Here is a 56419-nt window from a genome sequence, read left to right on the forward strand (position 1 = left end):
GGCATCGATATCGGCATAGACTTTCTGGCTTTCCGGCATGACGTCCTCGACGATCGCCTGCCCTGCCGGGGTGATCTGCAGCAATACTCTGCGTCCGTCGGCATCATCCTTGTGCTTGGTGATGAAGCCGCGCTCCTCAAGCGAGCGGATCATGCGCGTCAGGCTCGGCGCTAGAATGGATGCCTTGTCGGCCAATTCGGTCGCGTCAAGCTGGCCGCCTTCATAGAGAATGCGAATGACACGCCACTGCTGCTCGGTTACGTCATGCGCCGCCAGGATCGGCCGGAAATGGCTCATGACCGCTTCACGGGCGCGCAGAAGTCCGATCGCCAGCGAGCGGCGGCGATCGCGCAGCGGCCGCTTAGCTTGTTTTGCTGCGGTTTCAGGTTCTAGGCGCGGCCTCACGCCACTGTCTGTTCTGTTTTGCATCTTTTGCATGTTCGCTTCGATTACGGCCCTCACTGATTAACATGAGAATCATTCAAAGCAAGGCGATCGCATGATATCGATCAAAGCCGACAACAAGGATCGTCGCCGCGCGGCGCGCTTTCTCGCAACGGATTACGGCACCTGTACCAGGCGGCCGCTGCCTCTGATTTCGGAACGCCGCAGCACCGGATGTCCGTAGAGTTCGATATTGCCGCTTCCGCTGATCGAGATGTCTGCATCCGCCGCAGCGGCGACTTCCGCATCGCCGCTGCCATGAATTCTGATCTTCACGGATTGAGCGGCCAGGTCCTTGAGACGTGCAGTGCCCGAACCCGATACATCCAGATCCACCGAGCGCGCGCTTCCCGTGGCCATGACGCTGCCGCTTCCGGATATCCTCAGGCGCAGATCTGCCTGATCGAGCTGCGACAGAGCGAGATCGCCGCTGCCCCGCACCCTCCAATTAGTGACGAGCGGCCCCGACAGGCTGACATCGAATTTGGCGTTGGACCAACCCGGATTGCAATCCATGCTCAGCCTTCCGCCATCGAGCCGCACATGATCGAGAAGCGCGGGATCGCCGGTGATGACGGCCTCCGCCTTTCCGCCCGGCTGATAGTGAACGGAGGCCGGGATATCGATCGTCAGGCTGCCACTGGAGCTGAAAGGCAGGATAACCTGCTGCCGGCCGGATACCGCAGATCCGCAGCTGGATTGCATGCCACCCCACCAATGCGCTGCGTTTGCCCAATCCGGCCCGGAAAGTCCGATGCCGAGCGCAAGAAAGACGGATGCACAAATCAGTCCGGTCGTCGCGACAGTCGCCAGCTTCCCGTTCATTGTCCTTTTCCTCCAACGATGTGCAGTCCGGCGCTCAAGCTCGACCTTCGTCCACTTGCGCCAGGCGGAAATGCAGGCGGGCATATTGCCCGAGCATGCGGATACCCAAACTCAAACCCATCAGCAGCAAAGCGCCGCCACCGATGAAGCAGCTCACCAGCCCGGCACCGACAAGCAGGCGGGCCAGCATGCCGAAGGAAGGCAGGCCGATATGGAACAACACGGTCGTGACGATGATCTTCAGGCCAACGGCGCCGACGGCCACCAATGCGATCGCAAGGCCGAGCGTGACGAATATCGCCGCAAACAGCAAAGGCAGCAGGAAGAAGATATCGACGATGGCAAGGCCAGCCAGCGCCATCATGGCAGCCAGCAGGTTCGGCACGCTCCAATGCGCCTCGAAACGGCGCAGTCCGACATCCGCGCGCAGCTCTCGCGCAATCCTGGCGGGATCACCGAGAGCGGCGGAAACCTCCTCCTCGCTTCGGCCAGAGGCCTCGGATTCGGAAAAATGGGCGGCATAGTCGGCCACGATATCGTCGACCTCGTGAGGAGGCAGGCCTGCAAGTCCCAATCTCAGCGTGCGCAAAAAGGCTTCCCTGGTCATGGCAAATCCTCGAGTAGCTTGTCGACGGAGCCTGCTAGCGAGCGCCAGTCGCGGCGATGCGCTTCAAAAATCGAGCGCCCCAGCGGCGTGAGCCGATAATATTTACGCGGCGGCCCGTTGCTCGACTCGACGATGCGGGTCGCAACCAGTCCGTCATTCTGCATCCTGCGCATCAGCGGGTAGATCGTTCCTTCGCCCATGCCGACCGCAGCAACCAGCGTACTCGCAATTTCATAGCCGTAGCTTTCGCCCCGCGAGAGCACGGCTAGGACGCAAAGATCGAGCACGCCCTTCCGCAATTGAACTTGGATGGAGTCAGTCATGAACGCCTCAGCTTTACAGAACGAATATAACAAGCTATCTGTTTATGCAAGGTAGCTCGATGGCTTTCATAGCCGACATATGCCGCCTTCGCGTCAACTGACCTACCGACCGGCGCGCCTTGCCATCACAGCCCATCGCGCAGCGTATATTTCTGGTTAAATGGAGCAGTTGTCATGATCCGCTTTAGCCTTGCCCTCGCGGCCGCGCTCTTTCTTGTCGCGTCATCGGGATATGCGGCAGGTTTGAAATTCATTCGCATCTCCGGAGATACGGATAACCCGGCGATCGACGCCGCCATATGGTCTCCTTGCGCTACCCCTCCGACAGAAGTGAAGATCGGTGCTCTCGCAATACCGGCAACGCCGGATTGTCCAATTGCAGGCGAGGAGCTGCCGCTCATCATCTTCTCGCACGGCTATGGCGGCTGGTATCTCGGCCATCACGATACCGCCGAAGCGCTTGCCGACGCTGGCTTCATTGTCGTTGCCATCAATCATCCGCACGCCAATCATGCCGACATGAGCCGGGCAAACGGTCTTGGCGTATTGATCGAGCGACCTGCCGATATCAAGCGGATCGTCGATTTCATGCTTGGTGCCTCCCCCGATGCTGCGAGGATCGATCCGCAGCGGATCGGCTTCTACGGATTTTCCCAGGGCGGATATACCGGTCTCGTCGTTGCGGGAGCCAATCCGGATTTTACCAAGCGGCCTCCACGCTGTTCAGATCCAAAAGCAGCCGGCTGCCCGCCAGCGGACCATGCTCAGCCTCCGCGGCGACAACCGCTACCACAATCATTGACCCATGACCCCCGTATCAAGGCAGTCGTTGTAGCTGACCCGCTGAGCATCGTCTTCCAGACTGTGGACAGCGTGAAAGATGTCAGAGTTCCGCTTCAGCTTTGGGGCTCGGAACTTGGAGGGGGTGGTGGAGCATCTCCCGAAAATGTCGCGACGCTTGCGCGCCTATTGCCGGAAAAGCCTGATTTTCGGATCGTCCCCAATGCCGTGCATTTGTCGTTTCTGACACTCTGCCCGGAAATGCACCCATCGTCCGATGCCTGCATCGACGCGCCGGGGTTCGATCGCATCGCGTTTCATAGGCAGTTCAACGCCGCGGTCGTCGCATTTTTCCGCCAGCACCTGGTGAAACCGTAACAGCGAAGGTGCCCGCGTGTCGAACGCCGTCGAATTGTGCGCAGACATTATCAGTGTTGAAACTCGTCCGCGAATCCGATCAGATCAAGACATGACGAAAACGATACGCATTGCGGCGGCTCTGGTGTTGCGCCCGGACGGGAAGACATTGCTCGTGCGCAAGCGCGGTACCGCTGCCTTCATGCAACCCGGCGGCAAGATGGAGCCGCAGGAGACGCCGGAGACGGCGCTGATCAGGGAACTCTTCGAAGAGCTGGGGCTTACCGCGGAGGCTAAGGATCTGATTTTTCTTGGCGGTTTCCAGGCGCCAGCTGCCAACGAGCCGGACCATACCGTCGTTGCAGATATATTCCGGCTGCATGTGGGCGATACGGCAATCACGGCAGCGGCAGAGATCGAAGAGATCCGCTGGGTATCACCCCAAGATCCGGGAGATATCACCATGGCGCCGCTGACCGAACATCATGTCCTGCCATTCCACCGGCAACAGTCACATTCACGATGTGACTGACATCCAACCCAGGCACGGCGAAAGCCGGCAGGTCCCGCACCGTTCTTGGCAAACAGATATTTGAACGCCGGCACCTCGCATCTCCTGAAGGCGCGCAATCTGAATATTGTGGTAAAATGAGAATATAACAGTTCTAAACTTCTATCGCCTGATATTTACTATGAAAATAAACCAAGGACAAAGAATATCCAAAGTCACGTCAATTTTTATTGAAAGCAAAAACAACATTGGATACATAAATAAAAAACATTGCGTGAGGCCGAAAATGAAAAGGGAAAATACTGCCAGCCATGAAAGGTATATTGAGCTCACGAGCAAGATTGTCTCTGCCTACGTACTTCGCAATGCGACAACGCCGGAAGACTTACCCAGGCTCATCACGGAGACTTATTCTGCACTGACAGGCTCTCAGCAGGCCGCCTCAACAACGACGGCGGTGGAAAAGCTGCTGAAGCCGGCCGTGCCGATCAAAAAATCCATAACAGACGACTATCTGATCTGCCTCGAAGACGGCGGAAAATACAAGTCGCTCAAACGGCACCTGAACAGCAAATACGGTCTGACGCCCGAAGAATATCGAAGGAAATGGGGCTTGCCCGCGGATTATCCGATGGTCTCGGCGTCCTATGCAGCCACAAGATCGACGTTGGCAAAGCAGGCTCTCCTGGGCCATACGAAAAACCTGAGCGACATTCCTCCGGCGGTCGAACCACCACGGCGCCAGCGGAAGGCCGGCTAATCCGGATCGTTTCGTCACGCACCATAACCATGCCGCCCGTTTTTTTGAACGGGCGGTTTGCTTTTTGCATGAACAAAATTGATCACGGGCTGGGGTATAAATTCAGGACCGCCCCTTGGCAGTGGGCTGGCACCTCATGATTTCGCTCGCCAGCCTGGATGCGATCCGCTCGCAGCCGTTAAGACGTTTCGATCGTCCTGGCATTGACCGTGATGGCGCGGCCGGCGAACCAACCGTTGATCGCGGCACCGAGGCCAAGCAGCAGGAATAGGACGGAGCTCCATGCGAAGCTTCCAGTCCAACCATGGATCATGCCGACCACCAGCGGACCGATCGCAGCAAGCAGGTAACCCACGAATTGCGCCATGCCGGAGAGATGCGCGGCAACATGCGCATCGGGCGATCGCAATACGATGACAGTCAGCGCCACCGCGATCAATCCGCCCTGCCCGATGCCCTGAAGCACGGCCCAGAACCAGACCGTCCAGAGCGGAGCAAAGAGCAGCCCCAGCAAGGCGACGACGGCAATTGTGCAGAGGATGACATTGATCGCGCGCTGATCTCTACCCTTGACGGCGATATGAGGCGCCACCAAGCAGGCGGCCGCCTGCACCATGACCGAGGCAGATACGATGACGCCAGCCGTCACGCCGTCGAGACCACGTTCACGCAGAATGGGCACCAGCCAACCAAAGACGCAATAGGCGAGCGCCGATTGCAGTCCCATGAAAAGCGTTACCTGCCAGGCGATGCGGTCGCTCCACAAACCGGTAACACGAAAGCCGGCGCGCCGCGCCTGGCTGCGCGCCCCGATTACCTGCGGCAGCCAGAGAAGTCCGACGGCAAAGGCAGGCAAGGCCCAGACGGCCAGCGCGCCGCCGAGCGAACCGCCGAGAGCATGCTCGACAGGAAGCGTAAAGCCGGCCGCACTCGCAGCTCCCGCGCATAGCGCCATCGTATAGCAACCGGTCATAAGCGCCGCCTTATCGGGAAAATCGCGCTTAACCACGCCCGGCAACAGGACATTGCCGATAGCAATGCAGGCGCCGGCCAATGCGGTGCCCAAGAACAGCAGCGAAATCGAAGAAAAGCCTCGCAGCGCCGTGCCCAGCGCGAGCAGGAGAATGACACCGAGCAGGACGCGCTCGGTCCCCACGCGCTGTGCCAGCCTTGGCGCAAGCGGTGAAAACAGCCCCATGCAAATGACGGGCAAGGTCGTAAGAATACTGGTGCCGAAGGCGGAGAGGCCAAGACCGGTCCGTATCTCCGGCAAGAGCGCCGATGCGCTGGAAAAAACCGGCCGCAGATTGAAAGCGATGAGCACAAGGCTCGCACCCAGCAAAAACCTGCCGATCGGCGACTTGCCTCCATGCGGCAGCGGTGCGGGAACTTCATCAGCCTCGGCATCGATCAATTCGACGGAGGCGAGATTTTGCGAGGACATGGTCATGACATAAGCAACCGATCAAGTGTAGCGACGATAGGGGCCATGAAGCGGCGCACAGCTCTATCGGCCGCTTCGGGGCTGCCGGTTTCGATGGCGTCGACGATAGCGATATGCGCCTGCATATCCGGCTCGGGGATATCCTCGCCGAGCGTCGCCTCGATGGTCTCGGCAATCGAGAGGGAGAAGAACTCATAGATTTCGATCATCGCCCTGTTCTGCGAGGCCGCGACGACAGCCTTGTGAAAGGCAAGATCACGCTCGACGAACGCCGCCTTGTCGCCGCCGGCATAGTTGCCGCGAGCAACCAGCAAGGCGCGCAATTGCGAAACGGCTTCAGGGGAATGACGTAAGGCGGCAAGCCTTGCTGCCTCGACCTCCAGCGCAAGCCGGGCCTCGAACTGGTTTCTCAATCCGGCGCGGCGTGCCATGTCCAGTGGCCGACCAACATCTGTGTTCGACCGGACATAGGTCCCGGATCCTTGCCGCGTCTCGAGATAGCCCTGGGACACCAGGACCCTCACCGCCTCACGAACCGTGCCGCGGCTGACGGACAGCATGGACGAGAGGGAGGCCTCGTTGGGCAGCTTTTCGCCAACGAGCCAGCGACGGCTGGTAATCTCGCTGCGAATTGCCTCCACGGCCGTATCTGCAAGCGTCGTTTTGGTCAGAGCGCGCATGGTTGGATTTCATCAAGTCATCGGATGACTTTATCACTTAGTCAATCAACCATCTTCAGTCAATATATTTTCAGCAAGGCGAGCAATCGGTTGGCTACGGCGATGTGGCGGCGATGGCGAAACCGAAGGCGGGGATGCAAGTCATAGGCGGATCCGGGATCTGGCAGAGCACCCGAAATCATGGCGAAGGGCTTGCAGCAGATTTGACGCTGGCTGAAGCTTCTCGGAATGAAATAATGCCTGTCCTACGGCATGAAACCCCTATTTGATGGCGCCCGAACGAGCCATGGCCGCCAGGCCGATCGCCGCGACCAGGGAGAATGCCGCCGGGAGGTAGAAAACGTTCGGGAGCCCGAGATAGGCAACGCCGACACCTCCTACACCGCCGCCAAGGGCGCTGGCGAGCGCCGAGGAGCTCATGAAGATCGCCGAAGCCGTCGCGACTGCATTCGGGAGCAATCTTTGAGCAACGATCAGTCCGAGGACCATGTAGAGGCCCCAGACTCCGCCCATCAGCATCTGGCCGGCAAACATGCCCATGGCCGTCGGCCAAGCCGCAAAACAGAGGTTGGCCATGACGCCGCAAATCGCGGCGACACACATCATCCATAAGATGCCGATCCGTCGCGCCAGCACGATACTGAAGGGCATGAGGATGAGTTCGATGAATGGCTGTGTTCCTATCACCGAGCCCTGAATGGAGGGATCAAGCTTGAGCTGGTCCTGCATATAGAGTAGCAGGAATCCGTATTTGATCGGCTCGCCGGCATAGACGAGGACGTAGAGACCTGTAAAGGCCAGCAGCGGCAGCATTTCGGACCAGTCGACGTGACCAACGGCATCGGTCTTCTTGTCGGCTCGCTGCCCCGGACCAACAAGCGCATGTAGTGTTCCGAGCGGCAGGATCTGCGCGAAGAAACAGATCGCCGTTCCCCACAACATGGCGCGAAGCCCGATTTCGACAGCAAACCAGGCGCCAAGAAACGGCCCGATGACCCAGCCCGCGGTCAAAGCCATCCGGATGATAGCCACGACGCTGTCATTTGCACCGGCACCCTTGACTTTGAGATCATCATGGATGGCGGTGAAGAGCTGCGAAGTGGCAGATCCGGAAAAACCCAGAATGACGGTGCCGATCACGAACGGCATCCATGGTTGCGTCGAAAGGGCGATCCCCGCCCAACCAACAGCGCCGGCAACGGCACAAAGCCGAAAAAGACCAAGACGCCTTCCAGTTCTGTCGGAATAGCTGCCAACAAGATAGCCGGCAATCGGTGCGGTGAGACCGGTGAGATAATAGAGCCCCGCCATTGGCAAGGACGCCCCAAGTTCCTTGACGAGGAAAAGAACGATCTGCGGCAGCGAGGCTGATGTTGCAAGCCCGGAGAGAAACAGCGCAAGCGTCGCACCGCGATACAGCGGCGAAACCCATACCTGCCGGATCGCCGTGGCCCTGCTGGAGGTCGTCGGGGATTGCGCGTCCATAGCCCCATCCGTCTTAACGGTTGTCGAAACGAGTTTGCCGGTTGATCGGCGGGACGCCCTGATCGATTGCAGCAAAAGCGAATTCTGCTGTCCGATGGACCTCACGCCTACGTCCGGGGTGTTGCATATCCTTCGATCAAAGCGGATCGGGAGGCAAATGGTTACATGGAGCTTGGACCCATCTCGCAGAGATTGTCCACACCATTCATCATATCAATTATAGTAACCGGACTCAGCCCGGCATTGCTCTCGAATAGGCTGCCAGAATGAAGCGTTCGGCCTGGAACAGATATTTCTCCAGCGCGTCGGCAGCACTCGCCGGCGCCCCCTCCTCCAGATGCGCAAGAATGGTCGCGTTCTGGCCGACATAGGGAGCGTGCAGATATTCGGGATCGCGGATCAGCCCGAAGACGAGGCGCAGTTCAAGCGAGATCTGCGCATAGAAGGCTGAAAGTCGAGGACTATCAGCAAGCTCGACGATCGCGGCATGAAAGACGATATCGGCGCTGCCGACTTCCAGCCATTCGCCACGATCGCGATGCTGCACGGCAGCCTCGATGGCAGCACGCATCTTGTCGACGCTTGGGTGGCGGTGATGCGCGTTGGCAAGCGCCGAACACTCGATCAGCCGGCGAATATGGAAGATATCCATGATCGTGGAGATGCTCGGCGTGGACACGAAGACGCCGCGATTGGCTTCGTGACGCAGCACGCCCTCTTTCGTCAGCAGCCGGAAGACTTCGCGCAGCGTGTTGCGCGAGACCTGTAGCTCCTCGCAAAGAGCTGCTTCGGACAGGTGGCTACCCGGCGATAGCATACCGCTGATCACGCGCTCACGGATGCGGGCAGCTGTCAGTTCCGCCAGCGTCTGCCCCGCCTCAGCGACCGATGTCGGCTCGATGCTCGCAAGATTTGTCTGCTTCATTTGCTCTCCCGGCGCCTGCACTCAATCGTCTTCGATGTCCGGCCATATCAGGCGTTTGCTGAGAAGCGTACAGCGTTCTCATGCCTGTCTGCAGCAGTCGCACCACCCCAACGGCAAGTCCGCTGGACGATTTTATGCAGGTTTGTCCCCATTTTTGATTGGCAACACGAAAATTGTTGAACAATATAGACCAGATTGTTGTTTGATGCTATCTCATGCCTAACAAATATAATGGGAACGCGGATACAGATGTTCATAAGACGCCTGTTTTGTAGAAAAACATCGCCAGCCTTTGCCAGGCCGCAACGGGTGTCCGCATGAACATGCTACTATCCGGCTGTGGCGGCGATCCCGGTGAGCGCACCTGCATCATCGACGCAAAGTGTGACACGGCAATCGTCTCCGATGCCATGAACGACCTGCCCAATATCGAGGTAAGCGCATGACGGCTGCTACAGGCGACAACAAACCGCTTCTGTCTGTAGCGGATCTGACTGTGCGGTTCGGCGAAAACCGCGTCGTCGAAGGACTTTCCTTTTCGGTCGAGCCGGGGCGAACGCTCGCCGTCGTCGGCGAATCCGGCTCCGGCAAATCAGTGACCTCGCTTTCGGTCATGCGGCTTGCCGATATGATGGGCGCGCGCTTCGAGACTGGCAGCATCCTCTTCAACGGCAAGGATCTGCTGAAGCTTTCGCAGAAGGAGATGCGCGCAGTTCGCGGCAAGGAGATCGCCATGATCTTCCAGGAGCCGATGACCTCGCTCAACCCTGTCTTCACCATCGGCGACCAGATCTGCGAGGTCCTTCTCCTTCACGAGAAGATCGGCAAGTCCGCCGCAATGGCGGAAGCACAGCGCCTGCTGGAGATGGTGCGTCTGCCGGATGCGCAGGCACTGTTGAACCGCTATCCGCATCAGCTTTCCGGCGGCATGCGCCAGCGCGTGATGATCGCCATGGCGCTTGCCTGCCGCCCGAAGCTGCTGATCGCCGACGAGCCGACGACTGCCCTTGACGTGACGATCCAGGCGCAGATCCTCAACATCATGCGGGACCTGCAAAAGGATCTCGGCATGGGCATGATCTTCATCACCCATGACATGGGCGTGGTGGCCGAAATGGCCGACGATGTCGTTGTCATGTGGAAGGGCAAGAAGGTCGAGGAGGGCCCAGTTCGCGAGATATTCGCCAATCCCAGGCACCCTTATACGAAGGCGCTTCTCGCCGCAGTGCCGAAGCTTGGCAGCATGACCGGTCAGGATTTTCCAAAGCGCATGCCGCTGACCGTCCTCGACGGTGGCGAGCCGAAGATCGTCGGTGAGGAACGGGTCCAGAATACTGCCCGCTACGACCAGCAGCCGCTCCTGTCCGTGCGCGATCTCTTCGTGCGCTTCGATATCAAGAAGAATATATTCGGCCAGGTCACGCATCGCTGCAGTGCCGTCCAGAAGGTCGCTTTCGATATTCATCCCGGTGAAACCCTGGCCCTCGTCGGCGAGTCCGGCTCCGGCAAGTCGACGATCGGCCGCACCATCCAGCAACTGCAGAAAGCGCGATCGGGCGAAATCACCTTCAATGGCAAGAGCTTCGCCGCCATGTCGCAGCTCGAACGCTTTCGTCTGCGACGTGACGTGCAATACATTTTCCAGGATCCGTTCGCCTCGCTCGACCCGCGCAAGACGGTCGGCTTTTCGATAGCGGAACCGATCAACACCCATGGCATCATCTCCGGATCGAAGGAGGTTCGTCGCCGAGTGGACGAACTTCTTGAGCGCGTCGGCTTGACGCCGGCTCATGCCGATCGCTATCCGCACGAGTTTTCCGGCGGGCAGCGCCAGCGTGTCTGCATCGCCCGTGCCCTGGCCTCCGATCCCAAGCTCATCATCGCCGACGAGGCGCTTTCCGCGCTCGACGTGTCGATCCAGGCCCAGATCATCAATCTCTTGATGGATCTCCAGGCGGAACGCGGGCTCGCCTATCTGTTTATCAGCCATGACATGGCCGTTGTGGAGAAGATCAGCCATCGCGTCGCCGTCCTCTATCTCGGCCAGATCATGGAAATCGGCAGTCGCCGCCAAGTCTTCGAAACACCGATGCATGCCTATACGCAACGCCTTCTCTCGGCCGTGCCGATCGCCGATCCGACGCAGGAGCGCAGAACCACCTTGCTGGAGGGCGAGATCCCCAATCCCGTCCGCCGCGTCGGCGACGAGCCGCCGATCCTGGCTCACGAGGAAATCACCTCAGGCCACTTCATCGCCAAGAGCGCCTGAACGACCACCAACCACCGCATCGATCTGAAGAGGAAACAGGTTCAATGAAAACAATAAAATGGGGATTGAAGACCGCTCTGACGGCACTTGTCATGTCAGGCGTCGCGATCAGCGCCGCTCCGGCCTTCGCGGCCGGCAAGCTGACGGTTTCGTCGTCGCAGGATCCCGGCAGCTGGGACCCGATCGACACGTTCCTCGTGGCATGGGCTGCCGTTTCGACCAACATCTTCGACGGCCTTACCTATCGTGGCCCCGATCTCAAGCTGGTACCGGGTCTTGCCGAATCCTGGGAAGAGCTGGATCAGGGCAAGCGCATCCGCTTCAAGCTCCGCCATAACGTGAAATTCCATGACGGCGAGCCCTTCAATGCCGAAGCGGTGAAGTTCACCTTCGACCGCCTGCTCGGCGAACAGGGCGCCAAGGGACCGCAACGCTCGAACTACACGGCTATCGAAAGCGTTGATATCATCGACGACTACACGGTCGATATGAAGCTGAAAACGCCCGATCCGGTGCTTTTGACGAAGCTTGCCGGCTATGGCGCGATGATCGTGCCGCCGAAATATATCAAGGAAAAGGGCGAGGATTACTTCAACCTCAATCCGGTCGGCACCGGCGCCTTCAAATTCGTCTCCTATACGCCGAAGGTGAACATCAAGCTCGAAGCCAACCCGGATTATTGGGGCGGCGCACCGAAGCTCTCCGAACTGGAATATCGCTTCATCAGCGAGCCGGCGACCGCCGTTGCCGAGCTTCAGGCCGGCCGCGTCGATATCGTCATCCCGCCGACCATCCCGATCGGCATGCTGCCGGTCATTCAGGGTGACTCAAAGCTGGAAATCGCCAGCGTTCCCGGCCCGACGGTCGATGCACTGCGCTTCAACACCCGCGACGGCATTACCGCCGATCCGCGCGTGCGCAAGGCCATCATCATGGCAGTCGATCGCGACACGATCGTCAAGTCGATCCTTGCTGGCCAAGGAACCGAGATCGTCAGCTTCCAGAATTCGCTTTCCTTCGGCTACGATGCCGATCTGAAGCCGCTTCCCTATGATCCCGCTGGCGCCAAGAAGCTGCTCGCCGAAGCCGGCGTGAAGCCGGGCGCGACATTGCAGATCGACATTCGGGGCAACGACGCGACCATGAACGAGGTGGCGCAGGTCGTGGCAAGCTATCTGCAGATGGTCGGCCTCACCGCCACCATCAAGCCGTATGAAACCAACGTTCTGCTGAACGACATCATCCCGCAGGGTAAGACCGGCGCGATGTTCCAGCAGAAGTGGGGCGGCTGGACCTTCGACTACGACAACACTGCCTATTCGATGTATCACTCCGGCGAAAAGTGGAATCCGTATGAAAAGGATGCCGCTCTGGACAAGCTCTTGGAATCGCAGCGCCCCCTCACCGATCGCGCCGAGCGCGAAAAGGTGCTGAAGGACATCGGCAAATACGTCGCTGATAAGGCGCTCGAACTGCCGCTCTACAACAGCAATGCGATCTACGGCGTCAGCAAGCGCGTCAAGGGCTTCGTGCCCGCTCCGGATACCCGCATCAAGCTGAACGAAGTCACCGTCGACTAATCATCAAGCATGACGCCGCCGGCACGGCCGGCGGCGTCATGCGAAAGCTCTCGGGGTAAGAACGTGGCCGGTTTTCTCATCAAGCGATTGCTTCAGGCGATTTTCGTCGTGATCGCCATCACCCTTCTCGTCTCATTCGCCATCCGCCTCACCGGCGACCCTGCCGTGATGATGTTTCAGGGCGGCGGCAGCATGACCGAAGACGACCTTGCCCGCATCCGCACAGCCCTTGGCACGGATCAACCTTTCCTCGTGCAGTATTTCACCTTCCTGAAGGGGCTGCTGACGCTCGATTTCGGCCGCAGCTTCACCGGCGGTACACCGGTCTCGCAACTGATCGCCAATGCCCTGCCCGCCACGCTGCTGCTCGCCTTCATCTCGATGGTGGTATCGATCGCGCTCTCCATCCCACTCGGCATCAAGGCAGCGACGGCACGCGGCAAGACGGCGGACCAGGTGATCCGCGTTCTCTCGCTCCTCGGCCTCTCCTTCCCGAACTTCTGGCTGGCGCTGATGATGGTGCTATTGTTTTCCATCACGCTCGGCTGGCTGCCGCCGAGTGGCATGGTCGGCATTTCGAGCTACGTCATGCCGGCCGTGACGATGGGCGTCATCCTGACGGCGACCAATGTGCGCCTGGTGCGGACCGCCATGCTGGAGACGCTGCAATCGCAATATATCATGGTCGCGCGCGCCAAGGGCCTTAGCGAAAGCAAGGTGCTCTACAAGCATGCGCTGCGCAATTGCGCGATACCGCTCATCACCTATTTCGGCATTCAGTTCGGCGGGCTGCTCGGCGGCATCGTCGTCATCGAGCGCGTCTTCAACTGGCCCGGCCTCGGCACGCTGGCATTCGACGCCGTCGGCGCCCGCGACTACCCGGTCTTGCAGGGCGTAATCACCGTGCTGGCGCTCTTCATCATCGGCGTCAATCTCCTCGTCGACATCGCCTATGGCCTCGTCGATCCCCGTATCCGCACGGAGTAACGCTGATGGCCGCCACAGTTTCTCACCGTTCGCGCTTCTACAGCTTCGAATTCATATTCGGTGTATTGCTCACGGCTGTCATTTGCCTTGCCGTGCTGCTCTCTGACGTGCTTTTTCCAGGCGGCGCGGAAAAGATCGATCTGATGGCAAGGCTTGCAAGGCCCTTCGCCAGCCTCGCCCATCCTTTTGGCACTGATCCCCTCGGCCGCGATGTGCTAGCCCGCGTTGTCGCAGGCGGCAAGATATCGCTGACCGTCGGCCTGACTTCGGTCCTTGGCGGCGTTGTGCTTGGCGTGCTTGTGGGGCTTGCCGCAGGCTACTATCGTGGCATCTGGGATATGCTGCTGATGCGCTTTGCCGACGTCCAGCTTGCCATGCCCTTCATCCTGCTGGCGATCACCTTCATCGCCATTGTCGGCGGCAGTCTCACCAACACGATCATCCTGCTGATCGTATCGCAATGGGTGCAATATGCGCGCCTCGTGCGCGGTTCCGTGCTCAGCCTACGCGAGCGGGAATTCATCCTCTCGGCACGCGCGATCGGCGTCAAAGACTGGCGCATCATCTTCCAGCACCTGCTGCCGAACCTCATCGGACCGGTGATCGTATTGATGACGCTGAACATCGCCACCAACATTCTCCTGGAAAGCAGCCTGACCTTCCTCGGACTGGGCGTCGACCCGACAATTCCGAGCTGGGGCGGCATGCTGGCCGATGGCCGCACCTATCTGCAGACGGCGTGGTGGGTGAGCCTTTTCCCGGGCGTCGCAATCCTTTTGACCGTGCTCGGTCTCAATCTCCTCGGCGATTGGCTGCGCGACAGCCTCGACCCAACAGGCAGAACGACAAGGTAGATATCATGACCGTGATTTTCGAGAGACGTTTTGAGCGCACGCTATCGCGCCTTGTTGCCGATGCGAAGCCTGGCCAGAACTTCGAGGCATGGACTTTCGATGATCGTCAGAGCCGCCAGCAGGCTGAGCGTACGCTCGCGGAAAAAGGTATAAAGGCTCGCATTCGCAGCGCCTACAAGCCGCTGATCAATGCCTTCATCGAGGAAATCGACCTGCATGATGTGAATGCGATCGAGATCCGCTACCCGGTTCATCCCAACGCACCTGACAATCGCTTCCGCCTAGAAGCCTATCCGCTCGCGGCAATGGTGGGAAATCGCAAAATCACCTTTACCGCGCGAGCCGACATCAACTTTCATTATGACGTTCTGCTGAAAAGCAAAGCCGGTGAAGAGCGCCAATTGAAGGTGCTGGCGCCGAATCGCGTCCATATCGATGCCGCCGGCGAAACGAGCGTTTCTCCGACCGGCTGGCTCGTGCCGGACGGCAATGCGACGGGCAACCGGCTCGCCACCGATTATGAACAACTCTTCGAGGAGACCGTTGCCGCGGTCACACGCTTCGACTGGGGCGCAAGCGAACCCTATTTCGAGGAACTGAACATTCGCGTTGCCCTGCCGGCGCTGGACGAGACCTTGCCCGTCGGCGACGAAGTCATGAGCCTTCGCGAGGCGCTGCATGAAGACTTCTATTTCTCGCTGCTCGAATTCTTCCAGAAGAAATCCGGCCGCCCCCTCGGCGACCGTGGCTTGAAGCCGGGGCAGATCGTTCCGCAAATCCTGCAGTCCTCTGGCCAGATTTCCGTCCAAGTGGAAACGCAACCACTGACGTCTCGCTATTGGGATGGCCCGGAACAGCAGATCGAGATGGCAACGGAACCACTTGCTGTGCAGCAGATCGAGGCCGAGCTTAACAAGATCGGCGGCGAAGCATTCGAGGCCGTCACACGCTCTGGCCGCACAGTTCGAGCGCGCTACATCAAGGGCAGCGACGCGGCCGTGATGATCAGCGGCGGGCAGCACGCCAACGAGACGACTGGCGGCGCGGGCGCGCTGCGGGCAGCGCGGCGGCTGGCAGGGGTCGAAGGTGCGCATTTCACCATCTCGCCGCTGGAAAATCCGGATGGCTACGCCCTTCATCAGCGTCTGCGCCAAGACAACCCGCGCCACATGTATCATGCTGCCCGCTACACCGCGCTTGGCGACGATCTCGAATATCGGACCGAAGAGACTGCCGGCTCCCATCTCTTCGAAAAGAAAATCCGCTTCCAGGCAGAAAGGCTGAGCGGCGCGCGGCTGCACGTCAACCTGCATGGCTATCCGGCGCATGAATGGACGCGGCCGCTCTCCGGTTATGTCCCACGCAACTTCGCCATGTGGACGCTGCCGAAGGGCTTTTTCCTGATTGCCCGTTATCATTCCGGCTGGGCGGCTCAGGCAGAGCACCTTCTGGACAAGGTCACCAGGCACCTCGGCGCCATCCCGGGGCTGCTGGATTATAACGACCGCCAGATCGCACTCTATGAAATCCATGCCGGCGAAACCGGCTTCCGCATCATCAACGGCTTCCCGTGCCTCGCCAGTATCGACGACCGCCACACGGTGCCCATGACCTTGATCACCGAATATCCGGACGAGACCATTTACGGCGACGCATTCATCGCCGGCCATACCGCGCAGATGGAAACCGTGCTTTCGGCTTATCGCGCCTGGCAGGAGATCATGGCTTTAAGTTAGTCGGACGGGTTGATCGGATCATATCGAGAAGCGCGGTCATCGCACTGGACGTATAGGCGTCCTTCCGGCGCACGAAGAGCGTATCCACCAGCGACCGCTCCGGCGGGATCTCGTGGATTGCAACCCTGCCCTTCCGGGCAGCGGCAGCGACGACGCCTTTCGGAAGGAGAGTGATGCCGACGCCGGCCGACACACAGCTGACGATCGTATCGAGAGAGCCGAACTCCAGCGGCTTCGAGGTGACGATACCCATATCGGCAAGAAGCGACTCCAGCCGCTGGCGGTAAGAACAGCCGATCTGGAAGACGATGGTCTTCAGATCGGCAATGCAGGCCAAATCCTCCATTCCGCCAATGGCGGGCGATGTCACGAGGACGAGCTCTTCCTGAAAGATCACCTCCTGCTCGAGATCGGGATGGCTGACGGGACCCGCCACGAAGGCCCCCTCGACCCGACATGAAACGACATCGTCGATCAGTCGGCGGGTCGTACCGGTCGCGACGACGAGGCGCACCTGTGGATAGGTCTTGGCGAATTGGCCGAGGAGCGGCGACAATCGCAGCGCCGTGGTCGTCTCCAGGCTGCCGAGGGAAAGCGTCCCGCCCGGCTCACCATCATCCCTGGCGGCAGTACGGGCATCGGCCAGAAGCTTGGTGATGCGCCCGACAAATGGCAGAATTCGTTGCCCCGCCGGCGTGGTCGACACGCCCCTGGCATGCCGCTGGAACAGGCTGACGCCCAGCTCCTCTTCCAATGCCCGGATCCGCGCCGTCACATTCGATTGAACGGTATGCAGCTCCTGCGCTGCCCGGTTCATGCTGCCGTGCCGCGATACTGCCTCAAAAACTTTGAGATCCGATACATCCATCTTCTTATCTCCAATAGAGATAACTGCTCTCATAATAATTCATTTTTTATGATATAATGCACGGCGTATTCTCTCAAGTACAGATAGTTGAGAGAGTTCCCATGACCGAAACCGCCACGCACGAAACCGACAGGAACCATCATGATGCTCATATGGCATGGCGTGCCATCCTGTCGGCATTCTGCGCTTGCCTGATCGGTATCGGCCTTGCCCGTTTCGCCTATACGCCACTCCTGCCCGCCATCGTCGATAACAATTGGTTCGAAGCCCCGGCGGCTGCCTATCTCGGTGCCGCAAATCTTTCCGGCTATCTGGTCGGCGCATTGCTCGGGCGGACGGTCGCCGCCCGTGCCTCCACGGTCCTGACGCTCAGGATCATGATGCTTGCCGCAACGGCAGCCTTCTTCGCCTGCTCCTTTCCTGTCAACTTTCCATGGTTCTTTGCGTGGCGTTTTGCAGCCGGCCTTGCCGGCGGCGCCCTGATGGTTCTGGCAGCGCCGACCGTCCTGCCGCTGATCGCACCGTCTCGCCGAGGGCTTGCCAGCGGTATAATCTTCATGGGCATCGGCGCTGGCATCGCACTATCGGGCACATTGGTGCCCCTGCTGCTGCGACAGGGCTTGCGTGAGACATGGCTCGGCCTCGGCGCCTTATCGCTGCTGCTTACGATCATCGCCTGGACCGGATGGCCGCGCGAAATCGCCGGCCACACCGCCGCGAGCCATCATGCCACGCATGTCCCAAAACGCTGGACGCTGCGCGCGCTCTACATCGAATATGCTTTGAATGCCGCCGGCTGGGTTCCGCATATGATCTTCCTCGTGGATTTCGTAGCCCGCGGCTTGGGAGAGGGCTTGCAGGTCGGCGCGGAATACTGGGTGCTGTTTGGCCTCGGCGCGACCATCGGCCCCATCCTCGCCGGCCATTTGGCCGATCGCACGGGTTTTGCCGCAGCGCTGCGGTTTGCCTTCCTTCTCGAGGCCGTCGCAGTCGCCATTCCCACCTTTGGTCTCGGGCAGGCTTGGCTCATCGCGTCAAGCCTGATCGTCGGCGCCTTCGTAACCGGTACGGTTCCCCTGATGCTCGGGAGGATCGCGGAATTGCTGCCGCACCATCCGGCGCAGCAGAAGGTCGCATGGAGCCTGGCAACCGTATTCTTTGCCCTGTTTCAGGCGGCCGCGGCTTATGGACTTTCCTTCATCTTCGCCCGAACCGGCGGAAACTACAGGGTCCTCTTCTTGATCGGAGCCGGCGCAATGGTTCTCGCTTTGGCGATCGACCTCACCATTGCGGTGTTGGTCCGCGCTCCTCAGGAGAATGCCCAAGGTCCCGACGCCTAACAATAGGAGAACATGGCATGACAAAGCTTTTGACTGAAATTACCGGCAGCGAAAACATGATGGGGAATGGTGGTGCACTCGATGCGCTCATCGGCTTTTATCGCGCCTTCAACGCCGGTGACCTGGAAGCACTGGCCGCCAACTGGGCCGATGGCGGCAAGCCAAGCATGGACAATCCGATCGGCGGCATCCGGCGTGGATGGCCGTCGATCCGTGAAGGCTATGCAAAGCTGTTTGGTGGAAAGGCGAAAGTCCAAGTCGCATTCCATGATTTTACCAGCCAGGGCGGTGATGACTGGCATCTGTTCGTTGGCCGGGAGCGGGGAAGTTGCGTCACCGCCGACAGGAATATCGAGCTTCGCATCCGCACGACACGCTGGTTCACCCGGATCGACGGCGTCTGGCGTCAGCTCCACCATCACGGCTCCATTGAGGAACCTGCCCTGCTTGCTGCCTATCAGGAAATCATCTTCGGTGAGCCATTGGAGCGACCGGCGTAGATATTGGCACGAGATTTTGGCCCTCTGCGCGCTACCTTGCCCACATGGCGCCAAAGTTTCACGCGAGTTGGGATTCATGAGGCATTTTCTGCTGCTGTTCGCCAGCCTGTCCATTCTCTGCCTGGGGTCTTTTGCACCGCCGGCACAGGCCGAGGGATTCGTTCGCGCCGATCATCATTGGATCGTCGACGGCAAGGGCAATCCCCTCATCCTGCGCGGTCTCGGCCTCGGCGGCTGGATGGTGCAGGAAGGCTATATGATGGGGCTTTCCAATCTGAAGGCGCAGCACATCATTCGCCGCCGCATTTCCGAAGTCATCGGCGAGAAAAGGACCGAGCAATTCTATCGATCTTGGCGCGAGAATGCGGTAACGAAAGCCGATATCGACGCGATGGCCAAATGGGGCTTCAACAGCGTACGCCTGCCGATGCACTGGAACCTGTTCATCGAGGACAAGCACGGCAAGAACACCTCCAAGAACATTGTCTGGAACGAGGAGGGCTTTCGGCGGATCGACCTTTTGATCCGCTGGCTGAAAGCCAATGACATGTACCTGATCCTCGACCTGCATGCGGCACCTGGCGGCCAGGGTCACGACATCGCCATTTCCGATCGCAATCCGAATAAGCCGTCGCTCTGGGATAGCGACGAAAACCAGGCAATGATGATCGCGCTGTGGAGCGAGATCGCCCGTCGCTACAGGGACGAGCCGACGATCGCGGGCTATGATCTGCTCAACGAGCCGAACTGGGGTTTTCAGGACAAGAAAGACAAGGGCGGCTGCCGCGAGACCGAAAACCGGCCGCTGCGTGACATCTATCAGCGCACCATCCGCGCCATCCGCGCGATCGACACCAACCATATGCTTATCATCGAGGGCAATTGCTGGGGCAATAACTATGCCGGCATATTGCCGATCGACGATCGCAATACGGCGCTCAGCTTCCACAAATACTGGACACCGACGACGCAGGAATCGATCGAACCCTTCCTGAAACTGCGCGAACAATATGACATGCCGCTCTGGAACGGCGAATCCGGCGAAAACAACAATGAGTGGTACGCGCGCGCCGTCGCATTGCAGGAAAAGAACGGCATCGGCTGGTCATGGTGGCCATTGAAGAAAATAGGCGCCGGCAATCCGCTGGAGATCGAGACGAATGCAAACTATCGCCGCCTGACCGCCTATCTCCGCGGCAAGGGCAAGAAACCTTCCGCCAAGAGCGCCTTTGCCGGCTTGATGCAGCTTGCGACCGACAGCCGCTATGACAGGAATATCCATCATCAAGCCGTGCTCGACGCCTTGATGGGACCTTCGCGCAAATCAGGCATTGCCAAGTAGGATCACGGTCGATCCATTGGCGCGAGATGCCCCATATCTCCCGGAATCCAGCTATCCCATTGCATGCCTGATGGTCTTCGAGAGACGCAGGAGAAACGGAGGCCGGGATGAGGCCACAAGCTTCCACGAGAGGATGGTCTTTGCCATATCCCGAGGCAGGACACCGATCGAAAGAAACCATCCGGCCAGCATCAGGCGACGCTTTCGCGACGCATTCATCTTGAGACTGGCAACCGCGCCGGCCACGGCAAGAGAGAGCCTGGAATCATTCGCAACAGGATGTTGGTCCCTGTCGATGCAAAGCGATGCCAGACGCTCCTCCAGATGGACGGGATCGCGCAGGCCGGCATCATCGGGCATGTCCAATCCGATCTCCGTTGCCTGATCCGACAGGGCCTCCAACCGGCGGAAATCATGCGCTATGCGCCAGCGTGCGCGCTGACCGAGCTTTTCGGCAAAGACGGAATGATTGGCGCCATGTATGCGATAGGCGCCGAGGCAATCTTCGATGGAGGTCACTTCGCCATGGAGCGGCGCAACCGTGGCAAGATATCCATCGGCGCCCTGGCGAAACTCCGGTTCCGGGACCGGCATGACCTTGTCCAGCACCGAACGCTTGAACGCAAGACCGCTGGTGACCGTCGTCTGATAGCGGCCTTTCCGCAGTAACTCCGGAGTGACATCGCCGGAATCGAAGGGCAGTTCTACCGGCGGAAATACATCCTTTACATGCATCTGTTCATCAACGATATGCAGCCTGAACTGCACCTGGGCTGTCTTCTCTTCAAAGGCTTCAACAACCTCTGATACAGCATTCGGATAGAGATAATCATCCGCATCGAGAAACAGCACGATCTCGCCGTGGCTGGATGCGAAGCCGGTGTTGAATGCTGCAGCATGTCCACCGTTCACCTCACGCAGACATGTCTTTATTCGAGAGCCATAGGAGGCGATGACGTCAACCGTCGCATCCGTCGATGCATCATCGACTACAATGACCTCGGCATCGTCGTAATCCTGATCCAACGCGCTGTCGATACTGCGCCTCAGAAAATGCGCGTAGTTGTAGTTCGCAATGACGATGGAGACGGGAGTGCGGTCTTGGATGGAATACATCGCATTGAACCTCGCAGATCTGCTTTGGTCGCGGCGAACCTTCTCATTCAGGTCCTAATGAATGACGTCGATACTGGCCGGGATAGATCCTGACGCATAAGTGGTATTACGTGATATCCTATGCAGCCGATGCTTGGATCCTGTTGATCCGTCTTGCCTTTCCGAGCCTCACCAGTTTTATGGCTTTTGAATGACCGGCCGGCACGATGTGAATGCCGGCCACGCTATTCATTCGATAGATTCTTACTTCACTTGATAACGTCGAGCTGCGGTAGAGCGCGAAAGATTAGGCTTCAAGGCCTGCCGTGCATCTTCATAAGCCTTCTGCAAATCGACGTCTTCGAGAGCAGGGATCGTCGCAAGCTCGCCCCGATCAAAGCCAACCAGCGCTGCATCGACCATATCCTCGGTCGACATGACGATCTCCGATGGCAGATGTTCGACGGGGACACCGGCGACCGCCCAGAATTCCGTTGCAGTCGCGCCGGGCAGAACTGCCTGTACGCGAATATTCTTATCCGCCAGCTCATGCTTGAGGGACTGGCTGAAGGCAAGGACGAAGGCTTTCGTGCCGCCATAAACGCCATTCAGCAATTCCGGTGCGATTGCGACGATCGACGCAATATTGATGAGGGAGCCGCCACCACGCTGAACAAAGCCTGGCACCGCTGCATAGGTCAGCCGCATGAGCGCCGTGACATTCAGATCGATCATCTGCTGCATCTTGTCGACATCGGCCTCCAGCAAAGGTGCCGCCCCGCCAAAGCCGGCATTATTGACGAGAAGCGTAATCGCTTCATCCGTCTTCAGCACATGCTCGATACGCCGCAGCCCATTTGCCGAGCCGAGATCTGCGGCGATCACTTCGACCTTGCATCCCGTCTCTGTACGCAGCCGATCCGCAATCGCCGAAAGCCGGTCTTCATTGCGCGCCACCAGAATAAGGTCGTAGCCCCGGTGGGCGAGCCGGTGCGCATAGACGGCGCCAATGCCCGAAGAAGCGCCCGTTACCAATGCCTTGCCCGATGAATTTGTCATTGTTTCCATTCCTTGTCCTGCGGCGTCACTATTCCGCTGCAATAACAATACGCGCGGATGCCGATGACCTAAATGTCATATTCACCACGTTTTCAGACATTTCAGAACGGTAAATAATGGCTCGAATCGTAGAAAATTGATGCCGTTCGCGACCGATAAATGCTATAAGCACCTTTTCCAGCCGTGAGCTTTGCCATGCATTCCATCGGATTTCTCGTCTTCCCCGGCTTTCAGGTCATGGGATTTACCGCAGTGACCGCCTTCGAGGTTGCAAATCTGGCGAGCGAGAGGGAGCTCTATCGTGTAACGCTGCTATCGGAAACAGGAGGGCCTGTACGCTCATCGGCGGGGTTCTGTGTCGAAACGGAGGCATTTGGCGACGCTGCCTTTGATTCTCTTTTCATAGGCGCGGCGACGGAAGTTTCATCGACATCTCCGGCGATCCTCGACTATATCCGTCGGGCAGCAAAATCCGCCCGGCGCGTCGCGGCTCCATGCACCGGCGCCTTTGCTCTGGCTGAAGCCGGCCTGCTCGATGGTCGCCGCGCAACGACACATTGGGTCTTTGCGCGAGAGCTGCGGGATCGCTTCCCCGCGCTGAAGGTCGATGAAGACAAAATCTTCATCATCGATGGGTCCATCTGGACATCGGCGGGCATGACCGCCACCATCGACCTCGCCCTTGCGATGATCGAGAAGGATCACGGCGAGGAGCTGGCACGAGCAGTGGCCCGAAAGCTCGTCGTCTATCACCGCCGCGCCGGCGGGCAATCGCAATTTTCCACGCTTCTCGAGCTGGAGCCGAAGTCCGACCGTGTTCAACGCGCGCTCGACTTTGCCGGACGAAATCTGCGCAAAATCGTATCGGTCGAGGAGCTGGCAGAGGCGGCAAGCCTCAGCCCGCGCCAGTTCAACCGCGTCTTCCGCAGCGAGACCGGCCAATCCCCCGCCAAGGCGATCGAGAACATGCGGGTGGAGGCTGCGAGATTGATGATCGAAGACGGCCGCCATTCGATGGACGAAATCGCCACCGAAGTCGGCTTTGCCGATCGCGAGCGCATGCGTCGCGCATTCCTGCGCGTGCTGGGCCAGCCGCCGCAGACGATCCGCCGCAACGTACGCGCTTTCGGGTAGATGTAGCCGGCGAAGAACGAAGTCGCGGCCGCCATCAAGGCCCATAGCGAGAAGAGGTGAGATCGACCGAAAGGGGCGGCTTGTACCCGCTCCTTTCGGATTGCTGCACGGCATGGAATGAACCTTCTCCGAGCGGAGCGTCATTGCCCACTCGCCACGATCGCTCAGTTCAAGGAGAAGTCCTGCTCAACACATTTGGCCGTAGCGATCTTATGCCGCTGCCTCGAAGCATTCACTACAACGATTGCTGCATGGTCTGTCGGCCACATCACCGACCATCGGCAGGTTGATCCGATGCGCTAGGAGCTCCAATCAATATGTCAGCACCAATAGCCGCATAGTCCCTCATTGAGCGCGCGTCTCTCTTCCGGTTCAGTTTAACTCCTGGGGCCGGCAATGTCGAAGATACATCCGCCATGATGCTTGTTCGATGGCGCAACTACACACCCTCGATGACATCAGCATATCTCAGGCAAGAAAAAGCCCGCATGAAGCGGGCTTCTTAGTCTTATTCTGCTGCGCCTGCAGCTTTCGTCTTGCGCGTGCGCTTCGGCTTTGCTGCCTCTGCAGCAGCCGGTGCGGGAGCGGCAACCGAAGCGGCCTTTGTCCGGGTAGCTTTGGGTGCCGCAGCTTTTGGTGCTGCCTTGGTAGCAGCAGGCTTGGCGGCGGCCGACTTTACCGTTGCCGCGGGCTTGGCAGCCTTCGCCTTCGTCTTCGAAGCCGTTGCCTTGCCTCCAGTCTTTGCCGCGTTCAGGAGTGCGACGCGACGTTGGCGGTTCTGCTCGAGAGCCTGCTGGAAGCCGACATCATTCTCCGCATGAAAGGCCAGATCATCGAGAAACTCAGCCACGTCCTTGACCGTGTCGACAACGACGTAGCTCAATCCACGACCGGCATTGATGGAGTCGCGGCCGACCGTCACGCCAAAGCCACCGGGGACACGCTGGAACCAAGTAGAGCGCCACTTCTTGAAGCCTGCAGCGTCTCGCTCGTACTCCTCCAGATATGCCTTCTGTTCCGCTACTCGAGCACGAAATGTATCGACAACATTGCGTGCGCCAGCCTTCGGCTTATCAGCCTTTTTTGAAGTCCATTTCTCAAGAAAGTTTGCCATTGATCCGATCTCTTCAGGTTAGCGTTCTTTGTCAAGCCGCCGTTGCTTAGGAAGCGATGACGAAGCTCCTCCGCATGGATGCCCGCATATATGTAAAGGATAGATGTATAATGGCAACATAATACGTCATTATTGTCGACAATCTGGCCTTTGCAGCCGCCTTTGGAGAGCAAAGACGCTCAATTTTCGCAAATTTTCCGACCCGATTGGCCATTTCCGGACATGATCTGAAAACTTCGGCAAGGCGTGCTGCGGTGCATCCTTGCTTGGAAATGCTCTATGGCGATGCACAAACCTTGCGGGCGTGTCGAGGGGTAGTTGATGCCGTCTCTGGCTCTTGCCGCCACTTTGTTGTCCGGCAAACTCCTATGCATTCGCCTCTACGAGACCGAGGCCCGAGATAGCAACCTCTGCGCTCGGTCCGTATGCACCTCGGGATCACTCCATGATCCTGTGAGTTTTTCCTCTCTACACTGCCTTCGTCAGCTCGCCATACGGATCCAGCACGAACTTCGTTGCAGCACCTCGATTGAAATTCTCATATCCTTGTGCAGCATCTTCGAGCGAAATGATCCTGGAGTTGACAATATCTGCAATCGGCAGCCTGTCCTGCAGGATCGCCTGCTTGAGCTGGCGATTGTATTTCAACACCGGCGTCTGTCCCGTATGAAAGGATAGTACCTTTGCCTTGCCGAGACCGAAGCGCAGAGACAGGCTGCCCTGTTTCGCGGCACTGTCTACGGCACCGGGATCTTTCGTTACATACAGTCGGGGAATACCGATCGAACCGGCGGCTCCTGTCGTCTCCATCATTTGATTGAGCATGATCACCGGCTGCTCGCCGCTGAATGACCAGGCACCTCGGAGCCGACTGCATCGATCGCACTATCCACCTTATGGGTGCCGATGACTTCAGCGATCATATCGCCCAGACGATCGCTCCTGGAAAGATCGATGGTTCGAAGCCAACCTTGCATGTGCAGGGCGATCCTTGTCGAGCCTGACCGACGCTGTCCGCGCCGGTCAGGTCCGGAAATTATCAGACCGCCCGCTTCAACGCATCGCCAAGCATGGAGACGATCGTTTCGATCTCTGCGCGCTCGATGATGAGTGGCGGAGAAAGAGCGATAATATCGCCGGTTACGCGGATCAACAGGCCCTTCTGGAAGCAATCGACGAAGACGTCGTAGGCCCGCGTGCCCGGGGCGCCATCACGCGGCGCGAGTTCTACAGCGCCGACTAGGCCGAGATTGCGGATATCGACTACATGCGGCAGGCTCTTCAGTGAATGCAGCGCATTCTGCCAGTCCTCGGCCAGTTCGGCTGCACGCGTCAGCAGACCTTCCTCCTCGTAGATTTCCATGGTCGCAAGCCCCGCGGCGCAGGCGACCGGATGGCCGGAATAGGTATAGCCGTGGAAGAGCTCGATCTGGTTTTCCGGGCCGGTCATCAGGCCATCATAGATCTTGCGGCTGGCAAAAACGGCGCCCATCGGTATCGTGCCGTTGGTGATGCCTTTTGCCGTCGTGACAAGATCGGGAACAACGCCGAAATATTCGGTTGCAAACGGGGTGCCCAAGCGGCCGAAGCCGGTGATCACTTCATCGAAAATCAGCAGGATGCCATATTTGTCGGCGATGGCGCGCAGCCGCTCCAGATAGCCCTTCGGCGGCAGAACGACGCCGGCAGAACCGGACATCGGCTCGACGATGACGGCGGCGATCGTTTCAGCCCCGTGCAACGCGACCAGCCGTTCGAGGTCTTCCGCAAGCTCGATGCCATGGGCCGGCAGGCCCTTGCTGAAGGCATTGCGCTCGATATCGAGAGTGTGACGCATGTGATCGGCAGGGATCTGCGGGAAGACGCGGCGGTTGTTGACGAGGCCGCCGACGGAAATTCCACCGAAGCCGACGCCGTGATAGCCCTTTTCGCGGCCGATGATGCGGGTGCGCGTGCCCTGGCCGATAGCGCGCTGATAAGCGATGGCGATCTTCAGCGCGGTGTCGACCGACTCGGATCCGGAGCCTGTGAAGAAGACGCGGTCGAGCCCGGCCTCCGGACCGCCCGGCGCATGCGCAGCGAGCTTTGCCGCAAAGTCGAAGGCGATCGGGTGGCCCATCTGGAAGGTCGGCGCATAGTCCATGGTGGAGAGCTGGCGCTCGACCGCCTGTGCGATCTTCCTGCGGCCATGGCCGGCATTGACGCACCAGAGGCCTGCCGTCCCATCAAGCACCTTCTTGCCGTCGACATCGGTGTAATACATGCCGTCGGCGGCTGCGAGCAGACGCGGAGCCGCCTTGAACTGCCGGTTTGCCGTGAACGGCATCCAGAAATTTTCGAGAACAGGGGTGTTGGAATGCGTGATCTTGTCCATGGTCGCCTCCATTGCATTATCCCTGACATCAGCGATTTTCCTGTTTCGAACAAGACCTTTTCTTGCTGAATTTAACCCATTGATTTTGCTTATATCACATGAGATGTTTTCGATATTTCGAACATCTGAAACCCGAGACCGTCATGTCCGTCGATATCGGCAATCGCCTGCGTCATCTGCGCCTTGCGCACAATCTTTCTCAACGCGAACTCGCCAAGCGCGCGGGCGTTACCAATTCGACGGTCTCGCTGATCGAATCCAATTCGGCTAATCCATCCGTCGGTGCGCTGAAACGCATCCTCGACGGCATCCCGATCGGCCTTGCCGAATTCTTCGCCTTCGAACCGGAAGCACCGAAAAAGGCTTTCTACGCGGCTGAGGAGTTGGTCGAAATCGGCAAAGGCCCGATTTCCTATCGGCAGATCGGCGAAAACCTCTTCGGCCGCAGCCTTCAGATCTTGAAGGAGTGCTATCAGCCGGGCGCCGATACCGGCAAGGTACCACTGGTGCACGAGGGAGAGGAAGGCGGCATCGTGCTCACCGGCCGCCTGGAGGTGACGGTGGATGACGAACGCCGCATTCTCGGCCCAGGCGATGCCTACTACTTCGAAAGTCGCCGCCCGCATCGCTTCCGCTGTGTCGGGCCATATCCCTGTGAAGTCATCAGCGCCTGCACGCCGCCCAGCTTCTAGTGGACGGGTAGGCCGGATGGCCTGCGCTTACCATCGGCATCGATCACGACGTCGGCTACGAACGCCCGCACCCTGTTCTTGTCCGCAGTACCGATCGTCCTGATGAGATTGGCGATGTCCAGGCGATCTGGATGGAGGAAGACAACATCGGCAGCCGAGGCCACGGATGGGTTCTCGCCATGACGATACGCTGTCGCGACCACGGGCTGTCCCTGCGGCGGGCGCGGCGTGATCGAAGGACCGAGAACTTGAAAGCCACTGCCCTTGAAATTGATGTAATGCAGCTTCGAGCCATCCAGAAAGCGCTGACTTTCCTTATCTCGAATGACCGCTCCATCTTCCCAGCTGTCCCATAACCCCCGCACGACATCGACGACATCAAGCGCGTCCTGACGCAAGGCGGCGCTTCCCGCTGCAGGAAAGCCATTGAGGGCGCCAATAGCTTGCCGGGCATGCACGGCCCTCGATCCATCATAATGCTGAACCAGAAAACCCGCCCTGCCCTCGCTTACGAAATCCAGCGTCGCGATGGCGGTCGAGACATGAAACGGCTCGAGGAAATTGACCGCTGCGCCGGGGATGATTCTGATATTGCTGCTGCTCGCGGCAAGCCAGTTTGCAAGCAGCACGGCATCCAGCCCGTCGCCGTCAAGACGGGCAAAGCCGTCTTCCAGCGTCACAAAATCGACCACCGTGTCGAAACGCGCAACAAGCGCCCGCCAGAATTTCTTCTGAGCGTCGCGCGAATTGCGGTTTGCGCGGCAACATCTAATCCGATGCCGACCCTGAGACCATTTGGATGCGTCATGTGAAGTCCTGTTTCGCGATATTGTGGAACTCGAAGGCAGATCCGATTTCTTGTCAGGATCTGCCGATAGCCATCGGAGACGCCATGCCCGTCACGCAGCGGAGGTTTCGTGAGCCGCCAGGCGGGCGATAATCTGCTGCTCCTGCCCGGCCTTGAGCGCAGTCACGCGCGCCGTAGCCTCCTCAAAGGAGGCGGCAGGCGGATAGATCGGTGTCAGACCGGGTGCTCCCGCCTTTTTACCGATATGCTTTTCGAACGGCAGGGAGCGATAGAGGCTCGGGTCGACGGTCGGGTCGAAAAGAGGGCGATAACCGAGCGACAGATAGAAGGCCACGGCCTCCGGTTGGCGAAAGCCGGTGCTAAGGTAGGCCCTGTTATAGCCGAGTTGCCCGGCACTCTCCTCGAGCGCGATCATGATGCGGCGTGCCAGTCCCTGACGCCGGAGATCCGGATGCGCCCATATCCGCTTGAACTCAGCGGTTTCGTCGTCGTGGCTCATAAAGGCGCCGCCGGCAATGGTCTGACCGTCGCGCTGCAGCAGGAGAAAATCGCCAAGCGGCGGGGCGAACAGCGCACTCGGATAACGCATGATTTCCGCTCGCGCGCCGCCCGGGCGGCTGACGGCGCCATATCTGCTATCATACTCGCTGGCAAGACCATCGATCAGCGGTTCCGCCGCCGGGTCCAGCAATGACGACCGGACTATGATATCGTTCATGCATATGCCTCCAAACAATGTTCTGAAGGCTGCCCGGGATCGATCGTGAGGATCGCCGATCTTGCCGACCACTCTGCAAACTCCGCTCAGCGCTTCGCAGGCAGAGCATGCATGATCGATGGTGCGCTTCGCACGGCACGATCTTTCATTGTGCGGTCGATGATTGAAACATCGTTGCCCGATTCTTTTGTCTATTAAAATTATAGATTATATTGTCAAATTTATGCAACCAAAGAGCCGCACAAGCGCACCAGCTCACCGCCCTGTTTCGCGGCATACAAGAGAACATCGGGAGATCGAGCCACAGACGCCTGGATATTCGCGACCCGTTTATTCGCACCAAACCTAGTCAGCAGAAGATTGCTCCGCACCTCGAAAATGAAGTAACCGATGAAGAATAGCGATGCCCAGGAACGTAGGCATATTCGCTCTGAATGAAATGAGTTAGTGGCTCTCGCGCGGAACCTTGGCGCCGCGTCCGCCGACCAGGAAATCTAGGTCGGCGCCGGTATTGGCCTGCATGACCGTTCGAACGTAAAGGCCTTGGTATCCTGAGGTCATTTCCGGCACCGGTTCCTTCCAGGCCACGCGCCGCCGTGCAAGCTCATGGTCCGGAACGTCGAGAACCAATGTGCGGGCCTCGACGTCGAGTGCGATGAAATCCCCTTGCTCGACGAGTGCCAGCGGACCGCCGGCGGCGGCTTCCGGCGATACATGCAGCACCACGGTTCCGTAGGCCGTGCCGCTCATGCGGCCATCGGAAACGCGCACCATGTCGCGTACGCCTTTCTCCAGCAGTTTGCTTGGCAAAGCCATGTTGCCGACCTCGGCCATGCCGGGATAGCCGCGCGGACCGGCCCCCTTCAGCACGAGAACGGAATTCTCATCGACATCGAGGTTCGGATCGTCGATCCTGGCATGGAAATCCTCGATAGTCTCGAAGACGACGGCGCGGCCGCGATGACGCATCAGATGCGGCGATGCGGCCGATGGTTTGAGCACCGCCCCATCAGGCGCAAGATTGCCCTTGAGGACGGCAATTCCCCCGCTGTCGACGAGCGGATTTGACCGGCTGCGGATGACGTCCGGATTGCGGTTGACGACATCGGCAATATTATCTCCGACGCTCCCCCCCGATACGGTGAGTGCATCGAGATGGAGGAGGTCGGAAATTTCCTTCATCACGGCGGGAATGCCGCCGGCATAACAGAAATCCTCCATGAGGTATTTGCCCGACGGCATGAGGTCGACGATCGTCGGCACGTCGCGCCCGAGCCTGTCCCAATCCTCCAGTGACAGGTCGACGCCGATACGCCCGGCGATGGCGAGCAGATGAACGACGGCATTGGTCGATCCGCCGATCGCGCCATTGATCTTGATGGCATTCTCGAACGCCTGCCTCGTGAGAACCTTCGAAAGCCGCATATCTTCCTTGACCATCGCGACGGCGCGGCGCCCGGTCATCCGGGCAAGCCGCGCCCGTCGGGCATCGACGGCAGGCCATGCCGCATTGGTCGGCAGGGCAACGCCGAGGGCTTCGACCATCGACGCCATGGTCGAGGCCGTTCCCATTGTCATGCAGTGGCCGGGCGAGCGTGACATGGCACTTTCCGCATCCATGAACTCCTGCCGGCTCATGGTGCCTGCCCTCACTTCCTCGGAGAATTTCCAGACGTCCGTGCCGGAGCCGATCGGCTTGCCGCGAAAATTACCATTCAACATCGGCCCGCCTGAAATGACGATCGTCGGCAGATCGCAGCTTGCCGCACCCATCAGCAGCGATGGTGTGGTCTTGTCGCAGCCGGCCATCAGGATGACGCCGTCCATGGGATTGCCGCGGATCGCCTCTTCGACATCCATGGAAGCGAGATTCCTGAAGAGCATCGCAGTCGGCCGCAGATTGGACTCGCCGCAGGAGAAGACCGGAAATTCAAGCGGCAATCCGCCGGCTTCCAGGACGCCGGCCTTGATATGCGCGACCAGTTCGCGGAAATGCGCGTTGCAGGGCGTAAATTCCGAAAACGTATTGCAGATGCCGATGACGGGGCGGCCGTCGAACACATCATCGGGCAGGCCACCATTCTTCATCCACGAGCGATGGATGAAGCCATCCTTGTCCACTCCGCTGAACCACGCCTGCGACCGCCGCTTTGGATCCTTGGTCATGATTGCCTCTTTTGTATTATAATTTATTTTTTTGTTATACAAATAAGCCATAGCGGTCAAGCGCGGTAGCGCTTGTGACCACAGGCTGAAGACGCTAGACATGTCTCGATTTTTGGGAAAGGCAGATGGCCGGAATGACTTCGGACGCCGATGATGCAAGCCTCGGCACCAACAAGAGATACCACGACGCGATCGTGCACGCGCTGGGTGAGCGGATCGTCGGTGGCGCACTTGCGGCCGGAGCCTCCATCGGAACGGAACAGGAGCTCTGCGATCATTTCGGGACATCGCGTACCGTCATCCGGGAAGCCATCAAGATCCTGTCGGCCAAGGGCCTTCTCGAAAGCCGCCCGAGAAGCGGCACCAGAGTGACCGATCACTCGGAATGGCTGCTGCTTGACCCGCAGGTCCTCGCATGGAGGCTCGGCGCGGAAAACGGCAGCGAGAGGGCACGTATCGATCTCTATGAACTCAGGCAATCCTTCGAGCCGGCCGCGGCGGAGCTTGCCGCCGCGCGTGCGACGCCGCAGACGCTACAGAAAATGAAACATGCCTTGCTCGGCATGACCCTCGCCTCGACCGCGGACGAAAAGATCGAGCACGATCTCGCATTTCACACCGCCATTTTGGCAGCGACCGGCAATGCCTTCTATCTGGCATTGGGGTCGCTGATCTCAGTGGGGCTGAAGCATGTGTTCAAGGCGGGGCTGCAACGGACTGCAAAGGAGGACGAACGCTGGATACGCCGTCACCAGAATGTCTATGAAGCCATTGCCGGCGCCGATGGTCCGGGCGCTGCCGAGCAGATGAAGAACCTCCTGCGCGAGGCGCTGGAGGTCCAGAAGCTGGAATTGCCGCAATCCGAAAATTAGAAGCAGATCGGCTTCAGAAAGATCCGAGCCTCTTAGCATGCAAGGCGACAAGTTCCTCGCCGAACGGTGTCGGACGCATGGCAGGCGCGCGATCGCGAACCGTGAGCCCCGCCCGCTCGGCAAACAGCCGCTTGCCGTAGCACATCAGGTGCTCGATCCCCTGCATGACGGCAACGGCGGATGGGAGCATGGCACGATAGATTTCCTCGGCACGGACCTCATTCCCAGCGCGAAAGGCGGTGTATGCGTCGACCGCATAGTCGATGAGATCGGGAGCGAGAATGTAGCCGGCACAGCCTGCCCGCAGCCCGTCAAGCAATTCCAGGCCACCTCGACCGTTGAAAACAGGCACGCCCTCGCCGATCGCCTTCATCAACGCCTTGATCTCGATGGCCGAGCCCTCCGCCTTCAACACCTTTACATTGGGATGGGCAGCGCGCAATGCCGCGAGATCCGGTCCCGTCAGGCCGCGTCCGAGAAAGGCAGGGGCATTCTGGATCGCCACCGGCAGGTTCGTCGCATCCACGACGCGGCCGAAGAAGCCAATATATTCGCCCACGCCGAAAGTGCCGACCGGTGGCGGCTGGAGGATCACCCAGTCAGCGCCAACGGCTTCGGCGTGCCGCACCTGCTCGACCTGCTCGGCAACCGAAGTGCCGAAGATGGTGAAGGCGAGCGGCAGGCGGCCGGCATTGTCCTCGGCAAGCCATTCCATCACGGTCCGGCGCTCGGCGGCCGTCAATTTGAAGACCTCCGTAGCAAGGCCGAGCGCGGCAAGCCCATGCACGCCTGCCGCCACGCAAATCTCGGTCTGCCGCTTCATCGCCGACCTGTCGAGCTTTTCCTCCTTATCGAAGAGCGCGTAGAGGATCGCATGAATACCGTGCAGTTTCTCAGGTTCGAACGCCATCTCGTTTCGCCTTATTGTTTAGAAAGCCGAAGGGCCGGCGCACCTTTGCGGGCGATTGCGATGCCGAGGAGGCCACCCGCGATCAAGGCGGCAGCCACCAGCGTCAGCGCCACATCATAGTTTCCGGTCGAATCCTTGATCCAGCCGATCACCGGCGGCAGGGCGAGGCCTGCGACATTCGCCAGTGCATTGATGAGCGCGATCGATACGGCCGCCGCAATCCCCGAGACGAACTCGGTGGTGACAGCCCAGAAGATCGGAATAACCGCCCAGTTGAGTGCCACCGAAAGGACGAGCAGCAAGTAGGACAGCCGTGGATCGCCGGCATGGGTCGCACCGAGAAGGCAGACACCGGCCAGGGCGAGCGGAAGCCCGAGATGAAACGCGCGCTCGCCGGTTCGATCGGAATGCCTGCCATTGAAGAACATGAAGGTACAGGCAGCCAGAAACGGCACCGCCGAAAGCAGGCTTACCGCCAGATTGCCGCCGCCGGACAGGCTCTTGACGATCAGCGGCATGAAAAGCGTGATGCCGATCGTCCCGAAGGCCTGAAGCAGCCAAAAGACGGCAAGCATCCAGACGCGAGTGTTGGAAAAGGCGGCACTCCAGGATGCATGATGCGGGACAGGCGCCTTCTCCTCCTCGGCGGCGATGGTTCGCTCGAGGCCATCCTGCTGCTTGGTCGTGAGCCATGTTGCGTCTCGCGGGCGATCGGGCAGGAACTTCAACACGACGAAGCCCAACAGGATGGCGGGAATGCCTTCGATCAGAAACACCCAGCGCCATCCCGATAGGCCGAGAATACCGTGCGCATTGAGCAGCAGGCCGGAGAGCGGCAAGCCGATGACCGATGCGAACGCTGCGCCGATATAGAAGAAGGACATGGCGTTCGCCCTGTCGCGCGACGGATACCATTTCGCGAGATAGTAGATGATGCCCGGCGTGAAGCCGGCCTCGGCCGCCCCGAGAAGGAGGCGCATTCCATAGAGCTGATAGGCGCTGGAAATGAATGCCATGCCGGCAGCAATGATGCCCCAGCTGATCATGATGCGGGCAATCCAGCGGCGTGCGCCGAACCGGGCCAGCAGCAGCTGCTCGGTATTTCGAAGACGATATAGGTCGCGAAGAATATGCCGGCCGCCAGCCCGTACATCTGGCTCGTCAGGCCCAGCTCCTCATTCATTCCGAGCGCGGCGACGGAGATATTCGACCGGTCGATGTAAGCGACGAGATAAAGCAGCATCAGGAACGGCAGGATGCGCAGATTGATGCGTCGGACCGCCTCCGCATTGGTATCGAAATTCATTTCCCCCTCCACGACACTCATCGGCACCCTACAAACATCATACCTTTAACATATGATGTTTGTAGGGTGCAACAAGCTATTTGCTTTTGTCACCGCATTCTGGTTGGTCTCGTTGGCGATGGAGGCGAAGGACCGACGCATGACGAAGACAAAGCCGAACAGGACGACAGCCCTCGTGGAGGCCCTCGGCATCCGCATCGCGTCCGGACAGATCCTCCCCGGCGCCTATCTTCCCTCGGAAGGCGAACTGGAGCAGGAATTTGGCGTCAGTCGCACGGTCGTACGTGAAGCGGCGAAGATATTGTCGGCCAAGGGTCTCGTGACCGTCAGGCAGCGCACGGGCACGCGAGTAGAGCCGCGAGAGCGATGGCAATGGCTCGATGGGGAATTGATCGCATGGCTGTCGCGCGGACGGATCTCGCACGATGAGCTTATGGCTTTTGCCGAGGCCCGCAAGATCATCGAGCCTGGGGCCGCCGCGCTGGCGGCATTGCGGGCAACCGATCTGGAACGTCAGGCGATCCTCGACATCTATCGCCGCATGGAACGGGACCAGAAGGACCCGATCGCAGCCGTCGCCGCCGACAAGGCCTTTCACATGTCGATCCTTGCAGCAACGCATAATCCGGTGCTGCAAAGCCTGCGCCAGGCGATCGAATCCATTCTCGATGCCGTTTTCCCGCATACGGTCGGTGCATTTGCGGCCAATCTCGAAAACCACGCCGCAGTTGCCGAGGCAATCGCCGCAGGCGACAGTATCGCCGCCAGACACGCGATGGAGGCTGTTCTCGACCAGACGTCAGGCTTCCTTGGGCACGCGCGGGAGCGGGCGGCATCATAGCCATCAAGATTTGCTCGCCAAAGCGAGGACTGTGAGGACATGGATGACGGGGGAAGGACCGGACCGCGAAAGGGGGTTCGCCCCTCGTAAACGGAACGCTCTCACGGCCGGTCCCATATTTCCTGCAGGCCAGGCCCGCAAGAGGCGGCGCTTTTGCGCGCCCATTGCGGCAATATATTGTCTAACGCTAAAAAATGGAGACCAGACAAAATAGCGCGATATCGGTTCCCATTATCGCCTCGTGCGTAGATAGTGCCCTCGGGCGCCGCCTGTCGTTATCTCTCATTCGGCAAGACACCTCATATGATGACCGCAAGATCGATCCATCGCTCCTCCATAGAGACAGCACGCCTCCGTCTGCGGCCGACATCGGCCGCAGATACGAAACGCGCATCCGAAATTCAGAGCGATTGGGCTGTGACGCGCATGCTGAGCAACGCCTCATACCCGCCGAACGAAAACGATATCAAAGATTGGTTTTCCAGCCATGAGCGCGAATGGGCCGAAGGCTCCGCCTATCGCTTCGCCATCGAACAAGGGGAAAGAATGATCGGTGTCGTCGATGTCGATGGCATTGTCGGCAGCGCGGGCAGTCTTGGATATTGGCTGGAAAGGCAAGCCTGGGGAAAGGGCTATGCCTTCGAGGCGGCGCAGGCACTGATCGGCTTCATCTTCCACGAAGTCGGTCTCTTCAGCCTCGAATCCGGTCACGCATCCGACAACCCGGCCTCTGGACGGGTGCTGACCAAACTTGGCTTCCGCCAAGTCGGCAGCAGGGAGCTTTTCTCGCGGGCGCGCAGCGAAACCATCGTTCAATGCTGCTATGTGCTCGAGCGACAAATACCGTGAACCCACAGCGCGGTGCTAAGCCGCAGTGTCCTTAGAGCTCGATTTCGTAGACCCGCTCATGCGTCGCGACGAAACCCTTGCCTTCCGGCGTCACCCAGCCACGAAACATTCCCGGCGTATTGTAGGGCGCGACGGCAATACCCTGAGCATCTATAGCCACCAGGCCGGCGCCGATCTGATGCGGCGCCAGATCGTGGTTGATCAACCCCTCGGTCGCGGTCGCGATATCCTGCTTCAGATAGGCCATGCGGGAGGCAATCTCGTGTCCAACCACATAGCGGATGAAGAACTCGCCCTTACCCGTTCCAGACACCGCGCAGACGCCGTCGCGTGCATAGGTGCCCGCACCGATGACCGGGCTGTCGCCCACGCGCCCGTCAGGCTTGTTGTTGTAGCCGCCCGTCGAGGTGGCGGCGGCAAGATGGCCGGCGGCATCGAGCGCCACCGCCCCGACCGTACCATGCTTTTCGTTCTCGGTTCCTTCGGTGCCGTCAGCGGCATGGCGCTTCATCGCCTCCAGCGCCTCGACCCGCTTCAGTGTAGTAAAATAGGATTGCGGCTCGATCTGCAGCCCCTTGGCTTCGGCAAAACGATCGGCAGCCGGGCCGGTCAGATAGACGGCACGGCCATCCTCCATCAATGCGCGGGCAGCCTTGATCGGGTTGCGGATCGCGCGAGAGGCGCTGATGGCGCCCGCCTCCAGCGTCGTCCCATCCATGATCGAGGCATCGAGCTCGTGCACGCCGTTTTCGTTGAGCGCTGCGCCATGGCCAGCGTTGAAATGCGGGCTGTCCTCCATGATCACGACAGCTGCCTCGACGGCATCGACCGCACTGTCACCGGCCTGCAACCGTGTATAGCCTGCACGCAAAGCGGCAGCTAGGTCGCGGAGCGCGCCCTCCCATTCCTCTGGCGTCATGCTGTCTTCGGGCATGACACCGCAGCCACCGTGAATAGCCAGCGCAATCTTCGTCATTTTCCACTCCGATCCGGCGCCGGTGCAACCTTTATGCCCAACACCGCTCTCCTCACCAACGCCCGATCACCCTGATCGGGACGCCATTTCAGTTGAAGGCGATATCGCCGATGACCCTTACTCTTACGCGGCGCGCTCCGCCGGGAAGATAGGCAATCGGAATATCCTCGACTTCGAGCGTCTTCACGCTTTCCTGGCTCGCACCGGAAGCAACGGCTGCATCCTGCGCCTCCGCTTCTGCCTTGGCGATGGCTTCGTCGCGGCTCAACCCCGAAAACACCTGGTCGACTTCGCCCGACACCTGCGCCATCGCGGCGCCGAGCGCATTGGCAACGCCTGCATTTTCGACACGCAGAACTTCGGAAGCTCCCGCGATCTTTTCCGGGATCAGGAAGGCGCCGCCGCCGACGGCGATCAGCGGTACGTCCTCTGCCGACGTCTTCATCTGGTCGAAGCTGTCCGTCACCATATCGCGGATTCGTTCAAGGCTTGCCTTAACGAAGGCCGGATCGAGATCGCGAACGCGATCCCTGTCTCCCATCTCGATCAGACCGGCGGCGACGGCGACGTCCGAGGTGGTCAGGGTGTTCCCGCCAAAGACGCGTGCCTCCGTCAGGATGCGATAGCCGACCGAACGCGGGCCGATCTTGCCAGTTTCCGGATCGATGATCGTTCCGCCGCCAAGGGCGATCGGCAGAAGATCGGGCATGCGGAATAGGGTGCGCACGCCGCCGATGTGGACGATATTGTTGGCCTCGCGCGGAAAGCCGCCGACGAGGCAGCCGATATCCGAAGTGGTACCGCCGACATCGACCACCATGGCGTCGCTCAAGCCGGTCAGGAAGGCGGCACCCCGCATCGAATTCGTCGGACCGGAGGCAAAGCTGTGAACCGGATTGGCGGCCGCGACATCTGCCAGCGCCACCGTACCGTCGTTCTGCGTCAGGTAAAAGGGTGCGGCAACACCTGCTTCGCGCAGCGCGTCCGAAAACGCCTGCACCGTGGTCCTGCCGAGCGACTGCAGCGCCGCATTGAGAAGTGCAACATTCTCGCGCTCGAGCAGACCGATCCGACCGAGAGTATGAGACAGCGTGATCCTCGCATCCGGGATCACCGACCGAACGATCTCAGCCGCCTTGACCTCGCATTCGGTGGTCAGCGGCGAGAAGGTCGCGGATATCGCGATCGACGTGATGCCGGCATCGCGGATCTGCATCGCGGCTTCGCGGATCTCGTCGGGGATCATCGGCACGAGCGGGCTGCCGTCATATTCATGACCGCCATGAACCATGAAGATGAGCGGATCGACTGCCGCGCGCAGGTCGTTTGGCCAATCGCACATCGGCGGCAGGGAAGCGCCGGTCGGGAGTGCAATGCGGATCGCAGCCACCCTTTCCAGTCGCGCCCGTTCGACAACCGCGTTGGTAAAGTGCGTGGTGCCGATCATGACGGCATCGATCGGCCGGCTGGACGCGCCGGCATGGCCGGCGACATGGCTCAAGGCCGACTTCACGCCTGACATGACGTCCTGCGTGGTGGGAACCTTGATGGAAGCGATGATCGTCTCACCGTCGATCAGAACGGCATCCGTATTAGTGCCGCCAACGTCAATACCGATGCGTTTCATGCGAATACCGATCTGAATTCAATGTCGTAACCGAAGGCACGAGGACCGACCGCAGCGATCCCGGCAGGCGAGGTCAGGAGTTCGGGTGCCGGAAGAGCCACCACGGTCACGCGCTGGCCGTAACGCACGGATTCCGTGCCGATGGCACTGCCGGAAATCGTGTCGAGCAGGCAAAGGAGATCCGGCGTCATTGCCACCGGCTCGCCATCGCGGAAAGCGACCGCCCATTCATTCTGGAAAGCGAGCTCCATTCGGGAGCCCTTGTCGGTGTCAATGCCCTCGATCACGGTTCGCCCACGAAGGAAGCCGCCTGTGGTTTCGCGCGCCACGTCGATCACCTTGCCGCGAAACAATTGCTTGCCGCCCTCATGATCGAGAACTGCCTTTACCGGATCGTCATGACGGGCACGCGCCTCGATGACGGCGCGGCCAAGCTCTGTAGCCTTCGTTATGGTGTAATGAATGCCCCATTCCTTCACCTCGCGGCCGGTGCGCGGCGCCTTGCAGGTGGCGGCAGTCGAGCCAACCTCCGTGCAGACCTTGCGCGAAATTCGCTCCATCCATTTCCAGGATGCGGCCTTCGTGACGATAACCTCATTCTCGCGTACGTCGACGAGGGAAAGCGGATACATTGGCAGATTGCCAATGGCGAAGGAGGTCATCTGCGCCTCGGGATAGGCGCGTCCCATCGCATCGGCATTGACGACCGGCCGGCCCAGCATCGCGGCGGCGAGAAAAGAGGAGAGCGCATTCGAACCACCGATCTCCACGCTCATGATCGCGCGAAAGGGCTTGCCGAGATAATCCTCCATGACCTCGACGGCGCGCGCCAGATGCACGGGATCGCTGAGACGCTCCTGCCCGACCAGCGGCGCGCCCATCTTCGAGACGACCGCAACCATATCGTCGTCATCGAGCGCCATCGGATCCATCACCTGCACGCGACGCCCCTCGGCATAGAGTCTTCGAAGGTTAAGAGTCGAGATATAGGGATTGCCACCGCCGCCGGTTCCCAGAATCCAGGCTCCCGTTGCGAGCGGCTCGATATTGTCTTCGGAAAATTCCTGAAGCATGTTTCACCTTCGGCAGTAGCTCCCCCGACCCCGAATGGGGCCGGGTCTATGTCATGTGCAGGCGAAGGTCAGTTCGCCTTGCAGTCCCAATGAAAGTTCGAGAAGTTCAGATCCCAGCTCTGCATGGGAATGAACTCATAGCCCTGAAGGCACTTGTTCGCCGCATAGCGCCGGTTTGGCGACACCGCCCATACGTCGGGTTGCAGCTCGGCGAGCTTGACCTGCAGCTCCTTGTAGGTCGCGTTCTGCTCCTTGATATCGGTGGTCGACCTCGCCTTGTCGATCAGCGCATCGACCTCGGGATTCTGCAGCCATTCCATCGACATCCACGTGCCGGAAGCCTTGGAATGATACTGATTATAAAAAATCGCATCCGGCGACGGGTAGTTGGGCGAGATGTTGACCTGTGTCGAGGCCGGCGTGGTCTCGGGTTTGGAGGAGAGCTCGACGATGCGGTTCCAAGGCTCGGGCTTGATGTCGAGCGTGATGCCGATCTGTTCGAGATTGGCCTGCATCAGCAGCGCCACTTCGGATTCGAAAGCGAGCGAGGCGACATAGCTGTTAACCAGCGTGATCTTCTGACCGGCATATTTGGATTTGGCGAGCTCTTCCTTCGCCTTTTCGAGGTCGAAGACGCCGGGCTGGATATCGTCGTTGTGCGCATCCTTGAACACGGTCGAGAGCGGGCCGGTCATGTCGAAGCCCGGATAGATCGCTTCCTGAATGGTCTTGTAGTCGGTGGCATAGGCGATTGCCCGGCGCACATGCACGTCGTCGGTCGGATAGACCTTGCTGTTCAGCTTGATGACGAAGCCGCCGGCCGTCGTCGACTGGAGCAGCTTGTAGCCCGGCATCTTGCCGATGGTTTCATAGGTGTCGTTGCCGAGACCATGCGAAGAAAGTCCGAGCTCACCCTTTTCGGCAAGCGCCTTGACGGTGGCGTCGTCGCTCGTCTGGACGAAGCGCACCTCGTCGATCGGCGTTCCCTTGGTCCAGCCTAGGAAGTAATCGGGATTGCGCGCGATCACCATATCGGCGGAACGATTGTAGCTAACAAGCTTGTAGGGACCCGAGCCGGCCGAATGCTCGCCCACATAGGCTTCGCCCCATTTGTCGTCCGGCTTGGAATTGGCTTCGATCAGCTTCTCGTTCAGCGCCATCATCAGCGGCGTCACGGCCATGAACGGCGAGAACTGGCGATCGAGCCTGACGACGACGGTCTTGTCATCGGACGCGGTGACATTGTCGGGCTGCACGAGGCCGACGACGAGGTTCGATGGCCCCTTATTGATGCCGATCAGGCGCCGGATAGACCAGACGAAGTCGGAGGCCTTGACTGGCGTGCCATCCTGGAACTTGGCGTCATCGCGAATATGGAAGGTGTAGGTCAGCCCATCCTGGGAGATATCCCAGGATTTTGCCAGATGGGGCACGATCTCGCCCGAAGGGCTGACGGTCGTCAGCGCGTCATACATGTTCACGATCGCCATATAGCCTGTGTAGTCTGTGACCTTGGCCGGATCGAGCGAGCTGAAAATCTGCATCGTGTTGACGGCAATCGACACCTTGTCGGCCGCCGATGCAGCAACCGAAGTTAGCGGCAACGCCAAGGCGCTCGCAAGCAGAAGCGTGGAAAGACGCAGATTTCTGGAACCCATCTTCATTCTAGTTCTCCTCTTTGATGCGGGAACTGCCCCGCTTATGGTTAGGCTGCCTTCCGGCCCGGAGCCGGCAGCGGCGAATAGGTGATGTCCGGATAGCCGAAGGCGGCAGGACCGACGACCTCAAGCGCGCGAACGCTGCGCAGCAGCTCGTGGCAGGGAATGGCGACGACGGCGACGCGCTGGCCGTAGCGCAGCATTTCGGTTGTGATCGGATAGCCGGTATCGACATCGAGCAGCACGATCAGATCCGGCACGCAAACCTCGATCACGTCATCGCGGCGGAAGACCAGAAATTCGTTCTGGATCGCCACGTTCGCTGTCTGGCCGTTGCAATCATCGAAGCCGGCGAGCTCCATGTCGCCGACGACGAAGCCGCCGCGCAGATGGCGTTTGAGATCAGTGATCTTGCCGTTGAACACCCGCCGTCCGCCTTCCAGCGCGCAGACGGCAGCAATGGGATCTTCCTGCGCCTTGCGGGCACGGATCACGGCTTCGCCCAGCGCGATCGCCTTGGTGAAGCTTTTTGGAATACCATACTGATGGACATAGTGAGCCTGCATCGGCGCCGTCGCCAGCATGGCGCCGCCGCCCTGCGCGACCACGCAAGCGCGCGCCATGCGCTCATGCCAGACTTCCGATACGGCATGGCTGAAAATCACCGCATTGCCATGCAGGTCGCACATGACGGAAGGCGTCGAGCTGTGACCATAGATCGAAAAGGTCGTCATCTGCATTTCGGGGAATGCCCGACCCATGCCGTCGCAATCGAGGATGGGAAGACCGCCGAGAGCCGCCGTCACAAGCGGGTTCATCGAATTCGCGCCGCCGATCTCCTCGCAGACGATCGCATCGATCGGCGTGCGGATGAGTTCTTCCATGGCACGCAGGCAGCGCAGCCCTTCGCGTCCCTCACGGATGCGTTCGACGCCGACGACCGGTGCGCCGATACCGCCGATCGACATGCAGAGCGCGTCCGTTTCGATGGCGTCGGTCGCCAGAACCTTCATCTCGTAACCGGCCTTCATCGCCTCCAGAGCCAGAAGCTTGCCCTGGTAGGGATTACCGCCGCCGCCGGTGCCTAGGATGCCCGCTCCGATTTCCAAAGCATCGAGATCCTCTGATGTCAGCCGGCGCAGAGCGGCATCATCATATTTCTGCTTGCGCGTCTCAGGCATTATGGCCTCCCATTTCACCGACGACTTTGACGTGAATGCGCGTGGCGTTGCCTGGCAGATAGGCAAGAGGCGTATCCTCGCGCTCGATAACTTCCAGGGTTTCCGCGAGAGCGCCGGCTGCGATCGCCTTTTCGCGCGCCTCCGCTTCGGCTTCCGCAAGCGCGCTCTCGCGCGTGCGGCCATTGACGAGCGAGAAGACGCGATCCGTTTCGCCGCTGATCTGGGCGATGGCGGCGCCGACCGCGTTTGCGACGGCAAAATTCTCAGGCATGATCACTTCGAGATCGCCGATACGGTCGGGCATGAGAATTGAACCGCCACCAACAGCGATGACCGGCACCGGCGTCGAGGAAATTCGACTGCGTTCGACGCAGGCTTCGAGCATGGCGTTGATCTTTGCCACGGCCGCATCGATCAGACCCTTGTCGAGATTGGCAACCAAGGCGCAGTCACCGACGTCGGCCTTGCCGGAGGCAACCGCGATATCGGTTGCGGTCAGTATCGATCCGCCGAAGCAGAGCGCCTCCTTGCGCACCCGATAGCCGACCGACTTCGGTCCGATTGTAATGCCCGCTTCACCCCTGACGACGAGCGAACCGCCGCCGAGACCGATCGAAAAGACATCGGGCATGCGGAAATTGGTGCGAACCTCGCCGATATCGACGGTCGTGGAAGCCTGGCGTGGAAAACCGTGCGAGAGAGCCCCGACATCCGAAGTCGTGCCGCCGACATCGACGACGACGGCGTCCTTGAGCCCGGTCAGAAACGCGGCGCCGCGCATGGAATTGGTCGGGCCAGAGGCAAAGGTCAGCACCGGAAAGGCACGCACGACATCGGCGGCCATCAGTGTACCGTCGTTCTGGGTGATGTAGAACGGGCATGGTATACCAGCCGCCGCTAGCGCCTTGCCGAAGGCTGCAACGGTGCGATCCGCCAGCGACAGCAGGCTCGCATTCATGATCGCCGCACTTTCCCGCGCCAGCAGGCCGTGACGGCCGATGTCCTTCGACATCACCACAGGCAGGCCGGGGCAATGCTGCTGCAGGATTTCCTTGGCCCGCACCTCCATGGCATCGTTGATGCCGCTGAAGACGCAGGTCACGGCGGCAGCCTTTAAACCCTTTGCACGGATTTCACCTGCGATGCGCACGATGGCGTCTTCATCGAGCGGCGAAAGCTCGCGCCCATCGAACTCGTAGCCGCCTTTGACCTGATAGCCGTGATTGCCGACGATCTCGCGCAGATCGTCGGGCCAATCGACCATCGGCGGCAGACCGGCGCCGGACGGCAGGCTCAAGCGGATGGCTGCGACCTCATCCATGTGGCGGCGCTCGATGACCGCATTGGTGAAATGCGTCGTGCCGATCATGACGGCGGCAATACGGGCCCGATCGATGCCCGAGGCATCGATAACCTTCTCCAGCGCCTCGATCACGCCCGAAGTCACATCTTCGGTCGTCGAGGCCTTGACCCCAGCAAGAACGGTCTTTCCCTCCAGGACGACGGCATCCGTATTGGTGCCGCCGACGTCAATTCCAACGCGATACACGTCAGGCTCCTCTTCGATCAATCTGTGGTTTTGACGAGGAAGCGCATGCGCTCCTCCTCGGTCACGACGGGCTTCAGGCGTTCCTCTTCGTCGGTAACGACGGGGATCGCCGCGATCAGCGCGCGCGTGTATGGATGATTGGGGGCGGCGAAGACCTCTGGCGTCGGCCCTTCCTCGACGATCTCGCCGCGCAGCATGATGGCGATGCGCGAGCAGAAATTGCGCATCAGCGAAAGGTCATGCGAGATCATCAGATAGGTGAGACCCAGTTCCTCGCGCAGCTGCAGCAATAGCTCGATCACGGTTTTCTGCACCGACACGTCGAGCGCCGCAGTCGGTTCGTCGAGGATCAGGATCTTCGGCTCGGCCGCGAGCGCGCGCGCAATCGCCACACGCTGCTTCTGACCGCCGGAAAGCTCGTGCGGATACTTTGCCAGATAGGATTGCGGCAGCCGCACGAGATCCATCAGTTGCTTCATCCGTGCCTCGCGGGCCGGCCCATCCATACCTATGGATCTTAGGGGCAAGGCAAGAGTCTCCTGGACATTGCGCTTCGGATTGAGCGATGTGCCGGGGTTCTGGTAGACGATCTGCGTCAGCCGCCTGCCACGCCCTGGTGCCGGCGCATCGATGGTGACGCTGCCTGAGGTCGGACGTGACAGGCCCATGATGATGCGTGCAACCGAGGTCTTGCCCGAACCGGACTCGCCGGCCAATCCGAAGATTTCGCCCTGATGCAACGTCAGGTTCACGTCGCGAACCGCATGGAAGCCTGGCTTCCGGCCATAGATCTTGTTCAGGCCCTCGACCCTGACGATGGGCGCGCCGTCGCTCTGCGACAGATCGGTCACGCGCTCGCCGTAAAGCGGCGGCACGGCGTCGAGGAGCGCCTTCGTGTAGGGTTGATGCGGGGCAGTGAGTATCTCACGGCAAGGTCCCGCCTCGACGATATCGCCGTGATGCATGACCACCACCCGGTCGGCAACTTTGCGCACGACACCGAGATTGTGGGTGATCATCAGAAGAGCCATGTTCTCCTCGATCACCAACTGATTGATCAGATTGAGAATCTCATCCTGGGTCGTCACGTCGAGCGCAGTGCCCGGCTCATCGGCGATCAGAAGCTTCGGCTGGTGCAACAGCGCAAGCCCGATCAGAACGCGCTGACGCATGCCGCCCGAAAGCTCGGACGGATAGGCGTTCATCACTCTCTCAGCGTCAGCAAGCTGCACCCTCCGCAAGACCGCGGCAATTCGCGTCCGCCGCTCGGCCTTCGACGAGCGAATGCCATCACGCTTGTCCGCAAAACGCATGATATCATCGAGATGCGTGCCGATCTTGAAGACCGGGTTGAAGGACGAGAGCGGGTCCTGCATGATCAGGGAAAAGGCGGTGCCTTTCAGCGCCTCGCGTTCCCTTCGCTGCATTTTCAGAACGTCACGTCCTGCGACGGAAATGACGCCGGAGTTGATGGCGGCATTCTTCGGCAAGGTGCCGATGATTGCCTTTGCTGTCACGGACTTGCCCGACCCCGTCTCGCCAATCAGTGCGACGCGCTCCCCAGCAGCGACGGTGAGGGAAATGTCACGGAGCACCTGCCGGGTGCGGCCGTAGGTCGTGAACGAGACGTTCAGAGCCTCGATCTTGAGAAGCGGCTCGCTCATCGCTTAGCTCTCCACATCAAACATGTCACGCAAGCCGTCGCCCAGGAGATTGAAGCCGAGCGTCACGTAGAAGACCGCAGCACCAGGGCATACGACCTCCCACCAGTAATCGGGCATGAACTGGCGACCGTCGGCGACCATGGAGCCAAGATCCGGAATGGGTGGCTTCACACCGAAGCCGAGGAAGCTGAGCGTGGCACCGAACAGGATGACGAAGGCCGCATCCAGCGTTGTCTTGACGGAGATGACCGCCACGCAATTCGGCAGGATTTCGCGAAACAGGATGTGCATCGGCCCGGCGCCGGCAAGGCGGGCGGCCTCGATATAGTCTTCCGACGCGATAGACTTGGAAACGGAGTAGATCAGCCGCGCATGCCAGGTCCACCAAAGCAGCGTGATGGCGATCATCGCGTTCGTCAGGTTCGGCTCGAGCAGGTTCGACACGGCAAGCGCCATGACCAGCGGCGGCATTGCCAGCATCACATTTGTCAGGCCGGTTATGATTTTTTCGACCCAACCGCCGAAGTAGCCGGCGATAAGGCCGAGCACGGTACCGATCGGCACCGAAATGCCAAGCACGCCGATGACCAGAAGCAGTGAAACGCGCATGCCGAAGACCGTGCGGGAAAAGATATCCCGACCGACTTTGTCGGTTCCGAACCAATGAGCGGCATCCGGCGACACGTGCCGAGCGCGGAAATCGACCACGGCGCCGACATGTTTCGGATAGGGAGTAAGCCACGGTGCGAACACAGCCAGCACGAAGACCGAAATCAGGATCAGCGTGCCGATTACCGCGGCCGGATTGCGGCTGAAGCGATACCACATCATGTAACCGGTGCTCAGCGCGCGATCGGATGCATCCAGCATCTTCATATCGGCCATCAGCGTGCCTCCTTGCGGCGTTGGCGCGGGTCGATCATCGAGATCAAGACATCCACCACCAGGTTCGCAACGATGAAAAACAGGCCGGCGACCAGCACCACGGCGGTCACGGCATTGAGGTCCTTTTGCAGGATGGCGTTCAGCCCGTAGGAGGCGAAACCGCCCCATGCGAACACCATCTCGATGACGAAGGCATTGCCGATCAGCGACGCGAATTCGAGGCCCATGATCGTCAACGGCGCGATCGACGACAGCTTGAGAAGGTAGCGGAAAATGATGACCCGCTCCGGCACACCGAAACTCTGCAGGGTCAGAACGTGATCCTTGCGCTGGTTCTCCAGCATGGAGGAACGAGTGATGCGGGTAATCTGGCCGATGCCGGCCATGGCAAGCGCGAAAGCCGGCAGCACAAGATGCTGAAGCGCATCGACAAACACATCCAGACGTCCCGCCAGCAGGCCGTCGATCAACAGAAATCCGGTCGGTCCGGGCTGAAAGCTCAGAGAATGATCAAGCCGGCCGATGATCGGCCAATTCGGCAGACAGCGTGCGGCAAGCAATTGCAGGCTTATCGCAAACAGGAAACTCGGAATGGTCACACCGGTCAAGGACAGGATGCGGCCGATATGATCCAGCGCACGATCCCTAAAATGTGCGGTGACGACACCGAGCGGAATGGCCACCACGAACATGAAGACCACGGAGACGAGAACCAGTTCCACGGTGGCGGGCACCGTCTGTTCCAGATCGGTCGTGACGGGACGTTGCGAGACCAGCGACATGCCCAGATCGCCTTGCAGCGCCTTGCCGACATAGTCGACGTATTGAACCAGAAGCGGCTTGTCCAACCCCATCTGCACACGCAATGCATCGACCTGCCCCTGCGTTGCCGCCGGGCCGAGAGCCATGCGCGCGGGGTCTCCCGGCACGACGCGCGCCAGCGCGAAAATCATGATGGAAAGCGCGATCATGACCAGAACGAAGGTGCCAAGCCGCGTCAGGATCGCGACTAACGGATGTTGCTGCATCGACGGGAGTTTCCTTGTTCGTCAGCTAACTGACAAACAACAATCCTCATCTGCGGACGATGAACAACTGGCTGTGGGTATAGTTTTTTAGCCTTATGGTATAGGTTATTTTTCAGTACTCGCTTACGAACCCCCGCATGCACAGACTGATTGCCCGACCCCATCTTTGCCATCGCATCGCGACGGAACACGCCGGCGTCATCTTCCTGCGTGCCCCCGCGGGCGCCGGAAAGAGCACAGTCCTGTCCATGACTGCAAAGGCGATGGGCAAGGAGGTTTGCAACCTGCAGCAACCGCGCATGAGCGACGTGAGGGATGGATGGCTCTTATGGGATATACCGGTTTCCGCTCGATCGGCTCGTCTTTCCGCTCAGCTCATAGAGACCGTCGAGGTTCTGGTCATCGCCTGCCGTCCCGATCAGCGCATCAGCGGGCTGGCGCGGCTCATCCTGCATCGAGGTGCGGTGACGCTCGACGCCGCCGATCTGACATTTTCCGTTGAGGAATTGGGGGAACTGCCAGGCGAAGAAGCCAACAGGTTGATCAGGGATTATGCCGGCTGGCCGGTTTTCCTGCCGCTGACACGCCAAAAGGATCCTCGCCTATCCATCGACTATCTGCGCGAGAATTTTCTCGGCCACCTTTCGCCGGGACAGACCGCGCTGCTTTCCATCTGGCTCGAAACGCAATCTCCTGTCACCGTCGAGGAGTGGACGGGCCTTTTGCCACCACGCCTGATCGAGGCACCGGACGAACATCAGGAACTGCTGACACTCTTGACGGGCGCCGTCAGCGAACGCCTGGCAACCTTCGAAACCACCGTCGCCGTGATCGAGGTAGCCTCCGCTTACGAGCAGGCGGGACGTGCGCTTGCCGCCATGTCGCTGCTCCTCGACCATGGGCACGAGGCCCATGCGGCGCAGATTCTGGAGCGTGCCCGGGGTCTGGAGCTGATCTATCGAAACAGCCTCGGGACCTTTCGCGATATCATCATGCGCTTTTCCCACGAGATGATCGCGACCAATGAAGTCGTGCTTTTTGCCATGGCTCGCACGCTCCTGAAGCTCGGAGAATTGCAACGCGTGCGCCACCTCGTCGGCAAACATCTGGGTTCGGATTATCTCGATCCGCTGAAGGTCCTGCTGCGCGGATCGCGCTTTTCCTTCGCGGCGCGAACGTTCCGGCTCAACCTCATGATTTCCGAGGACCTGATGCCGACGGACGCAATGATTACCCGCCTCGGCGAGTTCATGGCGGATTATCCGATGGGCGATTACGGCAAGTGGGCCGCCTACTACAACGCGCTGCTGGAATTCGAGATTCGCCGCAGGAATTTCCGAGAAGCGGAAGCCGCCGCAGCCCGCGCCTTGATCTATCTCGGCCATATGGGCGGCCAGCCGCTGCTGGAATTCTTCATCCATCTGCATCAGACAGTGCTTCGACTGATGAGCGGCGATGCCCTTTTCGCGCGTCGTGCCGCCCAGGAAGCACGGCAGAAACTGGAACAGGTGCCGCACGCAGCAGAGGCTGAATTCCGTATGCTGCGGCTCGCCGAAGCCTGTATCTCCTACGAAGCCGGCCAGCCGCGCGATCTTCTCCAATTCGTTCAAAACGAATTCGATGATTTTGCCGCCGCAGAAATCTGGCCGAGCCTGATGCAGTTCGCTCTTCACTATGCATCGCAGGTGCTGGCCGACCATTTTCCGATGGTGATCAGGCCCGGCTTTCTCGACGGGCTCTGGATTCATCTGTCGGAGGGCCTGCAGTTTCACGCCATGATGGAGATCCGCACCGCCGTCGCCTACCAGAATGCCAATCGCTGGAGCGACGCGGCGGCAACGCTGTCCGCCGTCCGAATGCGTATCGGCCGTAACTGGGTGGAAAGCGCCAACGAGGAGCTGACGCGCCTGACCCGCCGGGACGAAATTTCCTACGCCATGGCATGGCTGCGCGACAGCGTGCGCCTCTCGACGCCGCGGCCCTATTTGTCGCGCCAGATCGACGCGCTGATCGCAAACCCGAAAGTCACCAACCGCGAGAAAGTCGCCCTGCAGCTATGGCAAAGCTATACCGCTTACCAGCGTCGCGACAATGCTGCGACGCGCGCGCATCTTCTATCCGCGCTTGAAGGCGCAACGCGCCTTGGCTGCAACGGCGTGCTCTCCGAGGAGCGGATCTTTCTCTCGCCGCTTCTCAAGAACCAGCGCATTCGCAGCTTCATCGAAACCTCATCCGAGGTCCGCACCGCACTTTCGCTCTTTGCAAGCTCCGTGAACTCGCCACAGGCGAAAGCCCTCCAGGGCGGTCTCTCGCAGCGTGAGGTCCAGATGATTCAGCTGATCGCGAGCGGCATGTCGAACAAGCGCATTGCTCATACCCTTAATGTCTCCGAGGTGACGGTGAAGTTTCACCTCGGAAATCTGTTCCGCAAGCTGGGCTGTCATCGCCGCGCCGAAGCAATCCGGGCGGCAACCGCACTCGGCTGGCTGTGAGCATCGAGCGGATGGGTTGAACGTTACGACGGGCGCCTTTCGACCGATGTCTCCTCGGGCGGCTGCTTGGGCGGAACGTTGCCGTTCTGCTCGGCGCGATCGCGATGCAGCGCGGCGCGGGCGAGGAGCATGAAGGTGATCGGCGTCGTCACCGTGATGAAAATACCGATCAGCAATTCATGAATGACGAGCGTCCGTGTCGCGGTCGAAAAGAAGATCATCGACGCGATCATGATTGCCCCGATGCCGCCGCTCGTTCCCAATGTCGGCGCATGAATGCGCTCGTAGAATGTTCCAAGCCTTAGAAAACCGATGGCGCCGATGAGCGTCAGGAAAGCGCCGATCATGAGAAGCGCACCGACGGGGATAGCGGCCCACAGAGGTATGTTTTCAAACGGCGTGCTCATTCGATCACCTCTCCGCGCATCAGGAATTTCGCCAATGCAACGGTTGCAACGAAGCCAAGCATGCCGATGACGAGCGCCGCCTCGAAATAGACGACGCGACCTGTGCCTATGCCGAAGGTCAACAACAACAGCATCGCATTCACATAAAGCGTGTCGAGCGCGATGATGCGATCCTGCGCGCGAGGGCCGCGAAACATGCGGATTGAAGCGATCGCCATGGCCGCTACGATCATCAGCTGCGCGACCGCCACGGATATCTGGATGATCATGGCGCTCATGCGAATATCTCCATCAGCAAGCTCTCGTAGCGATTGGCGACCGTATCGCGCCATTGTGCCTCGTTTTCGAGATCGAGGACATGAAGCAGCACGGTGTTGTCGTTGGAATCATATTCCAGCCACGCGGACCCCGGCGTGCTGGTCAGGATAACCGCGAGCAGCGCCAGCGGGATCTGATCCCGCACCCTGAGCTCAAGGACAACGAAGCCCGGCGTCGTCTTGCGCGAGCGTCCCCTCAGGATGATCCAGGCCACCTGAGCATTTGATTTCAAGACGTCGAAAACGACTCGGAAGAAGAGCTTGGGCAGCAAATACCATTTCCACAGCCTCGGTTTTTCGGGCCGCAGCGATGCCATGCCCCAGGAGGCGAAAACCGCGACGATGATGCCGAGGATAAGCTGACCAAGCGTGAAGCCGTTCAGCAGCAGCCACATCAGGATCAGGCTCAACGCCAGGAGCGGATAAGGCAGCATCACAGGCCTCCCGCTTTTGCGGGCGCAACGACCGCATTGCGAACCGCATCGACATAGATATTGGGGTCGCTGAGCGTGCGAATGGTCGCGTCCATATATTGCATGACGGGGCCTGCCCAAATGGTCAATGCGAGCGTCAAGGCGAGCAGGCCCATGACCGGGACTATCTCGATGACGAGCACACGGGGAACCGTGCCCTCCAGCGAGCTCCAGAATGTGCGTATGCCGGCCCGTGTCATGGCAATCAGCGCGGCTATGCCGGAGAGAATGACGAGCAGGATCAACGTCCAGACGGCTGTACTTGGCGGAATGCCGATCGCGCCGGTTCCCATCATGGCCGAGAGCATGGCGAATTTCGCGACGAAGCCGGAAAGCGGCGGCAGGCCGGCAAGTAGGATGCCGCAGGCGGCAAAGCAGATGCCGAGCATCGCCATGGTGCCGGGCATGGTCACCCCCTCTTCTTCCTCCGGCTCGCCGTCCTCGGCATCGCCATAGGCTTCCATCGTGACGGCCAGAACGCTGGCGCCGGCATCCTGCCCGCGCTCCACGAGCTCGATCAGCATGAAGAAGGCACTGATCGTCAGGGTCGAACTGACGAGATACATCAGCGCGCCGGACGAGATGGAGCCGTCATTGATGCCGATCACCATCAGCAATGTGCCCGATGAGACGAGCACTGAAAAGCCAGCCAGACGGCCGAGCGCCTGCGAGGCGAGCACGCCGACAATGCCGAAAATCAGCGTCGCCATGCCGCCATAGAGGAGCACCGTCGCGCCGAAGCCGGCGGACGGGCCGGTGCTGAACAGGAGCATCGTCAGTCGCAGGATGACATAGATGCCTAGCTTGCTGAGGATCGCGAATATGCCGGCGACTGGCGCCGAAGCCGCGCTATAGGCCGTCGGCAGCCAGAAGCAAAGCGGCCACATACCGGCCTTGATCAGGAACGCAATGCCGAGTACGCCGGCGCCTGCCTGCATCAGCATGCGGCGATCGGCGGACATTTCCGGGATGCGCACGGCGAGATCCGCCATGTTCAGCGTTCCCGCCGTGCCGTAGATCAGGCTGACGCCGATGAGAAAAAGCAGCGCGGCAGCGAGATTGACGGCAATGTAATGCATGCCAGCCTTGACGCGGAGCGGACCGGAGCCGTGCAGAAGCAAGCCATAGGACGCCGCCAGCATGATCTCGAAGAAGACGAAGAGATTGAAGAGATCGCCGGTCAGGAAGGCGCCATTGACACCCATCAACAGCAGCTGGAACATGGTGTGGAAATGCGCGCCAACCGCATGCCAGCGCGCCAGCGAGAATATCAGCGCGGCGGCGGCAACGATGGATGTCAGCAGCAGCATGAGGGCCGAAAGTCCATCGAGCACGAGCACGATACCGAAGGGCGCGCTCCAGTTTCCGAGGAGATAGGCACGCTCCAGCCCCGGTGATCCATCCTCCGCGCGGAAGAGCGCAAGTGCAATGCCTGCCAGCAGGAGCGTAGCCGCCAGACTAATGAATGCCTTCAGCGTGCGCGAACGCTCGTCGATGAACACGAGCAGCGCGCCCGCAATCAGCGGAACGAGGATCGGCGCGATGATGAGATGATGCAACCAGCCCGTCATTTCCGATCGCTCCTTCCATCGACATGGTCCGTGCCGGTCAAGCCGCGCGAGGCAAGCAGCACGACAAGAAACAGCGCCGTGGTCGCAAAACCGATGACGATCGCCGTCAGCACCAAGGCTTGCGGAACGGGGTCCGCCAGCGCATGCGTCGCAGTGCCGTCATCCAGCAGCGGCGGCACATTCGTCTTCACGCCGCCGACGCCGAAGATGAAGAGATTGACCGCATAGGAGAGCAGCGACAGCCCTATGATGACCTGATAGGTGCGTGGACGTAGTATCAACCAGACACCACAGGCCGTCATGACGCCGATCGCAATGGACAAGATGAGTTCCATCAATCCCCCTTCGCCTTGTCGGCATCGAGCGCGCGCAGACGGTTGATGCGGAGCGACTGGTGCGCCAGTGCAACGAGGATCAGGACCGTGGAACCGACGACCAGCAGGAAGACACCGAGATCGAAGAGCAATGCGCTTGCCGCCGGCACTTTGCCGATCAATGGCACGTCCAGATACTGGAAATGCGATGTCAGGAACGGATAGCCGAAGAACCAGGCGCCGATGCCGGTCGCCGTAGCGATCAGAAGCCCGGCGCTCATCCATCGCAGCGGCAGGATGCGGATGCGATCCTCCGCCCAGCGTGTACCGCCGGCCAGATATTGCAGCAGGAAGGCAATCGAAAGCGTCAAGCCAGCCGAGAAGCCGCCGCCGGGAGCATCATGCCCGCGCATGAAAATATAGACCGACAGGGCGATGACGAAGGGGAACATCCACTGCATGATGACGGAGGGCACCAGCAGATAATCCCGCACGGTATCACCGGCCGAACGCTCCGGCCGTTCCTCGTCGAAACGGTTCTGGATCTGCTGCTGCTCCGGCATCTCCATGCTGTCGGGCGCGGGGCGGAAGCGACGCAGCAGCGCATAGACCGTCAGAGCGACGACGCCGAGAACAGCGATTTCGCCCAGCGTATCGAAGCCACGGAAATCTACCAGGATGACGTTGACGACGTTACGCCCGCCACCCTTCGAATAGGCATTTTCGAGGAAGTAATTCGCGATGGCGTCAGGCACCGGCATGGTCATGACGGCATAGGAGACGAACATCATGCCGACACCACAGATGACGGCGAGCGCCAGATCGCGGAAGCGGCGGAAACGGGCGCGCAAATCGACCGTATCGTCGATCCCTTCCGTCCGCTTCGGCAGCCAGCGCAAACCCAACAGGATGAGAACCGTCGTGACGATCTCAACGAGAAGTTGGGTAATCGCAAGGTCCGGTGCCGACAGCCATATGAACGTCATGCAGACGATCAACCCGACACCGCCCAGCATCACCAAAGCGGCAAGCCGATGATATTTGGCAAAGAAGGCGGTGCCGATCGCCAGACAAATACCGATCGCCCAGACCGCGGCGAAGACCGGATCAGCACCCAGAAAGGAAAAATGCTTCGCTTCGAAACCGGACAGGTAAAGCGGCAGCAGGCCGGCGGCAAACCCTGTCACGACGACCCAGCGAAGCTGCGGCTGGAGCTTGCGCGTGCCGATCCGCTTTTCGGCCGTTCTCGCCCAATGCCAGGAGACTTCGACCAGCACCCGCTCGAAAATTCGCTGCCCTTTCAGGCGGCGGAAGATGGGTGGACCGTCGTCACATCGCGACAGATAATCCTTGAAGGCGAAATAGAACACCGTGCCGCCAACCAATGCGACAATGCTCATGATAACGGGCAGATTGAAGCCGTGCCAGAGCGAGAGGCTGTATTGCGGCGTATCGGCGTTAAGAACGCTGACAACGGCCGCATGCAGGAAGGGTGCCACCGAAAGCGCCGGAACGATGCCGACGACCAAGCATACCACGACCAGAAGCTCGATCGGGAAGCGCATCCAGCGCGGCGGCTCGTGCGGCTTGGCGATCGGCAGATCGGTCGGCGCGGGACCAAAGAAAACGGTTTGAATGAAGCGCAACGAATAGGCAACGCTGAAGGCGCTCGCCAGCGTCGCCACATAGGGAAGCATTCGATCGAGGATGGAATCCGCATGGGTTTCGATCGCTTCGGCGAAGAACATTTCCTTCGACAGGAAGCCATTGAGCAGCGGAACACCAGCCATGGCAGCACTCGCGACGATCGCAAGCGCGCCGGTGAACGGCATATAGCGGAACAGACCGCTAAGACGGCGCATGTCGCGCGTGCCGGTCTCGTGATCGATGATGCCGGCCGCCATGAACAGCGACGCCTTGAAGGTCGCATGGTTCAGCATGTGGAAGATGGCGGCAACCGTCGCAAGCGGGCTGCCGAGGCTGAGCAAGGTGGTGATGAGACCGAGATGACTGATCGTCGAATAGGCCAGCAGCCCTTTGAGATCCTGCTGGAACATTGCGAAGTAGGCGCCGAGCAGCAGCGTGATGATACCGGCGGCTCCGACGATGTAGAACCACTCATTGGTACCGGCGAGAACCGGCCAGAAGCGTGCAAGCAGGAAAACGCCGGCCTTCACCAGCGTCGCCGAATGGAGATAGGCGGAGACGGGCGTCGGCGCCGCCATTGCGTTCGGAAGCCAGAAATGGAAGGGAAACTGCGCGCTCTTCGTCAGCGCGCCGAGCAGGATCAGTATCAGCGCAGGCAGATAGAGCGGATGGTTACGGATGATATCGCCCGATGCCAGGATCTTGTCCAGATCGTAGCTGCCGACGATATGGCCGAGCAGGATCAGCCCGATCAGCAGGCAGAACCCACCGATCCCCGTGATCGTCAGCGCCATGCGGGCGCCGTCGCGGGCGGCCGCGGTATTGTGCCAATAGCTGATCAGCAGGAAGGAGAAGATGCTGGTCAGCTCCCAGAAGATCGAGAGCAGAATGACATTGCCCGAAAGCACGATGCCAAGCATCGCCCCCATGAAGGCGAGCAGGAAAGAGAAGAAGCGAGGAACCGGGTCTTCTTCCGACATGTAGTAGCGGGCATAGACGATG

The 56419-nt window shown here is 59.9% G+C and carries 52 protein-coding genes and 1 pseudogene (2 of these 53 running past the window's edge); 18 read left to right on the top strand and 35 right to left on the bottom strand.

The genetic code is table 11. The annotated features are described in order from the left end of the window. The 4 genes from hpaR to FBZ99_RS21160 form a co-directional block, all read right to left on the bottom strand. Positions 1–429: the 5' portion of a homoprotocatechuate degradation operon regulator HpaR gene (gene hpaR / locus FBZ99_RS21145; protein WP_113351071.1), read on the bottom strand. The gene continues 93 nt to the left of window position 1, outside the view; only the first 429 of its 522 coding nucleotides appear in the window; its start codon is at positions 427–429; its stop codon lies off the left edge, out of view. Between the two features lie 132 nt (positions 430–561). Beyond that, a complete protein-coding gene (locus tag FBZ99_RS21150) occupies positions 562–1269 on the bottom strand; it encodes a GIN domain-containing protein (protein ID WP_113350886.1) in 708 nt (235 codons plus the stop codon). A gap of 34 nt (positions 1270–1303) precedes the next feature. Continuing rightward, the gene (locus FBZ99_RS21155) at positions 1304–1876 is read right to left on the bottom strand and encodes a DUF1700 domain-containing protein (RefSeq protein ID WP_145634721.1); all 573 of its coding nucleotides are present in this window, start codon (positions 1874–1876) and stop codon (positions 1304–1306) included. Continuing rightward, positions 1873–2199 carry a PadR family transcriptional regulator gene (locus tag FBZ99_RS21160; RefSeq protein ID WP_092707768.1) on the bottom strand — a complete coding sequence of 109 codons (327 nt, stop codon included), beginning with the start codon at positions 2197–2199 and terminating at the stop codon, positions 1873–1875. The genes FBZ99_RS21155 and FBZ99_RS21160 overlap by 4 nt, the downstream gene beginning before the upstream one ends. 174 nt (positions 2200–2373) lie before the next feature. Here FBZ99_RS21160 and FBZ99_RS21165 point away from each other — a divergent pair, with 174 nt between their 5' ends. From FBZ99_RS21165 to FBZ99_RS21175, 3 genes are all read left to right on the top strand, one after another. After that, on the top strand, positions 2374–3357 hold the full coding sequence (locus FBZ99_RS21165) for an alpha/beta hydrolase family protein (RefSeq protein ID WP_145634724.1): 984 nt from the start codon (positions 2374–2376) through the stop codon (positions 3355–3357). A gap of 91 nt (positions 3358–3448) precedes the next feature. Further along, complete coding sequence (locus FBZ99_RS21170; protein WP_113350883.1) at positions 3449–3868, top strand: NUDIX hydrolase; 420 nt, start codon at positions 3449–3451, stop codon at positions 3866–3868. A 265-nt stretch (positions 3869–4133) separates the two neighbouring features. Continuing rightward, positions 4134–4607 (top strand): MucR family transcriptional regulator, encoded by a 474-nt coding sequence (locus tag FBZ99_RS21175; protein WP_113350882.1) that lies wholly within the window; start codon positions 4134–4136, stop codon positions 4605–4607. Between the two features lie 178 nt (positions 4608–4785). Here the strand turns inward: FBZ99_RS21175 and FBZ99_RS21180 are convergent, their stop codons facing one another. The 4 genes from FBZ99_RS21180 to FBZ99_RS21195 all read right to left on the bottom strand — a co-directional run bounded on the left by FBZ99_RS21180 (position 4786) and on the right by FBZ99_RS21195 (position 9141). Next, on the bottom strand, positions 4786–6057 hold the full coding sequence (locus tag FBZ99_RS21180) for a CynX/NimT family MFS transporter (RefSeq protein WP_113329307.1): 1272 nt from the start codon (positions 6055–6057) through the stop codon (positions 4786–4788). Next, positions 6054–6731 (bottom strand): FadR/GntR family transcriptional regulator, encoded by a 678-nt coding sequence (locus FBZ99_RS21185; RefSeq protein WP_145634726.1) that lies wholly within the window; start codon positions 6729–6731, stop codon positions 6054–6056. The genes FBZ99_RS21180 and FBZ99_RS21185 overlap by 4 nt, the downstream gene beginning before the upstream one ends. Before the next feature lie 261 nt (positions 6732–6992). Then, on the bottom strand, positions 6993–8216 hold the full coding sequence (locus FBZ99_RS21190) for an MFS transporter (RefSeq protein WP_113420916.1): 1224 nt from the start codon (positions 8214–8216) through the stop codon (positions 6993–6995). Positions 8217–8448: 232 nt separating this feature from the next. Next, positions 8449–9141 (bottom strand): GntR family transcriptional regulator, encoded by a 693-nt coding sequence (locus tag FBZ99_RS21195; RefSeq protein ID WP_113350880.1) that lies wholly within the window; start codon positions 9139–9141, stop codon positions 8449–8451. A gap of 317 nt (positions 9142–9458) precedes the next feature. Between FBZ99_RS21195 and FBZ99_RS33800 the strand changes: the two genes are divergently transcribed. The 6 genes from FBZ99_RS33800 (at position 9459) to FBZ99_RS21220 (ending at position 16567) form a co-directional block, all read left to right on the top strand. Then, the gene (locus tag FBZ99_RS33800) at positions 9459–9587 is read left to right on the top strand and encodes a hypothetical protein (RefSeq protein WP_267903988.1); all 129 of its coding nucleotides are present in this window, start codon (positions 9459–9461) and stop codon (positions 9585–9587) included. After that, complete coding sequence (locus FBZ99_RS21200; protein WP_113350879.1) at positions 9584–11410, top strand: ABC transporter ATP-binding protein; 1827 nt, start codon at positions 9584–9586, stop codon at positions 11408–11410. Before FBZ99_RS33800 ends, FBZ99_RS21200 begins: the two co-directional genes overlap by 4 nt. A 44-nt stretch (positions 11411–11454) precedes the next feature. Beyond that, positions 11455–12990, top strand: coding sequence for an ABC transporter substrate-binding protein (locus FBZ99_RS21205; protein ID WP_113350878.1), 1536 nt, complete (start codon positions 11455–11457; stop codon positions 12988–12990). 63 nt (positions 12991–13053) lie between these two features. After that, on the top strand, positions 13054–13977 hold the full coding sequence (locus FBZ99_RS21210; RefSeq protein ID WP_113350877.1) for an ABC transporter permease: 924 nt from the start codon (positions 13054–13056) through the stop codon (positions 13975–13977). Positions 13978–13982: 5 nt separating this feature from the next. After that, the gene (locus FBZ99_RS21215) at positions 13983–14831 is read left to right on the top strand and encodes an ABC transporter permease (RefSeq protein ID WP_113329314.1); all 849 of its coding nucleotides are present in this window, start codon (positions 13983–13985) and stop codon (positions 14829–14831) included. Between the two features lie 5 nt (positions 14832–14836). Next, positions 14837–16567, top strand: coding sequence for a M14 family metallopeptidase (locus FBZ99_RS21220; RefSeq protein ID WP_113350876.1), 1731 nt, complete (start codon positions 14837–14839; stop codon positions 16565–16567). Here the strand turns inward: FBZ99_RS21220 and FBZ99_RS21225 are convergent. Then, positions 16551–17435: a LysR family transcriptional regulator gene (locus tag FBZ99_RS21225; RefSeq protein ID WP_113350875.1), complete on the bottom strand. Its 885-nt coding sequence runs from the start codon at positions 17433–17435 to the stop codon at positions 16551–16553. The two genes, FBZ99_RS21220 and FBZ99_RS21225, sit on opposite strands and share 17 nt — an antisense overlap. A gap of 101 nt (positions 17436–17536) precedes the next feature. Here FBZ99_RS21225 and FBZ99_RS21230 point away from each other — a divergent pair, with 101 nt between their 5' ends. From FBZ99_RS21230 to FBZ99_RS21240, 3 genes are all read left to right on the top strand, one after another. Beyond that, the gene (locus tag FBZ99_RS21230) at positions 17537–18775 is read left to right on the top strand and encodes a YbfB/YjiJ family MFS transporter (protein ID WP_113350874.1); all 1239 of its coding nucleotides are present in this window, start codon (positions 17537–17539) and stop codon (positions 18773–18775) included. Positions 18776–18792: 17 nt separating this feature from the next. After that, on the top strand, positions 18793–19275 hold the full coding sequence (locus FBZ99_RS21235) for a YybH family protein (protein ID WP_113350873.1): 483 nt from the start codon (positions 18793–18795) through the stop codon (positions 19273–19275). Positions 19276–19351: 76 nt separating this feature from the next. Further along, entirely contained in the window at positions 19352–20617 is a 1266-nt protein-coding gene (locus FBZ99_RS21240; protein ID WP_113350872.1) for a glycoside hydrolase family 5 protein, read from the top strand. 51 nt (positions 20618–20668) lie between these two features. Here FBZ99_RS21240 and FBZ99_RS21245 read toward each other — a convergent pair whose 3' ends face one another. Both FBZ99_RS21245 and FBZ99_RS21250 read right to left on the bottom strand, forming a co-directional pair. After that, positions 20669–21733 carry a glycosyltransferase gene (locus FBZ99_RS21245; RefSeq protein ID WP_113350871.1) on the bottom strand — a complete coding sequence of 355 codons (1065 nt, stop codon included), beginning with the start codon at positions 21731–21733 and terminating at the stop codon, positions 20669–20671. 243 nt (positions 21734–21976) lie between these two features. Further along, the gene (locus FBZ99_RS21250; protein WP_113389504.1) at positions 21977–22771 is read right to left on the bottom strand and encodes an SDR family NAD(P)-dependent oxidoreductase; all 795 of its coding nucleotides are present in this window, start codon (positions 22769–22771) and stop codon (positions 21977–21979) included. 195 nt (positions 22772–22966) lie between these two features. Between FBZ99_RS21250 and FBZ99_RS21255 the strand changes: the two genes are divergently transcribed. Further along, complete coding sequence (locus tag FBZ99_RS21255) at positions 22967–23905, top strand: GlxA family transcriptional regulator (RefSeq protein ID WP_113329321.1); 939 nt, start codon at positions 22967–22969, stop codon at positions 23903–23905. Positions 23906–24413: 508 nt separating this feature from the next. Here the strand turns inward: FBZ99_RS21255 and FBZ99_RS21260 are convergent. The 3 genes and pseudogenes from FBZ99_RS21260 to FBZ99_RS21270 form a co-directional block, all read right to left on the bottom strand. Next, the gene (locus FBZ99_RS21260) at positions 24414–25019 is read right to left on the bottom strand and encodes a hypothetical protein (RefSeq protein ID WP_113329322.1); all 606 of its coding nucleotides are present in this window, start codon (positions 25017–25019) and stop codon (positions 24414–24416) included. A 468-nt stretch (positions 25020–25487) separates the two neighbouring features. Next, positions 25488–25992 (bottom strand): annotated as a pseudogene (locus FBZ99_RS21265) (formaldehyde dehydrogenase, glutathione-independent); the annotation flags it as partial. 66 nt (positions 25993–26058) lie between these two features. Further along, the gene (locus FBZ99_RS21270) at positions 26059–27393 is read right to left on the bottom strand and encodes an aspartate aminotransferase family protein (RefSeq protein ID WP_113351070.1); all 1335 of its coding nucleotides are present in this window, start codon (positions 27391–27393) and stop codon (positions 26059–26061) included. A 143-nt stretch (positions 27394–27536) separates the two neighbouring features. Here FBZ99_RS21270 and FBZ99_RS21275 point away from each other — a divergent pair, with 143 nt between their 5' ends. Further along, on the top strand, positions 27537–28085 hold the full coding sequence (locus tag FBZ99_RS21275) for a cupin domain-containing protein (RefSeq protein ID WP_069610031.1): 549 nt from the start codon (positions 27537–27539) through the stop codon (positions 28083–28085). Here FBZ99_RS21275 and FBZ99_RS21280 read toward each other — a convergent pair. From FBZ99_RS21280 to FBZ99_RS21295, 3 genes are all read right to left on the bottom strand, one after another. Continuing rightward, on the bottom strand, positions 28082–28765 hold the full coding sequence (locus FBZ99_RS21280) for an LLM class flavin-dependent oxidoreductase (RefSeq protein WP_162748764.1): 684 nt from the start codon (positions 28763–28765) through the stop codon (positions 28082–28084). The genes FBZ99_RS21275 and FBZ99_RS21280 overlap by 4 nt on opposite strands. A gap of 219 nt (positions 28766–28984) precedes the next feature. Further along, positions 28985–29611, bottom strand: a complete 627-nt coding sequence (locus FBZ99_RS21285) for a GNAT family N-acetyltransferase (protein ID WP_113350869.1) — start codon at positions 29609–29611, stop codon at positions 28985–28987. A gap of 444 nt (positions 29612–30055) precedes the next feature. Further along, complete coding sequence (locus FBZ99_RS21295; RefSeq protein ID WP_145634728.1) at positions 30056–31777, bottom strand: IlvD/Edd family dehydratase; 1722 nt, start codon at positions 31775–31777, stop codon at positions 30056–30058. A 125-nt stretch (positions 31778–31902) separates the two neighbouring features. Here FBZ99_RS21295 and FBZ99_RS21300 point away from each other — a divergent pair, with 125 nt between their 5' ends. Further along, the gene (locus FBZ99_RS21300; protein ID WP_113329324.1) at positions 31903–32649 is read left to right on the top strand and encodes a FadR/GntR family transcriptional regulator; all 747 of its coding nucleotides are present in this window, start codon (positions 31903–31905) and stop codon (positions 32647–32649) included. 13 nt (positions 32650–32662) lie between these two features. Here the strand turns inward: FBZ99_RS21300 and FBZ99_RS21305 are convergent, their stop codons facing one another. The 3 genes from FBZ99_RS21305 to FBZ99_RS33350 are packed head-to-tail and all read right to left on the bottom strand — an operon-like array spanning position 32663 to position 34865. Next, positions 32663–33559 (bottom strand): dihydrodipicolinate synthase family protein, encoded by an 897-nt coding sequence (locus FBZ99_RS21305; RefSeq protein ID WP_113350867.1) that lies wholly within the window; start codon positions 33557–33559, stop codon positions 32663–32665. Between the two features lie 11 nt (positions 33560–33570). Next, complete coding sequence (locus FBZ99_RS21310; protein ID WP_210248387.1) at positions 33571–34605, bottom strand: MFS transporter; 1035 nt, start codon at positions 34603–34605, stop codon at positions 33571–33573. After that, the gene (locus FBZ99_RS33350; protein WP_210248386.1) at positions 34602–34865 is read right to left on the bottom strand and encodes a hypothetical protein; all 264 of its coding nucleotides are present in this window, start codon (positions 34863–34865) and stop codon (positions 34602–34604) included. The genes FBZ99_RS21310 and FBZ99_RS33350 overlap by 4 nt, the downstream gene beginning before the upstream one ends. A gap of 139 nt (positions 34866–35004) precedes the next feature. On the opposite strand from FBZ99_RS33350, the gene FBZ99_RS21315 reads away from it, so the two are divergent. Further along, entirely contained in the window at positions 35005–35706 is a 702-nt protein-coding gene (locus FBZ99_RS21315) for a FadR/GntR family transcriptional regulator (protein WP_113350866.1), read from the top strand. Between the two features lie 303 nt (positions 35707–36009). Then, a complete protein-coding gene (locus FBZ99_RS21320) occupies positions 36010–36555 on the top strand; it encodes a GNAT family N-acetyltransferase (protein ID WP_113329328.1) in 546 nt (181 codons plus the stop codon). A 31-nt stretch (positions 36556–36586) separates the two neighbouring features. Here the strand turns inward: FBZ99_RS21320 and FBZ99_RS21325 are convergent, their stop codons facing one another. The 9 genes from FBZ99_RS21325 to FBZ99_RS21365 form a co-directional block, all read right to left on the bottom strand. Then, positions 36587–37531, bottom strand: coding sequence for an isoaspartyl peptidase/L-asparaginase family protein (locus FBZ99_RS21325; RefSeq protein ID WP_113350865.1), 945 nt, complete (start codon positions 37529–37531; stop codon positions 36587–36589). An 88-nt stretch (positions 37532–37619) separates the two neighbouring features. After that, positions 37620–39158, bottom strand: a complete 1539-nt coding sequence (locus FBZ99_RS21330) for a hydantoinase/oxoprolinase N-terminal domain-containing protein (protein ID WP_113350864.1) — start codon at positions 39156–39158, stop codon at positions 37620–37622. Continuing rightward, the gene (locus tag FBZ99_RS21335) at positions 39155–40231 is read right to left on the bottom strand and encodes a DUF917 domain-containing protein (protein ID WP_113329331.1); all 1077 of its coding nucleotides are present in this window, start codon (positions 40229–40231) and stop codon (positions 39155–39157) included. Before FBZ99_RS21335 ends, FBZ99_RS21330 begins: the two co-directional genes overlap by 4 nt. Before the next feature lie 68 nt (positions 40232–40299). After that, on the bottom strand, positions 40300–41895 hold the full coding sequence (locus tag FBZ99_RS21340) for an ABC transporter substrate-binding protein (protein ID WP_145634731.1): 1596 nt from the start codon (positions 41893–41895) through the stop codon (positions 40300–40302). 41 nt (positions 41896–41936) lie between these two features. Beyond that, entirely contained in the window at positions 41937–43070 is a 1134-nt protein-coding gene (locus FBZ99_RS21345; protein WP_145634733.1) for a DUF917 domain-containing protein, read from the bottom strand. Next, on the bottom strand, positions 43063–44619 hold the full coding sequence (locus tag FBZ99_RS21350) for a hydantoinase/oxoprolinase N-terminal domain-containing protein (RefSeq protein WP_145634735.1): 1557 nt from the start codon (positions 44617–44619) through the stop codon (positions 43063–43065). Before FBZ99_RS21350 ends, FBZ99_RS21345 begins: the two co-directional genes overlap by 8 nt. 17 nt (positions 44620–44636) lie before the next feature. Further along, positions 44637–46283, bottom strand: coding sequence for a nickel ABC transporter ATP-binding protein NikE (gene nikE / locus FBZ99_RS21355; RefSeq protein ID WP_145634738.1), 1647 nt, complete (start codon positions 46281–46283; stop codon positions 44637–44639). A gap of 3 nt (positions 46284–46286) precedes the next feature. Beyond that, positions 46287–47168 (bottom strand): ABC transporter permease, encoded by an 882-nt coding sequence (locus FBZ99_RS21360; protein ID WP_113389492.1) that lies wholly within the window; start codon positions 47166–47168, stop codon positions 46287–46289. After that, on the bottom strand, positions 47168–48196 hold the full coding sequence (locus FBZ99_RS21365) for an ABC transporter permease (protein WP_113389491.1): 1029 nt from the start codon (positions 48194–48196) through the stop codon (positions 47168–47170). Before FBZ99_RS21365 ends, FBZ99_RS21360 begins: the two co-directional genes overlap by 1 nt. A 137-nt stretch (positions 48197–48333) precedes the next feature. On the opposite strand from FBZ99_RS21365, the gene FBZ99_RS21370 reads away from it, so the two are divergent. Continuing rightward, on the top strand, positions 48334–50688 hold the full coding sequence (locus tag FBZ99_RS21370; RefSeq protein ID WP_113350859.1) for a helix-turn-helix transcriptional regulator: 2355 nt from the start codon (positions 48334–48336) through the stop codon (positions 50686–50688). A gap of 23 nt (positions 50689–50711) precedes the next feature. Here the strand turns inward: FBZ99_RS21370 and mnhG are convergent, their stop codons facing one another. The 6 genes in view from mnhG to FBZ99_RS21400 are tightly spaced (each overlapping or abutting the next) and all read right to left on the bottom strand, a layout consistent with a single transcriptional unit that may run on beyond the window. Further along, positions 50712–51095: a monovalent cation/H(+) antiporter subunit G gene (mnhG, locus tag FBZ99_RS21375; protein WP_113350858.1), complete on the bottom strand. Its 384-nt coding sequence runs from the start codon at positions 51093–51095 to the stop codon at positions 50712–50714. Beyond that, positions 51092–51373 (bottom strand): K+/H+ antiporter subunit F, encoded by a 282-nt coding sequence (locus tag FBZ99_RS21380; RefSeq protein ID WP_113350857.1) that lies wholly within the window; start codon positions 51371–51373, stop codon positions 51092–51094. The genes mnhG and FBZ99_RS21380 overlap by 4 nt, the downstream gene beginning before the upstream one ends. Beyond that, positions 51370–51846, bottom strand: coding sequence for a Na+/H+ antiporter subunit E (locus tag FBZ99_RS21385; RefSeq protein ID WP_113350856.1), 477 nt, complete (start codon positions 51844–51846; stop codon positions 51370–51372). Before FBZ99_RS21385 ends, FBZ99_RS21380 begins: the two co-directional genes overlap by 4 nt. Next, positions 51846–53456, bottom strand: a complete 1611-nt coding sequence (locus FBZ99_RS21390; RefSeq protein WP_113350855.1) for a monovalent cation/H+ antiporter subunit D — start codon at positions 53454–53456, stop codon at positions 51846–51848. Before FBZ99_RS21390 ends, FBZ99_RS21385 begins: the two co-directional genes overlap by 1 nt. After that, positions 53453–53791: a Na+/H+ antiporter subunit C gene (locus FBZ99_RS21395; RefSeq protein ID WP_113350854.1), complete on the bottom strand. Its 339-nt coding sequence runs from the start codon at positions 53789–53791 to the stop codon at positions 53453–53455. The genes FBZ99_RS21390 and FBZ99_RS21395 overlap by 4 nt, the downstream gene beginning before the upstream one ends. Continuing rightward, positions 53791–56419: the 3' portion of a monovalent cation/H+ antiporter subunit A gene (locus tag FBZ99_RS21400; RefSeq protein WP_331275827.1), read on the bottom strand. 293 nt of this gene lie beyond the right edge of the window; the window shows 2629 of its 2922 coding nt (coding positions 294–2922); its start codon lies beyond the right edge, outside the window; the stop codon is at positions 53791–53793. The genes FBZ99_RS21395 and FBZ99_RS21400 overlap by 1 nt, the downstream gene beginning before the upstream one ends.

Origin of the sequence: Rhizobium sp. ERR 1071 (genome assembly GCF_007828675.1) — a bacterium.
GTDB lineage: Bacteria > Pseudomonadota > Alphaproteobacteria > Rhizobiales > Rhizobiaceae > Rhizobium > Rhizobium dioscoreae.

What these genes read in the sequence shown, in the direction of transcription:
- FBZ99_RS21150 (WP_113350886.1), bottom strand. Translation starts at nt 1,269, where the DNA reads ATGAACGGGAAGCTGGCGACTGTCGCGACGACCGGACTGATTTGTGCA.
- FBZ99_RS21155 (WP_145634721.1), bottom strand. Translation starts at nt 1,876, where the DNA reads ATGACCAGGGAAGCCTTTTTGCGCACGCTGAGATTGGGACTTGCAGGC.
- FBZ99_RS21160 (WP_092707768.1), bottom strand. Translation starts at nt 2,199, where the DNA reads ATGACTGACTCCATCCAAGTTCAATTGCGGAAGGGCGTGCTCGATCTT.
- FBZ99_RS21165 (WP_145634724.1), top strand. Translation starts at nt 2,374, where the DNA reads ATGATCCGCTTTAGCCTTGCCCTCGCGGCCGCGCTCTTTCTTGTCGCG.
- FBZ99_RS21170 (WP_113350883.1), top strand. Translation starts at nt 3,449, where the DNA reads ATGACGAAAACGATACGCATTGCGGCGGCTCTGGTGTTGCGCCCGGAC.
- FBZ99_RS21175 (WP_113350882.1), top strand. Translation starts at nt 4,134, where the DNA reads ATGAAAAGGGAAAATACTGCCAGCCATGAAAGGTATATTGAGCTCACG.
- FBZ99_RS21180 (WP_113329307.1), bottom strand. Translation starts at nt 6,057, where the DNA reads ATGACCATGTCCTCGCAAAATCTCGCCTCCGTCGAATTGATCGATGCC.
- FBZ99_RS21185 (WP_145634726.1), bottom strand. Translation starts at nt 6,731, where the DNA reads ATGCGCGCTCTGACCAAAACGACGCTTGCAGATACGGCCGTGGAGGCA.
- FBZ99_RS21190 (WP_113420916.1), bottom strand. Translation starts at nt 8,216, where the DNA reads ATGGACGCGCAATCCCCGACGACCTCCAGCAGGGCCACGGCGATCCGG.
- FBZ99_RS21195 (WP_113350880.1), bottom strand. Translation starts at nt 9,141, where the DNA reads ATGAAGCAGACAAATCTTGCGAGCATCGAGCCGACATCGGTCGCTGAG.
- FBZ99_RS33800 (WP_267903988.1), top strand. Translation starts at nt 9,459, where the DNA reads ATGAACATGCTACTATCCGGCTGTGGCGGCGATCCCGGTGAGCGCACC.
- FBZ99_RS21200 (WP_113350879.1), top strand. Translation starts at nt 9,584, where the DNA reads ATGACGGCTGCTACAGGCGACAACAAACCGCTTCTGTCTGTAGCGGAT.
- FBZ99_RS21205 (WP_113350878.1), top strand. Translation starts at nt 11,455, where the DNA reads ATGAAAACAATAAAATGGGGATTGAAGACCGCTCTGACGGCACTTGTC.
- FBZ99_RS21215 (WP_113329314.1), top strand. Translation starts at nt 13,983, where the DNA reads ATGGCCGCCACAGTTTCTCACCGTTCGCGCTTCTACAGCTTCGAATTC.
- FBZ99_RS21220 (WP_113350876.1), top strand. Translation starts at nt 14,837, where the DNA reads ATGACCGTGATTTTCGAGAGACGTTTTGAGCGCACGCTATCGCGCCTT.
- FBZ99_RS21225 (WP_113350875.1), bottom strand. Translation starts at nt 17,435, where the DNA reads ATGGATGTATCGGATCTCAAAGTTTTTGAGGCAGTATCGCGGCACGGC.
- FBZ99_RS21230 (WP_113350874.1), top strand. Translation starts at nt 17,537, where the DNA reads ATGACCGAAACCGCCACGCACGAAACCGACAGGAACCATCATGATGCT.
- FBZ99_RS21235 (WP_113350873.1), top strand. Translation starts at nt 18,793, where the DNA reads ATGACAAAGCTTTTGACTGAAATTACCGGCAGCGAAAACATGATGGGG.
- FBZ99_RS21240 (WP_113350872.1), top strand. Translation starts at nt 19,352, where the DNA reads ATGAGGCATTTTCTGCTGCTGTTCGCCAGCCTGTCCATTCTCTGCCTG.
- FBZ99_RS21245 (WP_113350871.1), bottom strand. Translation starts at nt 21,733, where the DNA reads ATGTATTCCATCCAAGACCGCACTCCCGTCTCCATCGTCATTGCGAAC.
- FBZ99_RS21250 (WP_113389504.1), bottom strand. Translation starts at nt 22,771, where the DNA reads ATGACAAATTCATCGGGCAAGGCATTGGTAACGGGCGCTTCTTCGGGC.
- FBZ99_RS21255 (WP_113329321.1), top strand. Translation starts at nt 22,967, where the DNA reads ATGCATTCCATCGGATTTCTCGTCTTCCCCGGCTTTCAGGTCATGGGA.
- FBZ99_RS21260 (WP_113329322.1), bottom strand. Translation starts at nt 25,019, where the DNA reads ATGGCAAACTTTCTTGAGAAATGGACTTCAAAAAAGGCTGATAAGCCG.
- FBZ99_RS21270 (WP_113351070.1), bottom strand. Translation starts at nt 27,393, where the DNA reads ATGGACAAGATCACGCATTCCAACACCCCTGTTCTCGAAAATTTCTGG.
- FBZ99_RS21275 (WP_069610031.1), top strand. Translation starts at nt 27,537, where the DNA reads ATGTCCGTCGATATCGGCAATCGCCTGCGTCATCTGCGCCTTGCGCAC.
- FBZ99_RS21285 (WP_113350869.1), bottom strand. Translation starts at nt 29,611, where the DNA reads ATGAACGATATCATAGTCCGGTCGTCATTGCTGGACCCGGCGGCGGAA.
- FBZ99_RS21295 (WP_145634728.1), bottom strand. Translation starts at nt 31,777, where the DNA reads ATGACCAAGGATCCAAAGCGGCGGTCGCAGGCGTGGTTCAGCGGAGTG.
- FBZ99_RS21300 (WP_113329324.1), top strand. Translation starts at nt 31,903, where the DNA reads ATGGCCGGAATGACTTCGGACGCCGATGATGCAAGCCTCGGCACCAAC.
- FBZ99_RS21305 (WP_113350867.1), bottom strand. Translation starts at nt 33,559, where the DNA reads ATGGCGTTCGAACCTGAGAAACTGCACGGTATTCATGCGATCCTCTAC.
- FBZ99_RS21310 (WP_210248387.1), bottom strand. Translation starts at nt 34,605, where the DNA reads ATGATCAGCTGGGGCATCATTGCTGCCGGCATGGCATTCATTTCCAGC.
- FBZ99_RS33350 (WP_210248386.1), bottom strand. Translation starts at nt 34,865, where the DNA reads ATGAATTTCGATACCAATGCGGAGGCGGTCCGACGCATCAATCTGCGC.
- FBZ99_RS21315 (WP_113350866.1), top strand. Translation starts at nt 35,005, where the DNA reads ATGACGAAGACAAAGCCGAACAGGACGACAGCCCTCGTGGAGGCCCTC.
- FBZ99_RS21320 (WP_113329328.1), top strand. Translation starts at nt 36,010, where the DNA reads ATGATGACCGCAAGATCGATCCATCGCTCCTCCATAGAGACAGCACGC.
- FBZ99_RS21325 (WP_113350865.1), bottom strand. Translation starts at nt 37,531, where the DNA reads ATGACGAAGATTGCGCTGGCTATTCACGGTGGCTGCGGTGTCATGCCC.
- FBZ99_RS21330 (WP_113350864.1), bottom strand. Translation starts at nt 39,158, where the DNA reads ATGAAACGCATCGGTATTGACGTTGGCGGCACTAATACGGATGCCGTT.
- FBZ99_RS21335 (WP_113329331.1), bottom strand. Translation starts at nt 40,231, where the DNA reads ATGCTTCAGGAATTTTCCGAAGACAATATCGAGCCGCTCGCAACGGGA.
- FBZ99_RS21340 (WP_145634731.1), bottom strand. Translation starts at nt 41,895, where the DNA reads ATGAAGATGGGTTCCAGAAATCTGCGTCTTTCCACGCTTCTGCTTGCG.
- FBZ99_RS21345 (WP_145634733.1), bottom strand. Translation starts at nt 43,070, where the DNA reads ATGCCTGAGACGCGCAAGCAGAAATATGATGATGCCGCTCTGCGCCGG.
- nikE (WP_145634738.1), bottom strand. Translation starts at nt 46,283, where the DNA reads ATGAGCGAGCCGCTTCTCAAGATCGAGGCTCTGAACGTCTCGTTCACG.
- FBZ99_RS21360 (WP_113389492.1), bottom strand. Translation starts at nt 47,168, where the DNA reads ATGGCCGATATGAAGATGCTGGATGCATCCGATCGCGCGCTGAGCACC.
- FBZ99_RS21365 (WP_113389491.1), bottom strand. Translation starts at nt 48,196, where the DNA reads ATGCAGCAACATCCGTTAGTCGCGATCCTGACGCGGCTTGGCACCTTC.
- FBZ99_RS21370 (WP_113350859.1), top strand. Translation starts at nt 48,334, where the DNA reads ATGCACAGACTGATTGCCCGACCCCATCTTTGCCATCGCATCGCGACG.
- mnhG (WP_113350858.1), bottom strand. Translation starts at nt 51,095, where the DNA reads ATGAGCACGCCGTTTGAAAACATACCTCTGTGGGCCGCTATCCCCGTC.
- FBZ99_RS21380 (WP_113350857.1), bottom strand. Translation starts at nt 51,373, where the DNA reads ATGAGCGCCATGATCATCCAGATATCCGTGGCGGTCGCGCAGCTGATG.
- FBZ99_RS21385 (WP_113350856.1), bottom strand. Translation starts at nt 51,846, where the DNA reads ATGCTGCCTTATCCGCTCCTGGCGTTGAGCCTGATCCTGATGTGGCTG.
- FBZ99_RS21390 (WP_113350855.1), bottom strand. Translation starts at nt 53,456, where the DNA reads ATGACGGGCTGGTTGCATCATCTCATCATCGCGCCGATCCTCGTTCCG.
- FBZ99_RS21395 (WP_113350854.1), bottom strand. Translation starts at nt 53,791, where the DNA reads ATGGAACTCATCTTGTCCATTGCGATCGGCGTCATGACGGCCTGTGGT.